The sequence below is a fragment of the Ochrobactrum soli genome (assembly GCF_003664555.1).
Lineage (GTDB): Bacteria > Pseudomonadota > Alphaproteobacteria > Rhizobiales > Rhizobiaceae > Brucella > Brucella teleogrylli.
Genome location: NZ_RCHH01000012.1, coordinates 1 through 57671, shown reverse-complemented (window position 1 = coordinate 57671; position 57671 = coordinate 1). Strand labels below are relative to the sequence as shown.

Genomic DNA, 57671 nt, shown 5'->3' with positions numbered 1-57671 from the left:
CGCCTGCCGTGGTTTCCAAGCGTCTCGGTCGTCTGGAAGAGCGCCTCGGCACCCGGCTCCTGCAACGCACCACGCGGCAAATCGCGCTGACCGAGGCTGGTCAGGGCTATCATGAGCGCGTGCTGGCCATTCTTTCCAATATCGAGGAAGCGGAAGCTTTCGTCGCGCGCCGCTCGGCGGATGCGCGCGGCACGCTGAAAATCTCGGCTCCCACGACCTTCGGGCGCATGCATATCGCCCCCTATCTGGTGCCTTTCATGCGCGCCAATGCCGACCTGACCGTCAATATGCAATTGACCGACGAAATGGTCGATATTGTCGGCGACGGTTATGATCTCGCCATCCGCATCGGTGAATTGTCGGATTCGACCCTTGTGGCCCGCAGGCTGGCGCCGGTCCGCCGATTGCTTGTCGCATCGCCCGGTTATATCGCGGAACGCGGCACGCCTGAGACCATCGAAGATTTGCAGGCCCATATCTGCCTTGCGCCGCACAACAATGATCCTTGGCGGCTGGAAGGGCCGAAAGGCCCGATTGTCATTCGCCCGGTCGGACCACTCCAGACCAATTCCAGCGAAATGGTGCGCGAGGCCGTGCTGGCCGGTCTCGGCATTGCCCAGCGCTCCACCTGGGATATCGGCCCTGAACTGGCCGCGGGCAAGCTTGTGCAGGTGCTGCCCGACTATACCGCATCGCGCAACGTGGCCATTCACGCGGTCTATCCGTCGAAACAGTTCCTGCCTGCCAAGGTGCGCCTGTTCATCGACTATCTTGCCGACCTTTACGGGCCCGTTCCCTATTGGGAGAGCGGCAGTTCTCCACAGGGCGCATCTCAAAAATAGACATCAAGTCTTTTGCCGACTATGAAACGCTGCGCATTAGAAAGCGTGCATATAAATACGGTGCGGCATGAACTCCCATCATGCTGGCCGTATCGTTCCGACTTTTGAGGAAAGATAATGAACACTCCGATCCGCTTCATTCTCGCTATCATCGTTGCCGTTGTCGTCGGCTGCGGCTTCATGTTCTACGACAAGTCCCGCGGTGCGGAATGGGTCGTGTCCCCGCAACAGATCGAACAGGCCAAGGCCGAAGGTAAATCCGGCGTCGAAAGCCGCCCCGGCACTGTGACCGTGCTGCCGATCCGCAGCGAAACGGCTGATGCGTTGCCGTTCAAATGGGCGATGTATGGCGTTGTCGCCGGTCTGTTTGTGCTGGTTGCGACGCGCAAGCGCAAAAAGGCTTAAAACCCCTTTTTTCCAGCATCATAAAGCCCGGCTGGATCACCAGTCGGGCTTTATTTTCAATAGAGCGGTTCCTGTTTTGACGGAATCGTCGGAACCGCTCTAAGTATTTATTTTTACGCATTTCCAGACGCAAACCGCTTCGCACTTTTGCTGGAAAAGCTCTATATTCCGTTGCCGGGTCCGTCCCTTGCGGCTACCTTGCCGCCGATACGCAGAGGGCTTGAACGGCATGGCCGAAACGATTTTTTCCCGCATACAGGCGAGCCGCACAGCGGACGACGTCGTATACCAGATCGAGACGCTCATTCTGGAGGGCGTTCTGCGCGGCGGCGACCGTCTGCCAGGCGAACGCGAACTGGCACGCCAGTTCGACATTTCCCGGCCCATCCTGCGCGATGCCTTGAAGCGCCTTGAAACGGCTGGCCTTTTGACCTCCCGCCATGGTGGCGGAACATTTGTCGCCGATGTGATCGGGCAGGTCTTCAGCGCGCCCGTAGTCAAGCTTTTTGCCGACCACCGCAAGGCGACCGCAGACTATCTCGAATATCGCCGCGAGATCGAAAGCATCGCCGCCGAATATGCGGCGTTGCGTGCCACACCCGCCGACAAGGCGCTTTTGACGGAAATCATGCATGCGATGGAGACGGCCCATGGCGCGAGCGATTTCGACACCGAAGCGCGGCTTGATGTCGAGCTGCACAATGCGGTCGGCGAAGCCGCGCACAACATCGTGCTGTTGCACACTTTGCGCTCCTGCTACCAGCTGTTGAAGGATGGCGTGTTTTACAACCGCAGCCTCATCTACAGCTATCCGGGCGTCGCCGACATGTTCCTTTCGCAGCATCGCGCTATCTATGACGCGGTGATGGCTGGCAACCCGCAGGCCGCCCGTGAAGCGGTGCAGAAGCATATCCGCTTCGTCGAGCAGGCCACCCATGACCGCGAACTGAACGAAGAACGCGAGCGCGTGTCGCAGCTGCGCTTCCGCCAGCGGGCGGGCACCAATGCGGTGAAGGAAGTGAAGGACGACGGCGAATGACTGGTGTGGTTTTCAAGGATGCATGCGGCCCGCAGAACATTCGCCTTTATGCCATTGGCGACGTGCATGGGCGCTTCGATCTGTTGCAGGATATGCACGGATTAATCCGCGCCGATCTCGACCATCGCCCCGTCCATGACTGGCGCATCATCCATCTCGGCGATTACATCGACCGGGGACCGCAATCCAAGGAAGTGCTCGATTTTCTCATCGAGGCGGCTGCGCACGATCCGCGCATCCTGTCTCTTCTCGGCAATCACGACGAAGGCTTTCTCAATTATCTCGCCACCGGCGACACGGCAGGCATCTTCGCTCTGCATGGCGGCGTGGAGACCGGGCGCTCCTATGGCGTGGAACTCGATTTTTCCGATCCGGACAAAGCCCGGCGCGGACACGAGGCTCTGGTGAAAGCCGTACCGCAAGCGCATGTCGATTTCATACGCTCGATGCCGCGCTGGCTGTCGTTCGGGGACTTCTTTTTCTGCCACGCAGGCGTCAACCCCGTTGTCCCGCTTGAAGAGCAGGACCCGGACGACCTCATCTGGATACGCACTTTGTTTTTGAAATGGACCGGTCCCCTCGCAAAGGTGATCATCCATGGGCATACGCCGCAAGGCGCGGTCGATGTTCAGCCCAACCGCGTCAATCTCGACACCTATGCCTGGAAGAGCGGCCTGCTCTCGGCAATCGCAATCGATGGCGCGGAAAAGCGCTTCATCGAAGCGAATTAATGAGCGCTGGAAATTCCGTAACCATCGCTCGAAACCATGGTGTTACCGGCATCGACGGTGAAGATGCCGACAGCCATGAACACGATCGCGGAGACCATCAGGACGGTAAGAAGGGCGGCATGCTTGGCGGTCATATTCGGGAACTCTTTCGACGGTTGCCGGATGAAATTCGATAAAACGAGCCGCCGTTGCGAGCATGGCGTGAAGCCCTGCCCGACCGATCATTGCCCGGGAGACGGCGTTCAGTTACACCCGATAAAAGTTACCTGCAACTGAACGGCGGCGTCGTTCACCGCGCTTTTTTCACAAAACAACGCATTGCTCACAGCATGTGGCAAAGCAGCAACGCGAAGTCTATCCGCAAGGTTAATGTTGGGTTTAAATCTGGTCGATCCAGGCTTTGGCGAGTGCCGCGCCCGCTCTGTCTGAGGAGCGGCCAACGCTCTCGGCAAGTTGCGCAAACGCCTTGTCCCAGCCCGGCGCAAAATCTTCGATTTCGTGGGCGAGTTGGGCATTCCACTGTTTGACGAGCGCGGTATCGGCTTCGAAATGGAACTGGGTTCCATAGACCGCCCGTCCGATCCGGTAGGCCTGATTCTGCGTCATGTCGCTTTGCGCCATATGCACGGCACCTTTTGGCAGCGTGAACGTATCGCGGTGCCAATGGAAGATCGGAAACGCTCTGCCTGCCGTCGATAAGACCGGATCGTTCAGGCCCTCTTCGGTCAGGCGCACTTCCTGCCAGCCGAACTCCATCGGACGGTCGAGGATATTGTCGCCGCCATAGGCGCGCGCCACAAGCTGGCTGCCGAGGCAGATGCCAAGCACCGCCTTGTCCCTGTCACCAAAGCCACGAATGAGATCGAGCAGATGCGGGAAATAGGCAAATTCGGCATCGGCCAGCGCATTCTGCTCGCCGCCCAGCACAATAAGCGCCTTGTGGTCGGTATCATCAGCGGGCAGCGCATCGCCATTGTAGGGAAGGCGCAAATCAATCGCATAACCGGCTTCTTTCAGGACGGGCTCAATCTGTCCGAGCCCCGCACCATCATAATTCTGGACGACCAATACCCGCATAACCAAGCCTCGAAAATTCTTTGCCATTGGCTAACACGAAAAAGGCCCGGACAACAGCCGGGCCTTTGATCGATTGGACGTCGATTATTCGACGACCGACACGCTGACGGTCCGGCCCGCCACGAGGTGCACGCCATCCGGCACGTCCTCAAGCTTGACGCGCACCGGCACACGCTGCGCAAGACGCACCCAGTTGAAAGTCGGCGTGACATTGGCAAGCAGGCTTGTCGTTGCGGTGCGCTCGCGATCCTCGATGCCACCGGCAATGCCTTCGACCTTGCCCTTGAGCTGCACGTGGCTGCCCATGATATCGACCACCACCGGATCGCCGAGCTTGATACGCTCAAGCTTGTTTTCTTCGAAATAGCCCGAGACATAATAGGAATCCGTATCCACCAGCGCCGTTACGGCAGAACCTGCGGTGACATAGTCGCCCGGCTGCAGCGAAAAGTTGGTGATGACGCCATTGACCGTCGCCTTGACCGAAGACCGATCCAGATTGAGCGCGGCCAGATCACGGTCCAGACCGGCCTGACGGTAAGCCGCCTCGGCCTGCATGGCTGTCGTTTCAACCTGTTCCAGCTTCTGGCGGGTCACAGTCGTGTCGTTGAGCTGGCGATAACGGACGAGATCGCGATTGGCCATGTCGAGCGCAGCCTTGCTGCTGTCGACCTTGGCCTCCGCCGTTTGCAGCGCCAGCTTGTAACGCGCCTGATCGATGCGGAAAATCACATCGCCTTTTTTGACGGTCTGGTTGTCGCGAACGAGAACTTCGCTCACCAGACCCGACACGTCCGGTGCAACGCGCACCACATCGGCAAGGATCTTGCCATCGCGTGTCCACGGCGCATTCATGTAATAATCCCAGAGATGCCAGCCCAGCAGCCCCGCCATTGTGACCATGACGAGGGTGAGAAAAACCCGGCCAGTATGTGCGAAGAGCTTTTTCATCAGTCTATTCCGTTCAAGATAATGGCGGCAGCGCCAAGAATGCAGAAATACATGGCGGCATCGAACAAGGGCCGGTGCCACACAAAACGGTAGAAACGCACGCGCGCCAAAAGGCGTTGCATGATCGTATTGAGGACATAGGCGCCAAGCGCCAGCACGCCCAGGGTCGGGATATAAATCCCGTATATATCGAGTTCAGGTCTCATGATCGTTCACATTCAGTCTTCAAGCTGCTGTTGGTCAGGCGGCTTGCGGCAGCTCCAATTGCGGGCGCGGTGGCAAAGCAAAAGGCGGCGCCTTGGGAAACAGGTTGAAACGCAGCGCCACCAGTGCGAGCCGCGGACGGCGGGCAACGGCTGGCGAGCCGCTTTCGATGATCACCGCTATCGCCTTGTCGATGGCGGTGAGCAATTGTTCGTCGATGCCCTGACGCGACAGGCCGTTCGGCCCGCCTTTGGACAAAGCCCGATAATGCGCGCCGACACCGTCCAGCACCGCATCCACCGCCTCGCGGCAGGGCTCGGGCAACTTGGCGCGATATTGTTGCAGGTCGATGGTATTCATCCCGTTGCGCAGGTCGCGCAGCAGATCGACCTTGGCGACATCCGCCGATGGGATCAGCGCCAGACGCGGCGTCATCATGCCGATGCGGTCAATCATGCGCAGCAACAGGCGGTTCATATGCTGGCGGCGATGACGGCTTGGTCCGCGTTCGGTTGCCGCCACAATATCGCGCCAGCCAGCCTCGACCAGACGCCGCACGCTCCATTCGGCACCGACCGAGCGCACGATAGACGTGATCACCGCAGCAATGACGATACCGACAACCGTTGCCAGATTGGCATTGGCAAAAGTGACGAAATCCGACGTGGCGTGGCTTTGCAGCATGAGCATGTTGGGCAGGTTCACACAGAGCACCATGCCCAGCAGAAACTGCGACGGAATTGCCAGAAGCACACCGGCAGGCACCAGAAACAGACCCAGCACCAAAGCCAGCGGGAAGAAACCGTCCACCAGCGGCAGCAGCGCGAATTCGAAGATGAAAGCGGCTGCGATCACGATCATCAACAGCCAGTTGAACTTTCGCATCACCGGCACGGGGTCGTCCATCGTCGCAAAGATACAGCAGAAGATGCCTGCCATCATTGCGGCTGCACTGCCCTGTGACCAGCCGGTGGCGATCCAGAAAGCCGTTGCAACACTGGTTGCGAGAAAGGCCGAGAAGCCCGACAGAAACGCCATGCCATAATCGCGGTGCGCGGGACGCCCTTTTAGATGGGCGTCGTAACGGCGCCAGCGCAGCGCATGGCCGCGCTTCGCACCGGATACGATATCCTGACGCAGCGTTATGCAATCGCTCCAGATCTGGACCAGATCGCGGACACGCGCAGCCACGTTGAACGGCAGAAGCTCACCCCAGCTGGAGGCGTCCTTGCCGTGACGCTCGATCTCGTCGATCAGCTTCAACAGAACGGCGCGGCGCTCTTCGCTGAGATTTTCGCCGCTTTCGAGCCAGTTGCAAGCTTCATCAAGAAGCTGCTGGACAGCCGGATGCCAAGGCTTTTCGCCTTCACCCGGCTTCAGCACGATGACATCGTGCAGGCTGGATATGATCGGCAGCACGGCCACCATGCGCTGTTGCAGCACATGCAGCATGGTTCCAACGCCACGAATGGACGAGGTGTCATAGGCCACATGGGTGGTCAGGTTGCGCAGTTCCAGCGCGTCGGATGCCAGACGCTGACGGTCGCGCAGAAATTGCGGGCTGGCGCCCTCGCCGCGCATGGTGGCGACGGCAAGCCGTGACCCCTCACGCAGCCAGTTGTCGATGCGACCGACCAGAACCGGCCCGCTGTGGCGCGGAAAGACGAGGCGATTGACCAGCGCCGCGCAGACAATGCCAATGGCAATTTCCTCGACGCGGCCAAGCGCATAATCAAAGGTGGTTTCAGGAACGGAAACCACGGCAAAACTTGCAATCGCCACCGTATAACCGGCGAGCATGAAGAGATAGCTGCGCGGCGTGCCGTCAAGCAGGCTGATCGCCAGACAGACGCCCATCCACACGCCGATGGCGACGGTCAGGATTTCCGGCGAATTGATCAGATGTGGCACGAAAAGAATCGTCACCGCACCGCCGATGATCGTGCCGATCAGACGATAGATGCCCTTGGATGTGGTGGCCCCCGAAAGCGGATGCGCGACGATATAAACGGCGGCAATCGACCAGTATGGATTTGGCAGATTGGCCATCAGCGCAATCCACAAGGCAAGCATACCGGCGGCGAACGTCTTTAGGGAAAAGACGACGTCCCAGAATTTCGGGGTTGTTTCGGCAAGCTTGGTCATTGTTTTTCGAAGGCAGTGTGGTTGGTTCAGATGTTCAGGAATTTCTCGTTCAGCCTGCGCAACACTTCCATGGCGACATCGACCTGTTCGGCGTCGAAATCGCTTAAGAACTGCGTCCGAAGACGGGCCGCAGACTTTTCCACTTTGGTGGCAAGGGCGCGGCCGTCTTCGGTCAACTGGATGAGTTTGACGCGACGGTCGGCATCGTCGGCGACGCGCAGGATCAGGCCATCCTTCTCCAGCTCATCGACGACACGAACGATCGTCGCCCCCTCGATGCCGACCCGTTCGGCCAGCACCCCCTGGGGGATCAGATCGCCATGCCGCAAGAGGGTCATCAGAGGAACAGCTTTCGCATCGGAAAGTCCATGCTCCGCCATGGCCGCATCAAAGGCTTTCCGCCATCCTCTGGCGGTGCTTGCAAGAAGCGGCGCGAATTCGACCCAAGCTTGTTTCATCACTTCAATTCCATTCAAATAGATAGCTTCATACCTATATGGATACAATCTAATTAGATTCAACCGCCAGCCATTTCCCATCAATTGTTTGTGTAAGCCATTTGTTATGTGAGAGCGGTTTTCAATCGGCAGGCTGGCAGAACTGCCACACAAAGCGCTTGACCGGCAGGCTTGCCCTCTGCCATCGATGCGATCATGCGCGCAAATTACAGAATGCAACGACTTTACATCGAGGACGACCTCGCCCCGGAAACGCCGGTGGAGGCTGCGCCGCAGGCTGCCCATTATCTCATTCACGTGCTGCGCCTGAAAGAAGGCGATGAAGTTCTCGTCTTCAACGGGCGCGACGGTGAATGGAAGGCCTGGCTAAAGCCGGAAGGCAAGAAGCGTGTTCTGCTCGTACCTGTTGAGGAGACCCGCCCGCAGCCAGCGCCAAGCGATCTCGTCTATTGTTTCGCGCCGCTGAAACAGGGCCGCCTTGATTATATGGTGCAGAAGGCCGTTGAAATGGGCGCTGGCGTCTTGCAGCCGGTCGTCACCCAGCACACGCAAGTGCCGAAACTCAGCACCGACAAGATAAAGGCCAATGCCATTGAGGCTGCCGAGCAATGCGGTGTGCTTGCCATACCCGAATGCCGCGACGCGGTGCGCTTCGACCGCTTTATCGACCAGTGGGACCCGTCGCGCCGTCTGATCTTTTGTGATGAGGGTCACGAATCGGACGATCCGTTGAGCATTCTGCAAGGTTTGAAGACCGGACCAACGGGGCTTCTGATCGGCCCGGAAGGCGGATTTTCGGAAGAAGAGCGGCAAGTGCTGCACCGTCTGCCCTTCGTGACGGCCATTCCGCTCGGCCCTCGCATTTTGCGGGCGGATACCGCAGCCGTTGCCGCCATGGCTCTGGTACAGGCCGTTCTCGGCGACTGGAGAAATGCGGCATGATGTTCTCTAAATCGATCGTTCAATGAAATTGACTTGCGTGATTTGACAAATTTGTCCAATCACGCTGACAAGCTGAAATACGACCAGGGATAGACTGTATGGCGCGCGATACGACTGACGAAACGGCACTGACGGGCGTTGAAGAACTCGCGATCTATCTTGCCGGGGGCAACAAACCCAAGGATGCCTGGCGCATCGGCACCGAGCACGAAAAATTCCCTTTCTATACCGCTGACAACAGCCCTGTTCCCTATGCGGGACCGCGCGGCATCAAGGCCATTCTGGAAGGCATGCAGGCCATGCTCGGCTGGGAGCCGATCATGGACGAAGGCAACATTATCGGCCTTGTCGAGCCGACCGGACAGGGCGCAATTTCGCTGGAGCCGGGCGGCCAGTTCGAGCTTTCCGGCGCACCGCTTACGACCATTCACCAGACCTGCCGCGAAATGAACGCGCATCTGAGCCAGGTGCGTGAAATCGCCGAGCCTCTGGGCATTCGTTTTCTCGGCGTCGGCGGCAGCCCGAAATGGACGCTGGCCGAAACGCCGGTCATGCCGAAGTCGCGCTACAAGATCATGACCAACTACATGCCGAAGGTTGGCAAGGAAGGTCTGGACATGATGTACCGGACCTCAACCATTCAGGTTAATCTCGATTTCAGCTCCGAACGCGACATGCGCCGCAAGATGCAGGTTTCGATGAAACTGCAATCGGTCGCCACGGCGCTGTTTTCCAGTTCGCCCTTCACCGAGGGCAAACCGAACGGTCTCCTGTCATGGCGCTCGAACATCTGGCGTGATACCGACAACCAGCGCGCCGGTGTGCTACCCTTTGTCTTCTCGGAAAATTTCGGCTTTGCCGATTATGTCGACTGGGCGCTCGATATTCCGATGTATTTCATCCTGCGCGATGGCCGTTATCACGATTGCACCCATGTCACGTTCCGCCAGTTCATGAACGGCGCGTTGAAGGGTGAAGTCAGCGATCCGGTGCCGAATATGGGCGACTGGACCAACCATCTCTCGACGCTGTTCCCGGAAGTTCGCCTCAAGCGCTTCCTCGAAATGCGCGGTGCGGACGGCGGCCCATGGCGACGTATCTGCGCCCTGCCCGCCTATTGGGTCGGCCTGCTCTATGACGAAGAAGCGCTGACGGCAGCGGAAATGCTGACCAAGGACTGGACCTATGAAGAGGTTCTGGCGCTGCGCAACGAAGTGCCCACCAAGGCGCTCACCGCAACATTCCGTGGCAAGCCGCTGGAAGGCATCGCCCGCGAAACGCTGAAGATTTCGCGTCTTGGCCTGAAGAACCGCAACAAGCTCAACTCGGACGGTTTTGACGAAACCCACTTCCTGGCGCCACTGGAAGAAATCGTCGCCGCTGGCATTACCGATGCCGAGCGTATGCTGAAAGCCTATAACAGCATCTGGGCCGGTTCCGTCGAGCCGATCTTCCTGGAATATGCTTATTGAGCTTCAGTCCGGCAGAAAACCACACATGAAAAAGAGCGCGTTTTTCGCGCCCTTTTCATTTTCGGGATGTGCTCCGAGGTTAGCTCGTGACCTGCTGACCCTTTGTCGGATCGGGGATCACGACAATCGTGCTGCCATCGCGCACATTGTTATAAAGGTCGATTACATCCTGATTGAGCATACGGATACAGCCGGAAGAGACGGCCTTGCCGATGCTCCATGCTTCGGGCGACCCGTGGATACGATATAGTGTATCGCGGCCATCCTTATGGATATACATGGCGCGCGCGCCCAGCGGGTTCTTGAGGCCGGGGGGCATACCGCCATTGGCAATGCTGTAGGGCTGGAGTGCTGGCTGGCGGGCAACCATCTCATCCGGCGGCGTCCAGCGCGGCCACTGGCGCTTGTAAGCGATGACGGCACGGCCCGCCCAGGCAAAGCCGTCACGACCGACGCCGATGCCATAGCGCATCGCCCGCCCATTGCCGAGCACGTGATAGAGATATTTGTTCGGCGTATCGACGATGACGGTGCCCTTAGTCTCGCTCGTCGGATAATCAACTTCCTGCCGCCAGAATTTCTGATCGACCTTACTGATATCGACGGCAGGCAGTGGAAACTGCTCTTCCGGCATGGCCTGATACATGAGCGGCACGGGCTGCGACGGCGCAACGGGCTTATTGACCGGCTTTGCCGGCAGCGGCGGCTGGGCAGTCGAAACACAGCCTGACAGCGCAACAGCGCTTGCACCAATCAGAAAGCTTCGGCGGTTGAACACCGCCGCCTTCAAGCCGGAAAATGCGGCGTCCTGGGAGTTTTTACGCGACATCCTTGAACTCTTCGTTTGACACGCATCACGGCAGAAACGCGGTTCGCCCTGCCCGAATTGTGCTCATCATTTCGGATGTGCGAGAAAGAAAAGGCCAAGCTTAAGCCAGCCTTAAGAGAACAGCGGAGCTTGCACTCGGCTTCCCAATTCGGCGTTCAAGACATTGCGAGTGTTGCTAAAATAGCGATCCCTGCCCGCCGGAGCGAGCCGATGCAGGCTTTTTCGGTGCGCCCGGTTTGGCTGCCGATTCGTCCTCTGCACCGCCATCAGCAACCACCGCCACTTCACCGTCACGGAAACGAACCGACAGCGCATCGCCCGCCGCCACGCCTGCCGCCTGCTTGACCGGATGACCGTCCGCATCGAACACGATGGCAAAGCCACGGTCCAGCACACTTTCGTAAGACAGGGTGCGCATCAGGCGTTCCAGTTCCTGTCCGCGCCGTTTGGCGCGCTCGATCAAAAGGCGCACCGCCTGATCGCGCCTGCGATCCAGTTGCTCGACGGTCGATGTGGCAAGGCGGGTGCGCCGCAAGATCGGTTCCGGGACCAGCCGGTCGCCACGATGCGAGAGCGCCGTGCGGCGTTCCCGCAAAAAGGCTTCCAGCGCACGCGGCAGTCGCTGACCGAGCAGCGACATGGTGCGTTGCTGTTCCACGAAACGGCGCTGCAACAGGCGCGGCGACAATTGACGGGCGCGCCCTTCGAAATGCACCCTCTTCTTCTGCGTGTTGACGAACAGCGCCCGCGTCAGGCGCGAGGCGGATTCGTCAAAACGCCGGCGGGGCAAGGCCAGCAACTGATCGGCGGAAGGCAGAGCGCGCGCAGCCGCGCGATGCGCCTGCCGCTTGAGGTCGATGAAGCGCGACATGGCCGAGGCCAACCGCGCCGATTGTCCGGCAAGCGTTGCCTGCAAATCGGCCCTGACCGGCACGGCCATTTCGGCAGCGCCTGTCGGGGTCGGTGCGCGCACATCAGCGGCAAGATCGATCAGCGTCCAGTCGGTTTCGTGGCCGACCGCAGAAATCACCGGAATATGCGACGCCGCCACGGCGCGCACGACAACTTCGTCATTGAAGCCCCAGAGATCTTCCAGACTACCGCCGCCACGCGCCACGATCAGCACATCGGGACGCGGAATCGCGCCATCTTCCGGCAAGGCATTGAAGCCGTCCACGGCAGTGGCCACTTCCAGACCGCTCGTCTCGCCCTGCACGCGCACCGGCCAGACGATGACATGCAGCGGGTAGCGATCTGAAATGCGGTGAATAATATCGCGGATGACGGCGCCTGTCGGCGATGTCACCACGCCGATCACACGCGGCATGAAGGGCAGGAGCTGCTTGACCGCCGGATCGAACAGGCCTTCCGCCGCAAGGCGGCGCTTGCGTTCTTCCAGAAGCGCCATCAGCGCACCGGCGCCCGCCGGTTCCATCTGCTCGATGACGATCTGATATTTTGACGATCCCGGATAGGTGGTCAGCTTGCCGGTGGCGATAACCTCCATGCCTTCTTCGGGACGAAAACGCAGGCGGCCCATGGAACCGCGCCAGATCACGGCTTCCAGCCGCGAGCGGTCGTCCTTCAAGGCGAAATAGGCATGACCGGACGAATGCGGTCCGCGATAACCGGAGATTTCTCCCCGCACGCGCACATGGCCGAACACATCCTCGACCGTGCGCTTCAAAGCGCCGGAAATCTCGGAAACGCTATACTCGGCGACATTCGACGATGCGCCGGTAAAACTCGAATCGGAACCCATGCTCATCCCATCATAGGCCATCAGCCGATACGGCTGGTCAAGAAGTCGCGTAGAAAATCATCTCATGCTTATCAACGGGCCTCACCAGCCCGGCAACAACTCATTGGCCCGCACCCTGCGCGTGCGGACCGCCGGAAAAGGCGAGATTTCCGGCGAACTCATCGCGCCAACAATGCCTCCCGGCTGGGGCGATGAAATATTGTCAAGACTTTCGATGATGTGCTGCGCCAGCGCATCCACCACCGCATTCTGCTTGTTGTGGCCGCGCATGATGCCAATGCCAAATTCCGGCAACCGCCCGAAACCATCGGCCTCACCCAGCACCCGCATGCCAGGGCGCAACGCACATTCCGGCAGCACCGAAACGGCAAGCCCGGAGAGAACCGCAGCGGCAGAAACCGTCGCCGACCAGCTCGTGATGATGATGCGATAATCGCGTTTCGCCGCTTCCAGCACTTCGATTGCCGCATGACGCCAGATGCAAGTCGGTCGCCCCACCGCAAGCGGCAGCACGGCTTCCTCATGCACAGCATGATTGGCCGACGTGACCCAGAGAAGCGGCTCGGTGCGCACCACTTCCGAGCGGCGCTTGTCGTCGCACTGGGTGACCAGCGCAATATCCAGCGTGCCGCGACGAATCATTTCGTCCAGATTGACGGTCGGCTCGCAGACGACGGAAAGCTCAACACGCGGATTGGAGCGCGCAAAACGCGCCATGATTTCCGGCAGGAAGCGGTCGGCATAATCATCAGGCGTCCCGATACGCACATGGCCCTCCAGTTGCGTATCGTCAAAGGCCGCAATGGTCTCCCCATTCAGCTGCATCATCCGCCGCGCATAGAGAAGCAGCCGGTCGCCATCCTCGGTCAGGCGATTGGAGCGCCCGTCCCGCTCGAAGAGCGGCTTTCCGATCCGTTCCTCAAGCCGCCGCATCTGCATGGAAACCGCCGATTGCGTCTTGAAAATCGCATCGGCAGCGCGTGTGAAACTGCCCGTATCGGCTATCGCGATGAAGGTTTGTAACTGATCGAGATCCAGAGGCGTGCTCATGGGCGCTATCCATCACTATTTTTGAAGAATGACATTAGAAACATTCGTTGGAACAATCAATTTGATTGTTGGATAAAGCAGCCGTCGTAAAGGAAAGGAGCTGCGAAAGCGCATGACCCTGACGATGAGAACCCCTTAGCACCGCTGATTTAAAGGAGAGCGGACATGACAGCGATAAGCAAGACAACGACGACCTATTTACCGGCAACGCGCGCAGAGACCTCCACGTTCGCGCAAACGGTGAAAGCTGTGTTTATGTCGGCTCTGCGTCGCTGGATGATGTCCCGCAATCGACGGCAGCTGATGCGAATTTCCGAGCTTGACGATTATCTCCTGCGTGACATCGGCCTGCATCGTGGTGACGTCTATACGGCGACCCACTATCGCGGCCGCGAAAATCCGACACGTGTTCTGCGCTCGCTGGCTGATGCGCAGCGCCGTATCGAGGCGACACGCCACATCTGCTGAGGCCACGGCCTCAGCAGCCTTTTGAATCTCAAGCAGTTCGCACGAAACCCCTTCGCCGAACTGCCCACGGAACATCTGGCAGGCGCCACCTTCACAAGCCGGGTCCCCTCTCGGCCAGCCTGCCCTTTGCCCGGCCCGCTCCTCCGCTGGCCGGGCCTTTTTATTCCGGCGTCGCGCAAACAACCCGCCTTCTGGCAAAAGACCATGCTTGGCTGTTGTTTGCGGCGATTGCGGCGCGACAAATTGGGGATGGCGAAATTTGCTATTCTTTTTTCAAAGAAAGGGGTTGCGTTCGGGGTTTGAGTTCGCTAGATGGAAGCCGTCGCGAACGAGCTTCACGCTTCTGTCGCAATTGCAAACGCTCGATAAGAGCATGATTTGCAATCCTTGCTGGGGAATAGTTTAAGGGTAGAACAACGGACTCTGACTCCGTTAGTCTTGGTTCGAATCCAGGTTCCCCAGCCATTATTTTCTTCAAAGAAATCAAACTGATAAATATCAAGACGGTACTTCCACAGGCTGGTCTTTTTGCATTCTTCCTAAGCGGATTCCCGATAGATTCAGTCGTTTAACCAGACTAGCGGAAAATCCACACCGCATGAAACGCAACATGCTTGACTCTTAAATAAGCAGCGAACAAAATAGGAACATCGACGGCGAAAAGCCGATGGAATCCGAAATGGCTGGAAATGTGATGTCTGCTTATGAGGAGCACGGCAAATGAATGCGCTTGTGCAAAAAGAAGGTTATGAGGACGAGATTGATCTGGTTCTCGCTTACCACGATGGCGATGTGCGAGCTGCTATCGAAGCCTTGCTGAAAGATCGCGATTTTCTGGTGAAGGAAATCGAATATGCGAGCCTCGCAATGTCCATGGGCTTTGCCCGCGGATGGAAGCCAACCGTCTTTACAAAATGATCCATCACCGGTGCACAGCGCACACGTGACCGATCACACCATGGGGAACCATCCAACATCCCGTATTGTTAAGCAGGTGCTTGGATTTGATCGCGATCAATGCTGGGTCCGGCGGGCTCTGCGAAGCTCAGCCAAAGCAAAGGAAGGAAACGTCATGTCGAACACACCGCACACGCTTGGAGAAGAATTCCCCGGCCAGATCGAAGCTATTCACGCCCTCAAGGCGAAAGATGCCCGCTTTGCGCGTATTCTGGAAGAATATGACGCAATCAATGATCGCATTCATCTGGCGGAAACAAAGATCACGCCCTTAAGTCAGGAAGAAGAGACGCTTTTGCGCAAGCAGCGTCTGGCGATAAAAGATACAATCGCTGAGGCGCTTGCCTCGGCATAATAGCGCGCAACCAAGGCGCCGCAATAAAACCGGCGAGTGAAAGAGACAGCACGTTCCCTCACCCGCCGGACGCCCCCGCGTCAACTGGCAAACCGCGCAAAGGTGGGTCTGCTTATCCACCGAAAGTGTTGCGCCCGCCCAACAAGACGCGCCCATTGGTGCGCTTGCCTCCGACTGCGATGATAGTCGAGTTTGTATGGGGCTTTGAGGCCGACGTCTCGACAGGTTCCTTGATCGTCACCGGCACCGATGCTGCGGCACCGGTTACGAAAGCAGCCGATGCTGCCGCTGCAATGAGAATGAGCTTCATTTTATCCTCCAATTGGCTGGCATCCCAGCATACCAACCCAATATTATGTCATCAGGATAGTTATCCTTTGCGTCCGACCGGAAACAATACGGCAGATGTCGTATATCGTAACGTAAGAACACCTGCCTGAAACCGTCGGATATCTCCTGTCGAAGCACAGCTGAACCAGCCAAGGGTCCGGATTATTGCCGTCTTCTAAGCGGGTTCGACACCTCGCAACGGGCCAAGCGTATCGATACTATAAGCTTCCATATTGTTGGCCAGCCAAGACTGCACACCGTGTGCGGCCTCGACAATCATAAGTTGTTTTATTCTGCGATCTACCCAACGATCCGCAGTTCGCATTATTCATTACTTAACAATGCCGTTTTTCCGCCGCACAGGTGGTATAAGAAAGCTGAAAAACTGGAAATAATGAAAATATTATACGCGACATGGTGCTCGGCACTTGACGAATTCCATGGGCAAGCGTCTACTATGCTATTGTTTTCATTTGTTATAAGCGCAGACGAAAGATCACAGGCGTGAATCCGATTAAATCCGCATATGTTCCTTGTATTCACGCCGATTTAGGTAATTTGCTTTATTGACCGGCTATATCAGGGAGAAATGCAATGAACCTCGGTCGTCTTTTTGTCTGTCTGGCCGTTTGTGTGACAGCGATTTCCGGCGCATTTGCCGCTTCGCTGCCCAAACCGCAGGACAAGCCCATTCTCACAATATCGGGCAATATCCAGAATAAGAACAACGGGGACACCGCGCAGTTCGACCGCGCGGGTCTGGAAGCCCTTGGCCTCAAAACCGTGGAAACCGCCAATCCATGGTATGACGGCAAGGTCCGCTTCGAAGGCGTGTCCATCGACCAGCTGATGAAACTGGTCGGCGCCGAAGGCAAAACCGTCACGGCGGTGGCGCTGAACGACTATGTAACCACCATTCCGCTTGAGGATTTCAAGAAGTTCAACGTAATTCTTGCTTTAAAGCGGGACGGAAAGTACATGGCGGTGCGGGACAAAGGACCGTTGTTTATTATCTACCCGTATGACAGCGACCCTCAACTCCAGAATCAAACATATTACACGCGCTCCGCCTGGCAGGTTGCCAAGCTGATCGTTGAATAGAGGCGCGCTTGAGACGCATACTGGGTGTCATTATCTGCTGCTTTGTGGTGGCAACGGGCTATATCGCCTATGTCATCGCAGAGCGTCAGACGGCTTTGCAAAAATTTTCCCGGTATAATGACTCCTGGTCCATCGGGCAGACTGTTTCTGAATATTTGCGGCTTGAACATCGGCTGAGCGCGCTGGCGCTTGGCCTGCCTGATGTTGATCGCGATGAAGTGCGGCTGCGGCTGGACTTCATGGTCGGACGCCTTGAAATGTTCCAGCAGGGCAATCTGCGCGCCTTCATTCAGGACGATCCGGGACGCCGCCAGCTCTATATGAAGTTGAGCAACATCATCCACGAGATGGATATGAAGCTCGACACGATGAGCACGGACGACATGAAAGCCATGCTCGTCGCGATGAGCGAGCTGGATGCACCGCTGACCTCACTCGCATCCACATCAGTCGAACACGATGTCGATCTGATTGACGCCGCCCAGAGTGACGTCAAGCAGCTCCATTTCATCTATACGGCGCTTGCCGCAGGCCTTATTCTCTGCGGCGTCGTTCTGGTTATCCTGCTTATTCGCCATAACAATCTTCTGGATCGCGCCCATGGCCGCATGCAGCGCCTTACCGCGGATCTGCGCGAGGCCACGGCAGAACTGCAATCGCAAAACTTTCGTCTCGAACATGACGCGCATCACGATGCGCTGACCGGCCTCCCGAACCGGGTCCTGTTCCGGCAGGATCTGGAAACGCGGCTAACGGCGGCGCTGTCCGGCGGGCCGTCTGCCGTCATTCTTCTGCTCGACCTCGACGGCTTCAAGGATGTGAACGATACGCTCGGACACGATGTCGGCGATATATTGCTGCAGGGCGTTTCGCGGCGGCTGACGCGGCTGAGTCGGAAGGGTGATATTGTCTGCCGCCTTGGCGGCGACGAATTTGCCGTGCTGTCAACCGGCATGACCGAGGAAGAGTCGCTCGAATTCGCCGCGCGTTTGATGGATGAGATCAGCCGCCCCTACCGGGTGGGCGAATTGGAAATCAAGATCGGAACCTGCGTCGGCGTTGCCATTTCGGAAGGCGAGCCCGACACGGAAGAAATGTTCAAACATGCCGATCTGGCGCTTTATGAAGCCAAGGCTGTTGGCCATGGCCATGTCAGCGTCTTCAAATCGGACATGCTGACGCGGCTGCGCGAGAAGAAATCCTTCGAAGCGGATTTGCAAACCGCGCTTCAGAACAACGAAATGGAAGTCTATTACCAGCCGCAGGCAACGACTGAAACGCGGGAAATCTGCGGTTACGAAGCGCTGCTGCGCTGGACCCATCCGGTGCGTGGACCAGTCTCGCCGATGGAATTCATTCCGGTGGCCGAGAAGATCGGCACGATCATGCCGCTTGGCGAATGGGTGCTGAAGACGGCCTGTCAGGAAGCCGTGCGCTGGAACAAGCCGCTGCGAATTGCAGTCAATCTTTCACCGGTGCAGTTCCGCGACAAAGACCTCGTCCAGTCAGTGATGGCGGCGCTGGAAGAATCCGGACTTGACCCTCGCAGGCTGGAGCTTGAAATCACCGAATCCGTGCTGCTCGACAAGAACGAGCAGACGCTGGAAACACTGCGCGGCCTGAAAGCGCTCGGCATCCAGATCGCCATGGATGATTTCGGCACGGGCTATTCGTCGCTCGGCAGCCTGAGCGGCTTTCCGTTCGACAAGATCAAGATCGACCGTTCCTTTGTCAGTGATGTCACGACGCGCAGCGATGCGCTTGCCATTGTCGAGCTGGTCACCGGCGTTGGCCGCAGCCTGCGCATGACCACCATCGCCGAAGGCATCGAGACGGAAGAGCAATATGAATGCCTTAAGGGGCTGGGCTGCGATCAGGTGCAGGGCTATCTGATCGGCAGGCCGATGCCTGCAACAGAGCTCGCTTATCTGCATACCAAAAAAGGGCGGGGAAGGACTGTTTCCGGTCGGAGCTAACTGATACGAATACACCCGTGGTAGCAATCAATTGGGTGTGGAAGTGTTGAATGTGCATGGGGTCGTCGTACCCATCGAGCCGGGAGAGGTTTCGCCCGTCATCTGGCAGGCGCTGAGCAGCGGCAGCTATGAAGCCAAGGAAGCGCGTACGATCAAAAAGGCCGTAAAGGCCAGCGACCGGGTTCTGGAACTGGGGTCCGGCATCGGCATTATTACCTCGCTGATCGCTCGAATCAGCGACGTGGCCGTCTGGGCCTTCGAAGCCAATCCGGCAACCGCCTCGCTGGCGCGGCGTGTGCTTGACGCCAACGGCCATGACAATGTGGTTCTGTCACAGGGCATTTTGAGCGCCGGTGAAACCGGCACCTTCCGTTTTTATGTGCGCAAGGATCTCTGGATGTCGTCCATGGACGAAAATCAGGGGCCTTATGAAAGCACCATTTCGATCACCTCGACCAATATCGACCAGTTCATCGCCGACCACGGCATCAATGTGCTGGTGATGGATATCGAAGGCGCGGAGCGCGATCTGCTCAAGCAGGCCGAGCTGCCGGGTGTGGAACGTATTTTCCTCGAGCTGCACGACCATCTTTATGGTCTGGCCGGCATTCGTGACATTACCCATGCGCTGGCCGAAAAGGGCTTTGCCTACGACCCGCGCGGCTCGCACGGTCCGTGTGTGCTGTTCGCCAAGGACGACGGCGCCCGCGAATATGAACCGGAACCCGATGCGCCGGTGATGTAAGACCATCGCTAGAGCGGTCCCTGTTTTGACGGAATCGTCGGAACCGCTCTATCTATTTGTTTTTACGCATTATCCCACGCAAAACCGCTTCGCACTTTTGCTGGAAATGCTCTATCGATAAAAACAGCCCCGGTTCGGTGACGAGTCGGGGCTGTTTTTATTTTCATCGCTGCTGATCGCGATCAGAAATCGCGCAGCTTGCGCGCCGTGTCCTGCAACAGCGTGAATGCCTCAAAACGGCGATCATGCCATTTTGCCCGGTCGGGATCAGGCTGATTGACCTCGCCAAGCTCCGACATGGCAGCCATCGCCATTGCGAGGTCCGGATAAGCTCCGCCCGCAACCGCGCCGAGCATAGCCGAGCCGAGCAGAACCGGTTCCGGCGATGTGGAGGCCGCAATAACGAGACCCGTCGTATCGGCCAGCACCTGACGCACGAGATGCGAACGGGCCGCACCGCCGCTGACGACGATGGTATCCGTCGTTATACCCTTTGCTTTCTGCGCTTCGACGATCTGGCGCGCGCCATAGCCAAGCCCGCAAAGACCGGCCAGATAAAGCGCTGTCAGGCTGTCGATACCTGCATCGAGATCAAGCCCGGCAATGATCGCCCGGGCGTCGGGGTCTGCGAAAGGTGCGCGATTGCCGAGAAACTCCGGCACGACGTGAATGTCGCCGATGATCTCAGCTGTCTTTGCAGCGCCGCCGCGTGCGTCCACTTCCAATGCAAGACGGTCCGCGAGGCCCTTGCCCTCAGCCGCCGCCTGCTTTTCCGCCTCGGCGGCAAAGGGGTGCATGTGGATGAGATGATCGATGGCGGCACCTGCCGCCGACTGACCGCCCTCATTCAACCACAGCCCCGGCACCATGGCCGAATAATACGGGCCCCAGACGCCATCCACGAAAACCGGCTGTTCCGTGGTGGTCATTGTGCAGGCGGATGTGCCGAACACATAGGCCATGCGCGACAAAACCTTGCCCGCCTCGCCACGCGCGCCCACCGTGCCAATACCGCCTGCGTGCGCGTCGATCAGACCGGCGGCAATCGCGATGCCCGGCTTGAGGCCAAGTTCCGCTGCGGCTTCCTCGCTCAGAACACCGAGCTTCTCGCCACCCGCACGAACCTCCGTGCCGATGCGCACAAAACCCTCATCGGCTAGTTCGCCGAGGCCAACTTCGCGGAAATAGGCATCGTCCCAGCGATTTTCATGGCTGAGATAGGTCCATTTGCAGGTGACCGTGCAGGCCGAGCGCGCAAGGCTACCGCAAGATTTCCAGGTGAGAAAATCGGTAAGGTCGAAAAACTGCCACGCAGACGCAAAACTTTCCGGCTTGTTTTCTTTCAGCCAGAGGAGCTTCGGCGTTTCCATTTCCGGCGAAATGGTGCCACCGACATAATCCAGCACCTTGGCCTTGGTGGCATTGATACGCTCAGCCTGTTCGACCGCGCGATGATCCATCCAGACGATGATGTCACGCGCCGGATCATTCGACGGGCCAACGGCGAGCGGCTTGCCCCCCTCGCCCAGCACCACCAGCGAACAGGTGGCGTCATATCCGATACCGGCAACGCTGGCTGGATCGATCCCGGCGATCTTCACCGCCTCGCGCACGCTTTCGCAGACGGCCTGCCAGATATTGGCGCTCGACTGTTCAACAATGCTGCCAGCCTCGCGCCAAATGGTAATGTCGCGCTTGGCGGAAGCAAGCATTGAACCTCTGGTGTCGAACACACCGGCGCGTGCGCTTCCGGTGCCGACATCGACGCCCAAATAATAGTGAATCATGGTCTCCGACCCGTTCTTGAAGGGATTACAGATCGAGGCTCTGCGGCACGATCACCAGATCCCGAATGGTGATGTTGCGCGGACGTGTCAGCATGAACATCACCGATTCCGCCACTTCCTTCGGCTCCATCAAGCTGCCATTGGCCAGCGCTTCCTCTAGCTTGGCCTTTGGCCAGTCGCTGATGAGCGCAGTCACGACCGGGCCGGGCAGAACACCGCCGACGCGAATGCCATGCGGCGCAACCTGACGGCGAACCGTATGCACGAAAGCCTGCACGGCATGTTTGGACGCCGTATAGATCGGCTCCCAGATCACCGGCACAACGCCCGCCACCGAGCTGGTCATGATGATGTCGCCTGTCTTGCGTTCCATCATATGCGGCAGCACGGCATGAACCGTGCGGAACGCTGCATTGATGTTGAGGTTCAACATGCGATCCCAGGCATCCGGATTACCTTCCCAGAGCGGACCGCCGATATAAGCGCCCGCATTGGCATGAAACACGTCGAGCTGACCGGCCTGTTCGAGAATCTGCGGCACCATGGTGGCAACCGATTCCGGGCTGAGCAGGTCGATGACCAGCGGCTTTGCCTTGTCGCCAAGTTCGGCGCATTTTTCGGCCAGCGCGTTCTCGTCGCGATCAACGAGAAACACCGTCATACCTGCTTCGACCATGTGCTTTGCACATTCGAAGCCGATGCCGGAGGCAGCACCAGTGACCGCTGCAACTTGTCCTTTGAGATCCTGAGCCATTTGGAGAATCCTTTTATGTTAAGCGCGACCGTGCGACTGGCGCGAGCGGCGTGCAAGAGAATCGACAATCACGGCAATTGCCAGCACGGCACCGGTGATCATGTAGCGAAGCGACGACGACAGATCGAGCAAGGTCAGACCGCTGGCAATCGACTGGATGACGATAATGCCAAGCAAGGCGGACCAGGCGCTGCCGCGACCGCCGAACAGACTTGTGCCACCGATGACCGCTGCCGCAATGGCGTTGAGGTTGACGTCGCCCGTACCGGCTTGCTGGCTGGACGATGCCAGACGCGAAGCGGCCAGAATACCGCCCGCCGCAGCCAATACCGAACAGGTGACGAAGGCGGAAATATAGATGAAGGTGACGTTGATACCGGCACGGCGCGCAGCTTCACGATTGCCGCCGACAGCCTGCATGGCGCGGCCCCAGCGGGTGCGGGTCAGCGCATAGTTCATGGCAACCACCAGCGCCACAAACAAGCCGAACATCCACGGCACGCCACGCGACTGGTTGAGATAGAACACGGCACCGCCGACGATCAGCGTGATGACAATGGCCTTCAGCGCGATACCAGCGACGGAAGGTGCCGAAAGCCCAGCCTCGCGACGACGCTGCGCCGAGCGGAAACCCGTGAAGAAGATCGCAAGACCGGCAATCAGCGCCAGCGCATAAGAAAGCGGACGCGGCATCACCAGAAGCTGGCCGAAGCTGACAAGCCACGAGCCATAGGGCAGGTTGATCGAGCCGGTATTGCCGAGGAGATAAAGCTGGAGACCAAGTGCCGCGAGCAGGCCCGCCAGCGTCGAAACGAAGCTTGGCATGCTGAAGCGGTTATAAAGGAAGGCGTAGAGCAGGCCGATCAGCGCTCCCGCGCAAAGGGCTGCGACAATCGCCAACGCCACCGGCCAGCCATTGTTGACCCACAGCACGCCGACGATGGCGGAGGCCAGACCGCTGACGGAGCCGACTGAAAGATCGATTTCGCCAAGCATCAAAATGCAGACGATGCCAAGCGAAATGACGCCGATGGTCGAGCAATCGAACAACAGGTTCACGAGGTTGTTGCTCGACAGGAAAACCGGGTTCAGCGTCTGGAACACGGTCCAGATGATGACGAGGCCGACAATAACCGGCAGCGAGCCAAGATCGCCCGAGCGAACGCGGTCGAAGAAACCACGCAGCGCGCCCGAAACGCCTTCATCATGGCGCACGCGGGCATCCTGCCGGTCGAGCGGGGTATTTCCGGTTGTCTGGTTCATCGTGCTTCTCCCCGGTCATGAGCGTCATCGTGCTGTGCCTGACGTCGTTCGGCACGGCGGGAAACGGAATTGCTGGTTGCGCCAGTGATGGCGGCGACCAGTTCCTCATTCGATGAATCCGGATAGAAAACACCGTTATTGCGACCAAGACGCAGCACAACGATGCGGTCTGCGACAGCGCGCACATCTTCCATATTATGGCTGATCATCAGCACGCCCAGACCGCGATCACGCACGCGCTCGATCAGATCGAGCACTTCCGCCGTTTGCGCGACACCAAGCGCTGCGGTCGGTTCATCGAGCATGATGAGCTTTGGATCGAGCAGCAGCGAGCGCGAAATCGCAACAGTCTGCCGCTGGCCGCCGGACAGCGAGGCGACCGGCTCGCGGACGCTGGGGATACGGGCGGAAAGCTCGTTCAAAAGCTTCCATGCCTTGATTTCCATCGACACTTCATCGAGGCGATAGGGGCTAAGCTCCCGACCAAGGAAAATATTGGCGACGACATCGAGATTTTCGCACAGCGCCAGATCCTGAAAGACCGTCGCTATGCCAAGGTCGAGCGCATCGCCCGGCGAGGACAGCACAACCTTCTCGCCATTGAATTCCATCGTACCCGAACTCGGCTGATGCACACCGGCGAGTGTCTTGATGAGCGTCGATTTTCCGGCGCCATTGTCGCCAACCAGCGCCACGACTTCACCCGGATAGACTTCCAGATCGATATCGGTCAGCGCGGACACCGCGCCGAAATTCTTGGAAATGCCGCTGAGACGCAGCACGGGCTGCGACGATGACGTCGCCGCTTTGTTTTCCTGGGACATTTTTCACTTTCCCCGGCACATCTCACGATATGCCTTTGCGCACGAAACACAGCACATCCCGAAAAATGTGAAATGGCTTTCGGATTGGATGTGCGTAAACAGGACGCCCGACCGGAAAAACCGGCCGGGCGCATCGTTGATTTACTGCGTGATGCCAAGCTTCTTGCAGCCATCGGCATAGCGATCGACGCACAGCGTTGCTGCGGGCACGATGTTCTTGTCGATGATTTCAGCCTTGAGGTTTTCGGCCGTCACAACCGCCGGGACGAAGAGCTTCGATGGCGTGTTGTAAAGCGTGGTTTCAGCCTTCGGCGTTTCGCCGTTCAGCAGCTGGGCGGCAACGCGCGCAGCTTCCGAAGCAACGATTTCCGATGGCTTGTTGATGGTGTTGTACTGATCGCCGGAAATGATGAGCTGAAGCGCCGCAATGGTCGCGTCATTGCCGGTAATCGGCGGCAGCGGATCGATACCGGCAGCCTTCATGGCAGCAATCGCACCGCCTGCGGTGCCGTCATTGGCAGCCACGATGCCGACGATCTGGTCGTTGAAGCGGGTAATCTGACCGCTCGCCCATTGCTGCGCCTTGCTTGGCGCCCATTCCGGCGTGTCATATTCGGCCAGCGTCTTGTAGCCGCTGTCCTTCAGACCGGCATGAATACCGTTCTTGATGAGACCAGCAGCCGCATCGGTCGGCGAACCGTTGATCTGGAGAACGCCGCCCTTGTCGGCCGGAACGTTCTTGGCCTTCAGCTGCTTGACGAGCGATTCGGCAATCGACTTGCCGATGGCTTCATTGTCGAACGAGACATAGAAATCCGACGTCGCATCCGGGATCGGGCGGTCATAGGCGATGACTTTGATGTCCTGCGACTGGGCGAGCTTCACCAGCGAGGCTGCGGCTGCAGTATCCACGGCATCGAGAACGATCACCTTGGCGCCCTGCGAAATGACCGAATTGAACTGCTGCTGCTGCTTGGTCGCATCGCCATCGGCGTTGAGATAGAGCACCTTGCAGCTTTCGCAGAGCTTCTTCATTTCTGCTGCAAAACCTGGGAAATCGCGCTCTTCATAGCGCGTGGATGCCTGATCCGGCATCAAAAATCCGACCACCGCGTCCTTGACTTCCGCATGCGCCGTCGTAGCGGCCATCATCAGCACGCCAGCCAGCGCGCCTGTCATCTTCGATACCTTCATGACACTCTCCTCCTGATTGTCTGTTCTTCTGGCATTCGACCGGGAATTTGCCCGCAAGAGACGGCTTTACATGCGCTGAAGCCAAGGGCTCACCTCCAAGGTTACATGCCGAAAGCGTGAAACGCCTTTCGGACGAAGTATCCTCGCATGACCAACTAGAGCGCCGATCCGATTCAAACAGATCGGAACACACGCCAACCAGCCATTTTCAGAAACGCGCTTCGTATTGCCTCCACCTGCCAGCGCCGCCATCTCCCATCAGGCGGCGGCATCTCGTCCCGGGCCTCTTCCCGGTTGGAGATGCTGTAACTCTGCACAACAATTTGCACAATCGATTGTGCAAAGTGATAATGCGCCAGCCCCTGAAATCTGTCAACACGATTCAGCGAGGGATGGGTTGCTGGCGTCTGTAAGACTTCGACAAATCGGGAACAAAGTCCCCGGACATCGCTCCGGTTAGTGCAGAGCCGAGATCGCTCAATTATTTGATATCTTTAAGACTATCCACCGGCAGCGGGATCGCTGAACGCGGCGCGATTAATCTGGGCATAACGAGGTGTAGTTCCGGCGCCGTGACGTGCTTTTCCATCAGTTCGAAGGCTTTGGCGATCATGCCTTCCACATCCTGCTGGATTGAAATCACCGGAAACGACAGGAAAGAGGCAAAGGGGTCATAGTCGTAACAGCCGACCACAAGATCATCGAGCTGCTCGTGCGGGTGCTCGACCATATAGCGCAGCAGGCCCTCAAGATTGATCGACGAATTGACGAACAGACCGCGCGGCAACCGACCGTGACGCTCGCGATATTCATCCAGCGCCCGCACAGTATTTGACGGCGAATAGCCGGTGCGGAAGACGCAATCTTCCGGATCAGACCCGAGAACCGCCTGCTTGGCGTCATGAAAGCCGCGAATACGCTGGCGCGTGGATTCGTCATTGCGACCACCAAACAGACAAAGCTCCATCGGCTGCAACGGTTCACGATCGGCAAAATGCGCGATGATTGCTTCCGTCAACATGCGGCCACCGGCGAAATTATCGGTAGTCACCGATGGAGCCTTCGCTCCCGGCAGATCGATATTCACATGCGGGAGTGCTGCCTGTTCGCAGAGTTCATGCAGGCTGTCCGGGTCTGTCGCACCGCAGATGAACAACTCATCGATGGAATAGGAAATCAGCGTTTCCGCCGTTTCGCGTTCCTCAGCCGGATCGCGCCCCGCACTGACCACGACCGGGCAAAGACCACGTGCGCGCACATGCGCTTCGAATGTCTGCGCCATGGACGAGAAAAAGCGGTTGTCATGCAAAGGCAAAAGCAACCCGACAAGGCCGGAGCGGGAATGGCGCAGCCCCTGCGCCTGACGGTTGGCAGTATATTGGTGCTGTTCTGCCAGACCCAGAATGGATTCCGCAGTCGCCTGACTGATCCTGCGCTTGCGCCACGTGCCATTCAGCACTGCGCTGACCGTGGAAGGCGAGCTGCCCGACAGAACGGAAAGGTCGTATATCGTCGCCTTCTTCTTGTCGCGGCGCATTCTGGCTCCTTCTTTTGACTGTATAGAAATAGCGCTCAGAAGCAGAAACTGGAACACGTTTCTCCGATTGCTGGCGCAACACCCACAGAGTTGACGCTTTGCTGTTTATCCCAGCCCACCGGAGACAACAGCAATCAAGTTTCGCAATAAAGCGGTCAAGCGCACCGATAAACTTCACGCAGGGCGCAGTTTTTAGCATCGCATTCCTTAAGCGGGCGATCTGCTCAGGTACAATATTCCCCGAACACGCTCCGCTGCTGCAAGCGCCCGATGGCATCAATCGGGCAATGCGCGGGCATACGGAACACAGGAAGAAAGGTCTCTCATGTCCGCCAATGGAAAGCCGCTCGATTTTCTCTGGTTCATCCCGTCTTCGGGTGACGGCACCTATCTGGGAACCGAAGCGCTGAGCCGCCCTTCCGATCCCGCCTATTTCCGGGAAATCGCGCAGGCGGCAGACCGCCTCGGCTATTCCGGCGTTCTGATCCCGACAGGGGTCGCTTGCGAGGAATCCTTCGTTCTGGCCGCCAATCTTGCCGCTTACACGGAAAAGCTGAAATTCCTTGTCGCAATCCGGCCCGGCGTGGCTTCGCCCGCCTATTATGCCCGCCTTGCCTCGACGCTCGACCGCGTGTCTCAGGGCAGGCTGCTTCTCAATATCGTCGTTGGCGGCAGTCAGCAGGAACTGGCTGGCGATGGCATTTTCCTGCCGCATGACGAACGCTACGACCATGCCGACGAATTCTTCCAGGTGTTCAACGATCTGATCGAAACGGGCCATGGCAATCTCGACGGCAAATACATCAAAGCCCATGACGCTGCCCTTGGCCTGCCGCCCGTGCAGGCCCGCCCGCCGATCTATTTCGGCGGTTCGTCGCAGGCAGGCATCGATTTTTCTGTCGGTCTCGTCGATAAATACCTGACCTGGGGCGAACCCCCGGCACAAGTCGGCGAAAAGATCGCCGCCGTTCGCAAGGCCGCAAGAGCCAAGGGCCGCGACGACCAGATTTCGTTCGGCATCCGCCTGCACTTCATCGTGCGCGAAACCGACGAGGAAGCGTGGGAAGCCGCCGACCGCCTCATTGCGCATCTCGACGACGAAACCATCGCCGCCGCCCAGCAGGTTTTCCTGAAGAATTCCGATTCTGTCGGTCAGGCTCGTATGGTCGCCTTGCACAATGGTCGCCGCGACAAGCTGGAAGTCTCGCCCAATCTCTGGGCGGGCATCGGCCTTGTGCGCTCCGGCGCCGGGACCGCGCTGGTCGGTTCGCCCAAGACCGTTGCCGCCCGCCTGCGCGAATATCAGGAACTGGGCATCGATACGGTGATCGCCTCCGGCTATCCGCACCTGGAAGAAGCCTATCGCGTTTCCGAGCTGCTGTTCCCCGAATTGGGGCTGGAAGGACCGCGCAACCAGATCCGCTCGTCCTTCGGCAAAAAACAGGTCTTTGGCGGCGGCGGACATGGGGGTAATGTAAAGGTCGCTTCCGGCTCGTGAGATTTGAAATGCCGATGAACGCCCACAGCAGCACCGTCGCCATTATCGGCGGCGGTTTTACAGGCGCGGCTGTTGCGCTGCATCTGATGCGCCAGCTGTCCCAACAAGGGCATGACGCCAACTGGCGGATCGTGGTGATTGAACCGCGCGAAAAGCTTGGGCGCGGTCTGGCCTATGATACGCTCGAACCCGTGCACCGCATCAACGTGCCTGCCGACCGGATGTCCATCCTGCCCGACGAACCACAAGATTTCAGCAACTGGCTTGCGGAAACCGGAATATTGGAAGGCGACCCGGATGCGTTCAGCATAGACGGTGCGCCCTTCCCCGCCCGCACGGTTTTCGGGCTTTATGCCTCATCGAGACTGGCGCCGCTGATTGAAGCCGGACGTGTGGAACACCGCCGCACCCGCGCCGTGAAGGCAACGAAAAACAGTGGCCTCTGGACCATCGACACCGAAGATGGTGAGCCGGTCATTGCCGATATCGCCGTCCTGGCGGTCAGCCATCCCGCCCCTTCGCTGCCCGGCGTACTCGCGCCGATCAGGGACCATGCCGGTCTGATTGCCGACGCAACCAGCCCCGGCGCGTTGGATAATGTCCAGCCGGACGACCGCGTGCTGGTGGTCGGCAACGGACTGACCGCCGCCGACGTCATCGCCACGCTGAAAGCGCATGGCCACAGGGGGCAGATTGTTTCGATTTCGCGCCGTGGTCTCCGCTCGCGCGGGCATCCCCATGTCACCCACGAGCCTTATGGCGATTTTCTCAACCCGCCCTCGCTCAGCGCTTCACAATTGCTGCAACGGGTCCGTGAAACCGTCAAAGCCGCAGTCGCAGAGGGGTTGAGCTGGCATCCGGTTCTTGATGCGGTCCGCCTTCAGGGGCAGAACATCTGGCGGGCTTTGCCTGTTTCGGAGCGCAGACGCATGGCGCGGCATGTGCGTCCATTCTGGGACGTGCATCGTTTCCGCATCGCGCCTCAGGTGGAAAATGCGCTGGACCGCGCCATCGCCGAGGGCACCCTTTCGGTGCGCGCTGCCTCCGTCCGTAGCGCGGAATCCTCCGGCGACACTTTGCGCATCAGCCTCAAGGATCGCCGGACAGGCCAACTCGATATCCTCGACGTGGACAAGGTGGTTGTCACCACCGGTCCCGGCCATGGCGGCATTCTCGGATCGCAACCCTTGCTGGCGGCGCTTGCCGAAGCAGGCCATCTGGCGCTTTGCCCGACGGGGCTTGGCCTTCTCTGCGACTGGCAAAGTCATGCAATCTCCACGTCGGGCTTCGCCGACGAGACATTGCTGATTGCCGGACCGCTGGCGCGTGGGACGTTCGGCGAACTGATGGGATTGCCGCAGGTCAGCGACCACGCCGTTCTCGTGGCTGGCATCATTACCGTGCTGATCGCGGAACAAGATCGTGCCCACCAAAAGGCTGTGGTCTGATCCTTCACGGTTTGGCGGGCTGTATGCGCGTCAGGTGATCCTCAATATGCTGGTGCAGATTGGAAGCCGACATCGGATCGTGCCCCGGCAATCGCTTCAATTCGCGTAAATCCTGCGGTGAAACATCGTACCGTTCCTTGAACAACCGGGTAAACTGCGCGCGATCTGAAAAGCCGCATTTATAGGCGACCTCTTTCAGCGTTTCCGCCTTACCTTTGCTATGGATCAGATAGCGATAGGCCAAATCCAGACGCTTTTGCCGAATCAATTTGGTGATGCCGTCATCCTGCTCGAACTGCCGGTACAGATGCGAGTGGGAGAGTTTGAAATGCGCCATGATCGTCTTGGGGCTCAAACGCCGGTCGCGAATATTCAGATCGATATAGTCGATCACCCTTTGCCGCATCGTCTGGTCAATGGCGCTCGATTGTGCCGGCGAGAGCGCAACGCCATTCACCGCCGCCACCAGCAACAGCACAAGCGCCTCCTTGATCGCCGGTATTTCACTCTCCTGAATGAAATCCAGCGCGCCATCCAGACTCAAGATGAAATCGAACAACACCTGATTGATGTTCACATTCCGCGGCAGAACCAACCCATGCAGGTCATTCGCAGGAAACCACTTATTGATCTCGAACCGCGGGATCGCCAGGGTCACTCGCGCACCGGCTTCCTTGTGGCTGTCCAGAACTTTCGTCAGGTCCACGAAAAACATATCACCCGGCTGCACCTGAACATAGGTGCCATCGAAGTCACCGGTATATTCCCCCGACAGGACAAGCTGCAGCAGGCAGATATCCAAATTCGAGCGCGCAATGATCTCCGGCGTTCGCCGGCAAATCTGCTCGTTGAATGTTGTGTCGCCCAGCACCATGCTGTCAAAAATCCGTGAGCGAATGGTGCCGATCAGTTCAGCATGACCATCCTCGTCCACCGGAGAGACTTCGTATATAAGCTTCGATACTTCCTGCCAGAAGGCAGTGCGATATTTTTCATCCACCATGTCGGTTGAGAGAAAAAATTCCGACACTATTTACCAGCCTTTCGTCTAGCCACGCAGAATATTGTGGGCAAAAATTATTTCCTGAGACTATCTGGAGATCGACCCGTATTCTTCCTGAACCTCGCCAACCCAGCAGGCTTTAAGGTTTTTATGCAAAACAACTGCCACAATTTAAGTAGTGACCCGCTCACAAGCAGACCATCTTTTTATATTTCTTTTTAAATATAGACCGACATTTTTATATTTCCAAATAAAATCTAATATCTATCGATATTTATTAGCTTGAGATAATATTGCACTGAATATGGGATAAAAGCGTATTGCTCGACTGTGATTTTTACATATAGCTCATTCCGAGGAGAATAAAACACTCTGTTTCATTATGAAACAGGTCCGCCCCCATAGTTATGCATAAGATCAAGTTCTTCTAAGGCCAGTTATCGCAACAACGGGAAAGTTCGTTCTTTCCGAGACGGCAGATATTTGCCTCTTGAGAACTGGTCACTCAATCCTTTCAAACACAGGATCTCGCGAATGGACCACGAACTGACAAGCCGGCTTAGCTTCTCACGACGTTCGTTTCTTAAGGTGGCGGCAGCTTCGGCGGCAACTGCCCTTGCGCCAGAAATTGCCTTCGCTGAAGACAAGACTTTTCCAGCCGGTTTCAAGTGGGGCGTCGCTTCCGCCGCCGCGCAGGCAGAGAGCCGCGCCGGGCGCGGGCGCAGCAACTGGGACGTTTTTGCCGATATTTCAGGTCGAATTCGCGACGGCTCAACCAACGTGAAAAACACGCAATTCGAGACGCGTTACGGCGAAGAGTTTGCCCTGTTGTCTCAAGCCGGTTTGAACACTTTTCGCTTTTCTTTCTACTGGTCACGCATCCAGCCCGAAGGACCGGGTGCGCCAAGCGCCGCTGCGTTGGACTTATATGACCGTATGATCGACGAGATGCTTCGGCTCGGTCTTGATCCCATGGCCACCATCCTGCATTTCGAAAACCCCATTTGGGCCGGTGATTTCCGCAATCGTGAAATCATCCAATATGCAACCGACTATACCGAAATTATAACGCGCAGGTTTGGCGACCGTATCAAGCTTTGGATTGCCATGAACGAGCCTGGCACCGTTTCCACCTTCGGCTATGGTTCGGGACGCTTCGCGCCAGGTTACATATCCTTGAGGGCAATGGGGGATGCGATCCATCATCAAAATGTCGCGCAGGGCCTTATCATCGCGGCCGCCCGGGCGAATCTGCCGAAAGACGCGAAGGTCGGCACCACGCTCAATCTCCAGACTGTCCGATCCAAATCCAACTACCCGGAAGATGAAAAAATCGTCCGAACCATGGATGCTTACTGGAACACGGCCTATCTCGATCCGCTGTTCGGGCAGGAATATCCAGCAGAGGTGCACGCACTGGTCGCTCCAGTCGTCCAGCCCGGCGACATGGAAATCATCGCCGCGAAACCTGATTTTCTCGGCGTGAATTATTACTCACGCTTTTACGTCAAGGCCGAGCCGCACACGCCACTCGGCTTCGTGCAGGACACGCCTCCAGATAATCTCGAGCTCACCAAATATCTGCCCTACGAACCGGATGGGTTTTCTGAAACCCTGCTGCGGGTCCACAATGGTTATGGCGCACCCGACATTTACGTTACTGAATTTGGCTTCCCGGTTGACGAACCCAATACAGTCGTCAATGGCGTCGTCGAGGACACAACGCGAATTCATTTTATCAAGGGCTATGTTGAGGAAGCCTATAAGGCGATGCAGAAGGGCGTCAACCTGAAGGGGCTGGTCTACTGGTCTTCCACGGACAATTGGGAATGGAACGAAGGATTTGCAAAGAACTTCGGCCTGATAAAGGTTGACCCCACAACAGAGAAGAGATGGCCGAAGCGTAGCCTCGAATATTTCGGAAAATGCTGCAAAACCAATAGCATTGTTTAAGCGCCCTCCCTTTGAGAGCGGTCCCGACACTCGCCCACAACAATGTTGTTGAACAGCGAATGCCGGGATCAAACTACCGGCTTTCTTCGAAAGAATAGTGTTGCGTTTTCATCCAGCATAACGCTGTCGGCCAGCCTAAAATCAAACAACGAATTCAATCTGCGGGCACAAGCGTTAGCGTTCCGACCTTTATACATTGGAGGGCAAATGGCTCGCGTGGGGTATTTTCTGGTTGCCGTAGCAATCCTTGCTTCGTCTTTGACTTTCGAAGCGTGCGCCGAAGCTACCAGCGGCAAAATCGAGCTGCAGCATGGATGGCGTCTCATCCGGGACGACGACGCGAATGCAGCACAGATCGACGTGCCGAATGCGCCGCTTGGCGACGCAGGCTATGCTATCCAGACGATGCCCTCCACCGTTTTGAACGCGCTCAGCAAGGCAGGGGTCTATAAAGACATCTACTATGGGGACAATCTTACCAAGGTAGACAACACCCTGTGGAAACACCAATGGTGGTATCAGACCAAGCTCGATGTTCCAGAAGGGCACGACCGTTACACGCTCATCTTCAACGGGCTAAACTATCGTGGTGAAATCTGGCTGAACGGCCAAAAGATCGCAGGACCCGACACCGTTGTCGGCATGAGCCGCAAGTACGAGTTTGACGTCACGAAGCTGGTCCATCCCGGCGCAAATAATTTGCTGGCGGTTAAAATCACCCCGGAGCAGCGCACCCCAAGCCTGACATTGGGTGACAGCCTTAATCCGGGGAAAGGCGAAGGTGTCGATCTGACCGACACATGGATGGACTGGATCAACTTGAAATATCTGGGCGACTACGCGACAAAAACCTCCTTTATCCCCGATAAGGGCGCAGGTATCTGGCGCAAGGTCTATCTCACCTATGGCGGCGATGTTGCCTTGCGCAATCCTTATGTCAAAGCCGACCTGTCGGTGCCAGATCTGAAGACGGCGAAGCTCGATGTCTATGCCAATCTGATCAACCGCTCTTCAGAGCCCGTTACGGGGGTGCTGCGCGGCGAGATCACCCGGGAGGATAAGCCCAGCATTCACCTTGAAAAGCCCGTTACGCTCAAAGCCAACGAAACTCGCGAAGAAAGCTTTACCCCGGAACAGGTCAAGACGCTGACGGTGAATAAGCCTGATGTCTGGTGGCCCTATATCTGGGGCAAGCCAAACCTCTACAATCTGAAACTCACCTTTAGCATCGGCGACAAGGTTTCCGATACAGCAACGACGGATTTCGGGATACGCAAGATCACGCAGCACATCGACAACTCCAAGCTGTTTCCGAAGTTCAAGAACCCCGGCAGCTTCTATATCAAGGTCAATGGCCGTGATTATCTGATCCGTGGCGCGGCCTATACGCCCGACCTGTTGTTCGACAACAATCCGCAGCGCGATCGCGACATCATTCGTTATGCGAAAGACCTTGGCGTCAACATGCTGCGCTGGGAGGGCAAGTTCGCCGATGATGACATGCTGGAGCTGGCCGACAAGGAAGGCATCCCGGTCATGCGCGGCCTCATGTGTTGCGGATCGTGGGAACTGTGGAGCCATTGGGACAAGGAAGACTACGCCGTCGCTTATGCCACAGTTCAGGACATGATCGCGGATTTTCGCTCGCATGCCTCGGCCTTCATCTGGGCGAATGGCAGCGATGGACTGCCCCCGGCTCCCGTCCTTCAGGAATACCACGCCATTCTGAAAAAGATGCATTGGCAAAATGCGGTGGTCGATACGGTGTCCGCCCGCAACAGCGACTGGAGCGGTATCCATATGGCGGCGCCCTATTCATGGCGCGCGCCCGCCTTCTGGTTCAAGGGCGACATCATCGGCGCGATGGGCTCCATCGCTGAATCGGGCAATGACGAGACTATTCTGCCGCTGGAGAGCTTGAAAAAATTCCTGCCAGCGGACAAGCTCTGGCCCATCAATGATTTCTGGTATATGCGCGCCGGTTCCGCACCCGGCAACAGCACGCTTGAAAGCGCCAAGGCGGCCATTGCCAATCGATATGGGCCTGCAGACAGCGTTGAAGATCTTGCGCGCAAGGCTCAGCTCACGACCTATGAAAATGTCCGCGCGCAGAACGAAGCCTATGGCGCGCTGGGTGGGGACGCCCACAAGATGACGATTTTCTGGATGCTTAACAGCCATTGGCCATCCTTCTTCGGTCATCTCTTCGATTACTATATGAAACAGGGCGGCGGCTATTTCGGAGCCAAGAAAGCCCTGCAGCCTTTAAGCGTTGTTTTTGACGGCTATGCGACCGGCAACCATTCCAAAGCCAAAATTTATCTCGTCAACCAGACTCTGGGGGGCTTGAAAAACCTAACAGTCAACGCCCGGCTCTACGACATAAACGGCAAGCTCAAGCACGAGAAGAATGTGACCGTCAAAACCACCAGTCCTACCACCTCGACAGTCGCCATGACGCTTCCCTTATTTCGTCCGCCTGCAACTCCGCGATGCCAAGAACGAAGTGCTTGCGGAGAACACATATTGGCAATCGGCAAAGGACGACATTCCTGAAAACATGAGTCCAGACTCCATGATGGACGCCATGATACTCAAACAAAAGCAATGGGCTGACTTCACCCCGCTCAACACGATGCCGAAGGTGGAACTCAAAACCACACTTGAAGAAATCGCCTCCCAAGACGACTTCCGCCGCTTCAAGATTTCGCTGAACAACCCGACCGACCACATCGCTTTCTTTGTCCGGGCGGAGCTTCGGCAAGACGATAGTTCCGGTGAAATTCTGCCCATCACCTATGACGACAATTACGTCACGGTCTATCCCCGCGAGACGCGCGAAATCACCGCGGCAGTCTCAAAGGCACAGATCAACGGGCAGAAGCCGGTTGTCGCTATCGAAGGTTACAACACCCACTGATTGCCACTGTAAAACCAACATCACTGAACCTCTGGATCAGAGCAGGCTCATGAAACCACTAGTCCAAACCCTAAAGCCTATCCTCTGGTCCGTTCCGGCGACGCTCCTCTGCTTTGGCGCACAGGCCGCAGAAAACGGTCTCGGCTTCTACCTGCTGGGGTCCAAGGGGCCGATGGCTGCGATCCTACCCGCGCCCGGGCTCTATCTGCAGAACGACACCTATTTCTATCGCGCAAGTGCCGGTGCGTCCGCGCCGCTGCCGCTGGGCGGCGTGGTTGGTTTCGGTGTCGATGCCAAGGCCGTTGTCGACCTCCCAACCTTCATATGGTCCACGCCCTATGAACTTCTGGGAGGGCGGCTGGCCTTTGGCTTGACCACACCCTTCGGCCATCAGAGTGTCGATGCTGATCTGGTCTATGGACCCTATTCGGGCGATATCGACAACAGCGTTACCAGGATCGGTGATCCGGTTGTCACCACCACAATCGGCTGGAACAGCGGCGACTTCCATTGGAGCCTCAATGGTATGGTCAATGTTCCCATTGGGGACTACCAGAAGGACTCGCTCGCCAATATTGCCTTCCACCGTTGGGGTGGCGATCTTTCCGCTGCGGGAACCTGGTTCGACCCGGCGCGCGGCCTCGACATATCCGGCGTGATCGGTTTCACCTTCAACGGAAAAAACCACGAAACCGATTACCGCACCGGAACCGAATTCCATGTGGAAGGCGCGGTTTCGCAATATTTCTCGAAACAGTTCTCGCTCGGTGCCATCGGCTATTATTACCAGCAGATCAGCGACGACAGCGGCAGCGGAGCCGTGCTCGGCGGCTATCGCGGGCGCGTGGCGGCACTCGGTGTAACCGCGAGCTACAATTTCGAATTCGATAAAACACCGGTTCAGGCGCGGGTGAAATTGCTGCGCGAGTTTCACACCGAAAACCGGGTCGAGGGCACCGCAGCGTTTCTTACGCTTTCGGTTCCGCTTTACGTGAGCAAATGACCCGGCAATTTGGTCACGTCGAAAGCCCAGCGTGAATGGATCAGGATGTTAAAATGTTGTTAATATTTACTATTCGATTATATTAGCAATATATAATTTGATGACGACTTAATTAAAGAAAACACTTTCGGAAACTTCTTTTACTGTTTCAAATATAATTTATATAATTTATCCTAATAAGCGATTCTATACCTACCGAAAGAACCGCTATGCCTTTATCCGCCTCAGCGCAACTTACGATTTTGCGGCCATGACACATTTAAACATGCAGTCTTGCGCAAGGCACTTCACCCCATAGCACCCTGCGTCGCAGGATCAGCGTTGAAGCCCCAGCACGACGCAAGCTCCCAAACAATCTGAACAGACACAGCCGACCGTGCCCCCACGAAAGTCGGCGGGCCAAGACAACCGACGTTGGTTGTCCCTTGAACTATGCAGGATAATTTGATGCGGACCTACCCATTGCACAAACTGGCAGCCGTCCTTTCTGCGAGCACGGCGCTGCTTGCATTTCCTCTTACCGCAAATGCAGCGGACGTCGAATACATAGGCCCATCAGCTGGCGGCCTTTGGAGCACAGCAGGCAACTGGAGCAACAATGCTGTTCCAACAGCCGCTGACACTGTGATCATCAACCCGGGCACCCAAAGCATATCAATCAGCTCCGGACAAACCTATGCCGTTGGCAGGATCGACGTTCTTGACGGCTCCACTCTAAATGGCAACGGTATTGGAGGCTCGAACTCTGGCGGTACGTTAGTTATTTACGGCGTCGACGGGATTGGCTTCCATTCCTCCGCCAGCGGGTCGGGTGGTCAAGGCCCCAGAAGATTTCAACTTGTCAATGATGTAGCGTTCGTTGTCGACAATCCGAATGGCAGCACTGTCACACTTGCATATTTCGGCGCTATTGGCTTGACCGACAAGACACTCACTATCAACGCAACCCATGCCAATAATACGGTCGTCATTAGTGGGGCGATTTCCGGAACGGGCGGCATAGTCAAAACGGGCGACGGTCTGCTATGGACGGGCGCAGGAACCCACAGCTATACCGGCATCACGGATATTCAATCGGGCACGATTGAGCTCCGTGCCGCAGGAAGCTTGAAAACATCCAGCCTCATCAACGTAGATGGATTGTTTGACGTTACGGCCATCAACGCCGCTTCTACATCGATCCAGACCTTGACTGGCACGGGCGAGGTTCGGCTTGGAACCAAGACACTCGAGATCACAAACGCAAGCACAACATATGCCGGCGATATCAGCGGCACGGGCGGCGTCACGATCAGCAGCGGTGTTCTCACTCTGGCTGGCGCGACCAGCTATAGCGGCGCAACGTCGATTGCAGCCAGTGCGCGCCTTCAGCTCGGTGCGGGCGGCGCGACGGGCAGTCTGGCCAGCCAGCAAATCTCCAATGAGGGCGAACTGGCATTCAACCGCAACAATGCGTTTGATTTCAGCGCGGACATTTCTGGAAACGGTGCCGTGTTCCAGAGCGGAACGGGCACCACCACCCTGACGGGCAATAACACCTATAGCGGCGACACCAATATCGAAGCCGGAACCCTGAAAGCGGGTGCGACCAACGCCTTCAGCACGTCATCGGCTTTTACAGTTTCGTCCGGCGCGACGCTCGATCTCAACGACATGGATCAGACACTGGTGACGCTCGCCAATGCGGGTAATGTCAATTTCGGCACATCGACCAGCAACAATCTCCACATTACCGGCGATTATGTCGGCAATAACGGCATGCTGACGATCAATGCCGTTCTTGGCGACGACACGTCGAACACGAACACGATCGTGATTGATGGCAATACGTCGGGCACCAGCTTCCTCCATGTCAATAATCGCGGTGGAACGGGCGACAGCACGACGCTGGGCATCGAAGTCATCAAGGTCAACGGCAGTTCTGACGGTGATTTCATACTGGACGCGCAATATCGTGCAGGCGGCAGCCCCGCTGTGGTGATCGGCGCGTATGAGTACGGCCTTTATAAAGGCAATGCTGAAGGTCAGAACACCAATGACTGGTATCTGATTTCCAAGAAGACGCCAGTGATCCCCACGCCAGATCCAGACCCAAATCCGGAAAACCCCAACACCGAAAACCCAGTTCCAGAGAAGCCGGAACCACAACCGGAAGGCAAGCTGCAAGCCGGTGCGCCGGTCTATGAGGCCTATTCGCAGCATCTGCTTGGGATGAACGGCGTCTCTTCGCTGCGCCAGCGCACGGGCAACCGCGTGTGGGTGGGGCAAACCACGTCTTCCGACAAGGAAACCGCAACCTCCATGGGCAATGGCGTCTGGGGCCGCATTGAAGGCGCGCATAATCGTCTTGAAGCCGACTACAGCACCACCGGAACCCAAATCCGTCAGAACATCTTGAAGATGCAGGCGGGTATTGACGGCGCGTTTCTGGAAAATGAGCAGGGTCGCCTCGTTGGCGGCATCTTCGGCCAATATATGCATGGCAAAACCAGAACATCGTCCAGCGAATTCGTGTCCGGCGATATTTTCACGGATGGTTATGGCCTCGGTGGAACCCTGACCTGGTATGGCGAGAACGGCTTTTATGCAGACGGGCTGGCGCAGGCGACATGGTATGACAGCGACCTGACCACATCGGCAGAAGGCGCATCGGCGCTCGCCACCGGAAGCCATGCTTTCGGCTATGCGCTGTCGCTGGAAAGCGGGCAGAAACTCGCCATCGACAACGATTGGTCGGTCACGCCACAAGGCCAGCTGGTCTATTCCTCGGTGGACGCCGACAACTTCATCGACGGTTTCGGCAGCGCCGCGCGGTTTGATCGTGGCGAGAGCCTGCAAGGCCGTCTTGGCCTCAATCTCGATTACGCATCTTCCTGGCAGAACACCAGGGGCACAACCGACCGCGCCAGCCTCTACGGCATCGCCAACCTTTATTACGAATTCCGCGACGGCACCCGTGCCGATCTCGCAGGCGTCAGTCTGGCAAGCCGTCAGGATCGTCTGTGGGGCGGTCTCGGCGTCGGCGGCAGCTATGATTTCGACAATCGGCGCTATTCCGTGTTCGGCGAAGGACTGGTCAACACAAGCCTGAATAATTTCGGCAACAGCTACACGCTGAAGGGCAATGTCGGCCTGCGCGTCAACTGGTAAAAGCACGGCAGAGCGGCTTCGCATCACGAAGCCGCTCTCAATTATGTTACAGGGCCGATTGAACCAAATCGCCAGAGCCGCGTTTATTAAGCATTCGTTAACCATAACGGAGGCTGTCATGCTCTGGTACTACCGACTGGAAACCAGTTTTGCCGCCGCATTCGTGATCGCTGCGGCAGTCACACTCTGGTTGATGTGAGGCGGAGGCCAACACCGCCCACTTTCTCCAACACCACAACAACGGAGGACCACACTATGCAGTGGCTCCATTGGATCGCGTTTGGAATGATTGCCGCCATGCCACTTGTCGTGTTCGGCATTACTTATCTTGAACTGGGTCGCAAATGATCTGAAATGATCGGGCTCGGCATCATCCGTCAGGGGACAGATGATGCCTTGCCTGCATAATGTCGTTCTCTTTCATGAGAGGCAAGACCACAATTTCGGATGACTTCTGTGTATGCAGCCCTTATGCACAGGAGAACGATTTTTCCCGGTTTTGCTGCATGAAAGGACATCACGATGAGCGACGCCATCCTGATTACGGTCGATGAACTGTTCGAACTCGTGAAGGACACACTCCGCAACGCCACATTCAGCGATGACCATGCAGCCGCAATCGCGCGCACCATCGTCGCCGCAGAACGCGACGGCTGCAAATCGCATGGCATTTACCGCATCGAAGGCTGCCTGCGCACCGTGAAGAGCGGCAAGGTGGCGACCGATGCCGTGCCCGTGCTGACCGTGGATGACAGCGCTGTGGTGCGCGTCGAAGCTCATGGCGGCTTTGCCAATCTCGCATTCGAAACCGGCAAACCGGCGCTGATCGAACGGGCGCGCAAGCTCGGTCTGGCCGCCCTCGTCATCAATGATTGCACCCATTTCGCAGCCCTCTGGCCGGAAGTGGAAGCGCTGGCCGACGAAGGCCTCGCAGCCATGGCCATGTGCCCAAGCTATGCGACCGTTGCGCCTGCGGGCGGCAGCAAGCCGCTTCTTGGCACCAATCCATTTGCGTTTGGCTGGCCGCGCACTGGCGAAAACCCCTATGTGTTCGATTTTGCAACCAGTGTCGCGGCACGCGGCGAACTGGAACTTTACCGCCGCGCGGGCAAGCAATTGCCGGAAGGCTGGGCGGTTGACGCCGAAGGCAATCCGACCACCGATCCGGAAGCAGCCCTCGCAGGCGCCATGCTGCCCTTCGGCCAGCACAAGGGTTCGGCCATTTCGACCATGATCGAGCTTCTGGCCGGTTCCATGATCGGCGATTTCAGCAGCCCGGAAGCGCTCGCCTATCTCGGCACCACGACAATTGCCCCACGCCACGGTGAACTGATCCTCGCTTTCGACCCGACACGCATGGCCGGTGGGCGTCTCAATCCGATCCAGCACGGCGAAATCCTGCTGGAAGCCATTGCCGGTCAGGGTGCGCGCCTGCCGTCCCAACGCCGTTTCGCGGCCCGCCGTGAATCGCTCTCCAAGGGCATTTCGCTGACGCAGGCGGAAATGGAACAGCTCGAAATGCTGCGCCAGAAGGGCCTCGACGCCGTCGCGTAGTTCGGACCGCAACCAAACAAAAACCCCGCCAATTGGCGGGGTTTTTTATTTGCGAATTTTATAACGTTCAGGCTGCGTATTTCGCGACCGCGCCGCCCTGCTTGTTCCACTCTGCATACCAGGTCTGAAACAGCTTCAGCTGCGCTTCGCAATAACCGCGCTGGGCATCGGACAGCTTGTCCGTCTCGTTGAAATGCAGTTCATATTCCGGGTTTCCGGTCACGACCATCATGTGCTTGTAGAACAGGACGAGGTCCGGGCCTTCATCGAAGGAAGACAGCACGCCAAGTGCGGCTTCCAGTTCAAGCGCGGCAGCGCGGGCCTCAACATCGCCCGCAGCAGCGGCCTTGGAAAGCGATACCAGATGCTGCACTTCTTTCGGCAGCACATTGCCGATTCCGGTGATGGCCCCCTTTGCGCCGCAATTGACGAAGCCGTGGAACACGCCCGTATCGACACCGACCATCAGGGTCACATCGTCATCGGCGCTGGTGATGTTTTCTGCCGCATAACGCATGGCTTCCGCCCCGCCGAATTCCTTGAAGCCGATCAGGTTCGGATGCTCAGCGCGCAGCGCGAAGAAAAGATCGGCACGGGTGGCAAAGCCGTAATAGGGGCTGTTGTAGATGACCGCCGGAAGATCGGGCGCAGCCGCCAAAATGGCCTTGAAGTGCGCCTTCTGGGCGGAAATCGACGAACCACGCGACAGAACGCGCGGGATGACCATCAGGCCCTTTGCACCAACTTTCTGGGCATGAGCAGCGTGAGCGACAGCGGAAGCCGTGTTGACCGCGCCGGTGCCGACGACGACAGGCACGCCAGCCTTGGCCAGCGCTTCAACGCCCGCCATGCGCTGTTCGTCGGTGAGAAGCGGCCAGTCGCCCATCGAACCGCAATAGACGACGGCAGACATGCCAGCGGCGATCAGTTCCTTGCCCTTGCGCACCAGCGCATCGAAGTCCGGCGTACGGTCTGGCTTGCATGGCGTCATGAGTGCGGGAATGCAGCCGGAAAAAATATCAGAAGTCATGGTCCTGTCCTTGAATCTCTTCAACGCGTTTTTCAATCAACCAGAGTCTACAACCGGCTTCAGCAAGCCTTGTATGAAATCAAATATACACAATGTATTTTTCTTGTCGACTAAAATTTCAATTGCAACTACGATCTAATCACCATCACAAAGGTTATTGCGGATAACGGCGTGAAAGCATGCCTCCCGGCTCTTCCCGCCCGCCCCTTTCAATAAAGGACACGCCATGAGCAAAGCACCATCCAGCCAATCGGCAAACCGGTCTGAGGGCCAATCTGCCGACCGCAAGAAGGGCTCGGGCGTCAAGATGGTCTATGATGTGCTGCGCGATGAAATCATCGATCTTTCGCTCGCCCCCGGCAGCCCCATCGATGAGAACCAGCTGGCCGAACGCTTTGCCATGTCGCGCACGCCGATCCGCGAGGCGCTTGTGAGGCTTGCCAGCGACGGGCTGGTGACGACGCTCCCCAACCGCTCGACGGTGGTTTCGAATATCGACTTTCTGAGCCTGCCTGCCTTTTTCGACGCGATCACCCTGATGTACCGCGTCACGACGCGGCTTGCCGCACGCCACCGCACCAAAGCGGACCTCAAGATCATCCGCGCCCATCAGGAAGATTTTGCCAGGGCCGTGCGGGCGCAGAACGCGCTGGACATGATTTCGACCAATCGCGATTTTCATGCGGCGATCGCCGAGGCCGGGCGCAATCCGTTCTATACGAGTTTTTTCGCACGCCTTCTTGATGAAGGCCGCCGTTTGCTGCGCCTTTATTATTCGTCTTTCTCGGACCAGCTGCCGGAACAATATGTGACGGAACATGAAGACATGATCCGCGCCATTGAAGAGCAGGATGTCGAAACAGCAGACCGGCTCGGCAAGGCGCATGGCGACCAGATCGTACAGCAGATCCGCAAGCTGATCGCCGAAGACCGGCGCGATGTGATGGAACTCTGATCAGCCGCCATTCACCAGCGCGAGGACAAGCTGCTGCACATTGCCGCCATTGCCCATCTCGACACGGTCGAAATCGCGGCCTTGCGCGCGTTGCACGGCAACCAGATCGGTGATTTCCTTGATCAGCACCTTGCGCATTTTCTGGCATTTCGGATCGTTGGGCACGGAAAGTCCAACCGTGCGGCGCACGATTTCCCGCGTCATGTCCTTGGCGCTGTCGCCATGCACCAGCTCGTGCTTGCGGATGCCTTCGATGAAGACGTCCCAGTTTTCGCGCACCGGCGACGGCAGCTTTTGTGACGGCTTCGGCAGCGTATAGGTGATCTTCAGCTTCGGTTTTGCCGACAGAATCGTGCAGCCATTGTTGCTGTTATCGAATTTGCGGTCCCAGGTCAGCACATAGCTCGTATGGGCGATCACCCGTCCAATCCCGATCTTCGGCCCACGCTGGCCAATGGATCGATAGAGATCAATGCCGGTCTGCCCGGTAATGGCGTAAGGCTTGACCTCTTCGACGGCCTTCCAGTCGTCTTCAGCATAAGCGGGCACCGCCGCGAGCAGTGCAAGAATTGCCAGTCCAACGATTTTCTTCACGACCACCCCATCAACAACAAGATGCCGGGCAACTTACAGGAGCGGATTGCATTGCAGAAGCCATGCTTTTCGTTTGCCGAAAACTATTGTCCACAGTGACGGGAATCGAAGGAGATTGACTCCCGCCACCCATCATCGTTTGATCGCATCATGCATGGGGGTTCTGCGGGGTGGCATTTTTGCCGGAGCAAGGAAAAACCATCTCATTCAAACAAGAAAATGGAGTTGCGTTGTGCTCAAATCCACCAGACGGGGAATAATTCATCTTGCCTTAGCTCTTGCCGCCACCACGGCGATCGGCACTTTCGCTACCGCAGCGGAAGCCAAGGACAAGATCCTCCTGATCATCAACGGCGCCCTCGGCGACAAATCATTCTTTGATTCCGCCGCCAAGGGCATGAAGATGATCAAGGACAAATATGGCGACGAGGTAGAGACCAAGATTCTCGAAATCGGCGACGATCCGACCAAGTGGGAGCCGGTCTTCCTCGACGCGTCCGAACAGGACTGGGACCTGATCATCGGCGGCACCTATCAAATGTCGGAAACCGTCGGTTCGGTCGCCAAGCAGTATCCGGACAAGAAATACGTTCTTTACGATGCGAGCGTGCCTTATGAGGAAGGCGGCTATGACAACGTCTATTCCATCCAGTACAAGCAGAACGAGGGTTCCTATCTCGGCGGCATGCTGGCGGCTTCGCTGCTGAAAGACGGCAAGCTTGGCGATACGGGCAAGAATCTCGGCTTCCTCGGCGGCATGGATATTCCGGTCATCAACGATTTCCTCGCTGGCTATATTGCAGGCGCACAGTCGGTCACGCCGGATGTGAAGATCGCCATTTCCTATGCCGGTTCATTCATGGATGCCGCCAAGGGCAAGGAACTCGGCCTCGCGCAATATCGCTCCGATGTGGCGCTTGGCTTTGTGGTCGCGTCGCAGACCGGCCTCGGCCAGCTTTCGGCTGCCAAGGAAACCGGCAAATATGTACTCGGCGTCGATTCCGATCAGGAAGCGATCTTCAAGGACAGCGACCCGGCCATTGCCAAGCAGGTTGTCAGCTCCGTGCTGAAAAACGTCGATGTCAGCCTCTTGCAGGCCTATGATCGCTTCAAGGCAGGCGACCTGCCTTTCGGCAAGGCGGAAGCGCTTGGCCTGAAGGAAGGCGCAGTTGGCATCGTGATGGATGGCAACATGGCGACCATGGCCAGCCAGGAAACCAAGGATGCCATCAAGAAGGCCTCCGACGAGATTTCCGAAGGAAAGATCACGGTTCCGACCGGCTTTGGGCTCAGCACTGAAGACCTCAATGCCATGCGCAACAAGGTTCGTCCCTGATCGTGGCAAATCAAGCTGAAACACATGAAGGCGGCGATGCTATCGTCGCCTTCCGCGATGTGAGCAAGGTCTATCCGAACGGCACGGTTGCGCTGCGCGACGTGTCGTTTTCGATCCGCGCCGGATCGATCCACGCCATTTGCGGCGAGAACGGCGCTGGCAAATCCACGCTCATGAAAATCCTGTTCGGCATTGAAAATGCCACGGCGGGAGAAATCGTCGTGGATGGCCAGCATATCGCATCATGGTCGCCGGAAGATGCCGCCGCGAAGGGCATCGGCATGGTGCATCAGCATTTCTCACTGGTGCCGACATTGACCGTTACGGAAAACATCATTCTCGGCCATGAACCGGTAAAGGCCGGACTGATCGACCGCGTTGCCGCGCGCAAAATGGTCGATGAACTGATGCAGCAATATGACCTGCATGCCGACCCGGATGCGATCACGGGCACACTATCCGTCGCAGCCCAGCAGAAGGTCGAAATCCTGAAGGCGCTGGCGCGCCGCACACGCCTGCTAATCCTCGACGAACCGACTGCCGTTCTCTCTCCGCCGGAGATCGAGGAACTGATGCGACGGCTGAAAAGCCTGCGCGACGACGGCATCACCATTCTTTTCATTTCGCACAAGCTGAACGAAGTGCGCGAACTGGCGGAAAGCGTCACCGTGCTGCGCGCCGGTGCTGTAACCGGCACGGAAAAGCTTGCCGATGTGCCCGACGATGCCATCATGCAGATGGTGATGGGCCATGCCGTCGACATTCCAAAACGCGCCCACAAGACCGGCCCGACCAGAACCGTTCTCGCCATGAATGGCGTGACGACCAAGGCGCCCGATCCTGCCGACCGCATCAACGATATCAACCTCACCATTGGTGCAGGCGAAATCGTCGGCGTTGCGGGTGTGGATGGCAGCGGCCAGCGCGGCCTCGTCTCCGTCCTGTCCGGTCTGGCGGAAGCATCCAGCGGCACGATCAGTCTCAACGACGCAAACATGCTTCGCGCCGACACGGCCAGCTGGCGCAAAAAGGGCCTTGCCTATCTTCCTGCCGACCGTTTTTCGCAAGGCGGCGCGCCCGGCCTGTCGCTGGCGGAAAATGCCATCGCCGGAACCGACCGCAACTCCGATACGGATCGCGGACCCTTCCTGCGCTGGAATGCGATCAAGACGCGCGTACAGGGCATGATCAAGCGCTATTCCGTGCGCGCCGGCGCGATTACGGAGCGGCTCGATTCCCTTTCCGGCGGCAATGCGCAAAAGCTGATTGCAGCGCGCGAGCTGGCAACCAATCCGAAATTTCTCATCGCCGATCAGCCGACGCGCGGCATCGACGTTTCGGCGGCAGCCTTCCTGCATCGCCGCATCGATGAAGTGGCGCAGGGCGGCTGCGCGGTGCTGCTGGTCAGCGCCGATCTCGATGAATTGCTGCGTCTCAGCGACCGTGTCGTTGTGCTTTTCAACGGGCGCATCGTTGCCCATCTCGAAAACGGGCCCGACATCACGCCTGCGACGCTCGGCCCCTATATGCTCGGAACCAAGGTGGCTGCCTGATGCGCAAAATTCTGGCTTCCCTCGTTCCGTTCTTCCTGACCGTGCTGGTCATTGCCGTCATTATGGCCGTGCTGCTGGTGCCGCTGGCGCTGATGCAGGATGACCCGGCGGCGATTCTGAAGACGTTTTTCCTCGGCCCCTTCGGCAGCATCCGCCATATGGGCAATATGGTGGAAGCGGCAACGCCGATCATGCTGACCGGGCTTGCCATCACCATCATGTTCCGCTCCGGCTTGTTCAATCTCGGTGCCGAAAGCGGCTTCTTTCTGGGCGCGCTCGGCGCGGTGACGGGTGCCGTGCTGATCCCGTCGCTCGGCTGGTTCTCGCTGCCTGTCGCCATTCTGTGCGGCGCGGTTGCGGGCAGCTTTGCCTGCACCATTCCGGCGGCTTTGCGCCTGCGCTACGGCGCATCGGAAATGGTGACCTCGCTGGTGTTGAACTATGCCTTCCTGTTCCTCGGCCTGTTCGTGCTGAATTATGTCATCCGCGATCCGGCTGCGGGCGGTATGATGTCCTACAGAATTCCGCCCGAGGCCAAGCTCGACCGGCTGCTGGCGGGCACGCGCCTCAACAGCGGCTCGATCATCGCCATTCTGGCCTGTATCGCGGGCGGCATCTGGCTTTACTGGACGCGCTCCGGCCTTAATATCCGCATTGCGGGCTCCAGCCCCGGCTTCGCCAATCATCTCGGCCTACCGCTGAAACGTATCATCATGCGGGCGCAGATTGTCGGCGGTCTGGTGGCGGGCATGGCAGGGGCGCTCGAAGTGCTGGGCCTCCATGCGCGCTTTTCCTGGCTGGACCTGCCCGGCTATGGCTGGACCGGCCTTGTCGTCGCCATTCTGGCGCGGGAAAACCCGTTCATGCTCATCCCGGCTGCCCTGTTCCTCGGTTTCGTTCAGGTGGGCGGCGATCTTCTCGCCCGCAACATGAATATTCCGACCGAGGTGGTGGGACTGGTAACAGCGGCCATCATGGTGGGTGCCACGGCCAGCGTCATCCATAACCATCCGACCGTGCTGCGGCTGATCCGAAGCCTGCGCAATCGTGAAGGCGAACAAGCCGGAGTGCAGCCATGAGCACCGTTCTCGCACAAATTCTCGATCCGTCCTTCATCGGCACGATCCTGCGTGTGGCGACGCCGCTTCTGCTGGCAGCGCTTGGCGTGATGATTTCCGACCGCGCCGGTGTTCTGAACATCGGCATGGAAGGCATGATGCTTGCGGCGGCGCTCATCGCCGTTCTGGCCAGTGCCGCAACGGGAAGCCCGGCCATCGGCCTTTTGGCCGCGCTGATTGCAGGCGCGCTTCTCGGCTGGATCATGTCGGTTTCGGTCAACCGTCTCGGCACCGACCTCATCATGACCGGCATTGCGCTCAACATTGCGGCGGCGGCGGCAACCACGCTCGGCCTTTATCTGGCGACCGGCGACAAGGGCATGTCGGGCGCGCTGAAAAGCGGCGCATTGCCAAGCCTGCCGGTGCCTTTCATCGGCAATATTCATGTGCTGACCTTCGCCGCCCTTCTGGCCGTCCCCGCGGTCAGCCTGCTGATGATGCGCACCCGTTTCGGCCTGCATCTGCGCGCCACCGGCGTCGATCCCAAATCGGCGCGCGCCGCAGGCATTCAGGTCCGGCGCGTGCAGATGCAGGCGCTTGTCCTGTCCGGCCTCTTCGGCGGTGCGGCGGGCGCCTATCTTTCACTGGGCTATGTGACCTGGTTTGCCCAGAACATGACTGCCGGTCGCGGCTTTATCGCGATTGCAGCCGAAGTGATGGGACAGGGAACGGCATGGGGCACGCTTGTCGCGAGCCTTGTACTGGCGGCTGCGGAATCGCTTGCCATCACGCTGCAAAGTCTCGGACTGCCGTTCGAACTGATGCAGATGATCCCCTATCTCGTTCCGGTGGTCGTGCTGACGATCCATGCCGCCCGCAAGCAGCGGCGCGCACGGCAATTGAAGAACTCCTGACATGCATGAAAATGAGAAGAACATGAAGGCTTGGGAACTGACCCGCGATCTGCTGCGCGACACCAAACCCGTGGTGCGGACGGCGGAAGAACAGACATGGGATGCGAGCGCCGTCATGAAGGCGCAGGACGATCTCATGGCCATGTTCTGGAAAAGCAATGTGCCCGGATCGGCAGCACCCGAATGCCTGATGGCAGGCGCGCTGCAATCGCTCGAAAACAAGGGCTATGTGCTGGAACCCTATGCAGAGCTTCTCAGCGATGGGCTGGCAGCGCTTGAGCGCGGCGATTTCGAAACGCTCTACCGGATCGACATGCGCCTGCGCGTGCTGATGCGGGCAGCAACGCCCGACCCGAACCACATTTCGCAGAAGACAGTGCGATATGGGTCGTGGGAGGAGTTCGACGCCGCCGTCCAATGGCCGGATGATGTGCTCTACGCTGTGCATTCAGACGATTTCCGCGACCGCACCGCAGCCGCATGGATGGCGCAACTGGTGGGCGCAGCAGCTGGAACCGCACTGGAAGGCTATACGGCTGAAAACATCATGGAGGTTTTCGGCCCGATCCGCGATTATGTGCGTGAGCCCAACACCTATAATGACGATATCACCTTCGAAATCGCCTTTCTGGAAGCCTTTGGCGACAAGGGTTCCGCTGTCACCAGCCGCGACATTGCCGAGCGCTGGACTGCGCTGATCCCGCTTGGCTGGTCGGCGGAAGCCATCGCGCTTTCCAATATGCGCCGTGGCCTGACGCCGCCGGAAACCGGCACATCAGACAATCCATTCGATGAATGGATCGGCGCGCAGATGCGTGGCACCATTTGCGGCATGGTTGTGCCCGGTCGCGCCCGCGAAGCGGCACGGCTTGCATGGATGGACGCCGAAATCTCCCATGCCGGTAACGGCATTCTGGGCGAGGTGTTCAACGCCGTCATGGCCGCCCGCGCTTTTGCGGAGAGAGACACGCGCGAACTGCTTGTCTCAACGATTGGGCTGTTTTCAACCGAAACGGAATATGGCGCTGTTCTGGCCTTCGCGCTTGATGCCTGCCATTCCGCACGCAACTGGCAGGATGCATGGGCGAAATGCGATGCGGAATATGCCGAATATAACTGGATCCACGTCTATCCGAATGCGGCGGCTCAGGTTATCGCCTTGTGGTTCGGCGAAGGCGATTTCGACCGCACGCTCGAAATCGTGTGCGGCATTGGTCACGACGTCGACTGCAACGCCGCGCAGATCCTGAGCATGATCGCCATCCAGCACGGCTCCGGTATCATCGCGGAACGTTGGTCGAAGCCGCTTTTGGCCGACGACATCGTCACCTATATGCGCCGCCCGGCGAAAATCTCTTTCGAAGCGCTTGTCGACCAGACGGTCGATGCAGCGCGCAACGCTCTTTAATTCCCCTATTAGGAACCCTAACATGGCCCGTAAAATCATTATCGATACCGATCCCGGTCAGGACGACGCCGTTGCCATTCTGCTGGCGCTCGCAAGCCCGGAGCTGGACATTCTCGGCATTACCGCCGTTGCGGGCAACGGCCCGCTGGCACGCACGGAAATCAATGCACGCACCATCTGCGAAGTGGCGAAGAAGCCGGACACCAAGGTGTTTGCAGGTTCCATCCGCCCGCTGGTACGCCCGCTTGTGACCGCCGAAAACGTCCATGGCAAGACCGGTCTCGACGGCTATGATCTGCCCAAGCCGACCATGCCACTGCAGGCGCAGCACGGCGTCGATTTCATCATCGAAACGCTGATGAAAGAGGAACCGGGCACTGTCACGCTTTGCCCGCTTGGACCGCTGACCAACATCGCCTCCGCGCTGATCCGCGAACCGAAGATCGCCGAACGCGTCAAGGAAATCGTGCTGATGGGCGGCGGCTATTTCGAAGGCGGCAACATCACGCCTTCGGCGGAATTCAACATCTATGTCGACCCGCATGCCGCAGCGGTTGTGTTCAAATCCGGCATCCAGATCACCATGCTGCCGCTCGATGTGACGCACAAAGTGCTGACCACCGAAAAGCGCATCGCCGCCATTCGCGGTCTCGGCACCCATGTCGGCGAAGTCGTCGCGGCATGGCTCGAATTCTTCGAGCGCTATGACGAGGCAAAATACGGCACCGATGGCGGCCCGCTGCATGATCCGAACGTGATCGCCTATCTGTTGAAGCCTGAGCTTTATTCCGGTCGCCATTGCAATGTGGAAATCGAGATCAATTCGGAGCTGACCATCGGCGAAACCGTCGTCGACTGGTGGGAAGTGACCGACCGCCCGAAGAACGCGCTCTTCATCAAGGATGTCGATGCGGATGGTTTCTTCACGCTTTTGACGGAACGTCTGGCGACGCTCTGATCCCTCGTCAAAACAAAAAAAGCCGCGCTGGTCCAGCCAGCGCGGCTTGCAGTTTGACGAGTGAAACTCAGGCGCTGGCGATCAGCGCTTCCACTTCGTGCGCGGTCGGTGCTGCCGCACCAGCACCTGCCCGCGTGACTGCTATCGCGCCCGAGGCGGACGCGAAACGCACGCAATCATGCAGCGATTTTCCGTCCGCATAGGCGACGGCAAAGCCACCATTGAAACTGTCCCCGGCAGCGACCGTATCCACGACCTTGACCTTGAACGGCTCGAAATGCCGGACCTCATCCGCCGTGACCAGCAGCGCCCCACGGCTGCCGAGCTTGAGAATAACGGTCCTGGGGCCGCGTTCCAGAAGGTTGCGGCCCGCCGCTTCTGCCGAGGCCAGATCGGTTGGCTCAATGCCAGTGATTTCGGCGGCTTCCGTCTCGTTTGGTGAGATGATATCGCAAAGTGCGATCAGGTCCGCCATGCGGCTGGCATCGCCAACCGGCGCCGGATCGAACAGCACCTGACCGCCGGAAGCCCTTACCGCCCGTGCAACAGCCAGATTAACCTCATGCGGCACTTCGCGCTGCAAAAGGGTGATCTTCGCCTTGGCAATATCGGCAGCATAAGCGTCGATATCGGCTGCCGACCAATGCGCATTGGCACCCGCACAAACCGCAATCGTGTTCTGCCCGGCCTCGTCAACCTGAATGATCGCCATGCCCGTATCGACACCATCGGTCACACGCACGCCATCCGTATTGAGCCCGAAATCCTGCATCTGCTTGACGGCCAGATCACCGAAGGCATCATTGCCCACCGCGCCGACAAAACGCACATCGCCGCCAAGCTTGGCGACAGCCACAGCCTGATTGGCGCCCTTGCCGCCGAGACCGATGCCATAGCCCGATGCATTCACCGTCTGCCCCGGACGAGGCAGCGCCGCCATGCGGGCGCTGACATCCACATTCACACTGCCGAAAATAAAAATCTTCAACGGCTTCCTCCATAGAACTTTAGGGCACCATAGAGCATTTCCAGCAAAAGTGCGAAGCGGTTTTGCGTAGGATAATGCGCAAAAACAAATAGATAGAGCGAAGAAAACTTCCATGTCGGCAGTTCTGTCATGCACAGACAGAAAAGCCGCGAGACGATCCCGCGGCTTTTCTTCAATCATGGCACAAGCGGCTTATTCGGCTTTCAGGAAATCGCCGACTTCCAGCAGCACGAATTCATTGTCGTCCACCTTGTCGAGCGAACGGCCAGCCGAGAACGGCAGATTGTTGTCGTTGCCTACGATGATATGGGTATCGTCTACGCGATCGACATTTTCGATGGTCAGGAATGGCATGTCGTAAATGGCGTCATGACCGCCCTGACGGCGCTTGTTGTCCGGGTCGGCAATGGCCAGCAGGTCGATATAGCCGATCTTGCGCACTTCCTTGCCGACATTGCTGTCGTCGAAGGAAATCTTGTAAATGCGCTTCACCTTGGACGGCACGTCGAAGCAATCGGCTTGCGGCTTCTTCAGATCGGCACAGGCCTTTTCCGCAACACCAACGCCGTTGTCACGCTCGATCACCAGACCCGTGCTGGCGTCCAGCATGTTGAAATCGCCAATTGCTTCGCCGCCATCGGCCAGAGGATAGAGCCATGAACGACCCGTCCATTTCTTGTCGGCCACGCTGAACTCGATGATACGCAGGCCGGTCTTGCCGCTTTCGGTCTTTTCCGGCGCGCCATCGACGAAAAGCGGGCCTTCGAGAAGACCATAAAGCTTCGAACCATCCTTCGACATGGCAAGGCCTTCGAAGCCACCCGAACGCTTCAGATTGTATGCCGGAAGTTTGAGGCTCGGATTGGCAGGCAAAGCGAGCTTCGGATTGTCCGGCGAAACGACCGGCGTTTCACCCACCTGCGTCGCGAATACGTCGGTCAGTTTGCCTTCAGTATCGAACTTCAAAAGGAAGGGACCAAATTCCTCGCCCACCCAGAAACCATCCGCCACCGGCTGGATCGATTCCACGTCGAAATCGGCCCCGGTCAGATAGCGCTTTTCCGCGCCTTCCATGACAATCGGAAACGGCGCCTTCTTGTTCGGATCGGAGAGGAACAGGGTTTTTACCCGCTCGACCTTGCCATTGTCCCAGTCGAATTTCACATTGTGCAGCATCAGCATGGCATCGGGCGAGTTGAGCTTCGACCCAAAACCATTGTCCGACAGCGTCCAGAAGCTGCCGTCTTCCATGGTCTTGATGCCGGAAAAGCCCTGCACCGGCTGGCCGTCGAAAGGAAGCGAAAGGCCGGTTTTGCGCACGCCATCCTTGCCCTCGATCGTGCCGATGCCCTCGGCGCGTTTGCGGTCGGCGGTGGTGAACTTGCCGGAGGTCTTCAAATGATCTGCCGCATCATCCGGTGCCGCGATAACCGTGTTGGCTGGCAGGATCGCGTGAGCCTTGAGTGTGGCCGGAAAGGCTTTTTCCTCAGCCGAGGCCGGTGCGATGGTGAAAGCCAGCAGGCTAGCGAGAAGGGTCGAAGTGCCTAAAGAGCGATGCATGGAATGTCCCCGTTGCGATTGAGCAATGCGCATGGGTAAGCAAGCTTCGTGACAGGTGCTTGACTGTCCAATGAAGCTTTGAAGACTTCCGTGCTGAGAGAGGAAAAACTAACTTCGTAAGCCTGGAATATTTTTCCTCTATTCGGCGGGCAACTATGGCGCTAATTTCCTGCGTCGCTGCATGAGGGAAAAAATGACCGACAATTCGTCCGTTCGCCGCAATATTCTTATCCTGACGATGGCACAGGCGCTCGGCGCGTCGAGCCCGCCCATCGTCATCTCGCTTGGCGGTCTTGTCGGGCAGAAATTGTCGTCTGATCCAGCCCTTGTCACCCTGCCCGTCAGCCTGTTCAATCTGGGGCTCGCGCTTGGCACATTGCCTGCCGCATTTTTCATGCGCCAACTCGGACGGCGCAATGCCTATATGCTCGGCGCACTTGTCGGCGTGGCGGCGGGGTTGATCGCAGCCGCAGGCATTTTCTCGGCATCGTTCCTGATCTTCTGCCTTGGCACGCTGACGGCGGGTCTCTACGCCGCCTATGTGCAAAGCTATCGCTTTGCCGCCGCAGACGCCGCCAGCGGCGACATGAAGGCCAAAGCAATTTCCTATGTGATGGTCGGCGGTCTTATCGCCGCAATCGTCGGCCCGCAATTGGTGATCTGGACGCGCGATACCATCCCCGACGCCATGTTCGCGGGCAGTTTTCTGAGCCAGGCGGTGCTTGGCCTCCTGGCATTGCCGGTGCTGTTCATGCTGCGCGCGCCCAAGGCCGTCAAAGCAGCCAATGCCAACAACGATACCGGCAGACCCCTGATTGAGATTCTGAAAATGCCACGCTTCATCCTGTCGGTGGCGGCTGGCGTCTGCTCCTATGCCCTGATGACCTTCGTGATGACGGCAGCACCTATCGCCATGGTCGGCCATGGCCATTCGGTGGACCACGCGGCGCTTGGCATTCAGTGGCACGTGCTGGCTATGTTTGGACCGAGCTTCTTCACCGGCAAACTGATCGCCCGCTATGGCAAGGAGAAGATCACCGCGCTCGGGCTTATCCTGATCGCCGGGGCCGCAGCCGTCGCGCTCGGCGGCTTCGATGTCGGCCATTTCTGGTTTGCACTGATCTTGCTTGGCATCGGCTGGAATTTCGGCTTCATCGGTGCCACCGCGATGGTCACCGACTGCCACACGCCCGCCGAACGCGGCAAGGCACAAGGCGCCAACGATTTCATCATGTTCGGAACGGTTGCCTGCGCGTCGTTCTTCGCGGGATCGCTGCTGCACGCTTCCGGTTGGGAAACCATCAACTGGCTGGTTTTCCCCGCTGTCGCGCTGGTGCTTGTGCCGCTGATCCTGCGCCTGAAACCCAAGGTCGTGACACAATAATCAGCTTGGCAAACAAGCACACTATCGTGACTTGGACTTAGTTTCGCCAGAAGCTATCTCTACTGAAATGCACCGATCCGATTCCGTCGGAACGGTGTTCTATTTTAATTTCCTAATCATTGATGGACGCCGCATACTCAAGTTTTTGAACGCCAGGCGAACCGCTGGAATGAGACTATGATCAACGATCTTACCGACGAAATGTTCTGGCTGTTCACCATCGGTGTCTGCATCCTGTTCTTCATCCGCCTGCTGTCGCCGCCCCCGGCAATGCGCAGCAAGACATCCGCGCAGACGCTTCCGCGCCCGCGTTGGCGTTCACGGCGCAGGGCTTTCCGCGAGCGCTGGATGGCGCGCAGCAAGGACGCGCAGCGTCCTAACGCATAAAGATCAGCGCCATGCCGACCACGGCAAAGGCGGCCCCGAGCCATGCGCCCGCTGCCGGGCGCTCGCCTGTTCGAAGCCAAAGCAGCGGCAATATGATGACGGGTGTTGTAGCCGAAATGGTCGAGACAATGCCCGCTTTCCCGCCCGACAAGGCAAAAAGCAGCAAGGTCATGCCGACGCCAAGCGACAGGAAGCCGGTCAGGGCCGTCATCGCTCCAACCCGCCAGTTGAGCGGATTGCGGGGCTTGACGGCTGCGAAGGGCAGCTGCATCAAAACCGACAGACAGGTGGCGGCAATACCGACGCGCAACATGGAGCCGACAAACGGGTCGATGCCCGTTTCCATCACCGGACGTGCGATGATCGAGCCGATGGCCTGACCAAGCGCCGACAAAAGCCCGAGGCCGACACCGGCCCACAGCGACCCTTTGATCGTTTCCCATGGATGCTGCTGATTGGCGCGCTTGCCAAAGAAGATCGCCAGCGAAACACCGAAAACCGTGATGACAATACCGAGCACGGCGGTCAGGGAAAGCGTTTCACCCAGCACCAGCCAGCCCAGCAATGCGGTCATTGGCGCATTCATGGCGAACAAAATGCCGGAGCGGCGGGGCCCAAGCCTGTTGAGCGTGATGAAAAGCAGGGTATCGCCCAGAAAAATGCCGATGAAACCTGAAAGCAGCAACGGCAGAACGACATCGCCGGTCAATTGCTGCCATTTTCCGGTGGCAATCACGTAGATGGCGAGCAGGCTCGTCACGAACACCTGGCGCACGCGATTGAAGGCAAGCGCGCCCAAATGACCGGCTGGCCAGGCGGAAATGAGACCCGTCAGTGCCCAGCACGTTGCTGCCCCCGCCGCAGCCAGCTCATAGATCGGCATGTTATTCCTGCAATTTTTAAGAACCCGGCGTTCGGTGCGTCAATCGCCTTCCGCTTTCTATCGGGGCAGGAAAATGCCGTCTATTTCATTCTCGTGAACTGGCTATCACCGAAATCGAACAATAAACGAAACAGCTCTATCGGTAACCCATGTTGCTCATAAGAGGCGCCTTGCTTTTAGATCGTTTCAGACCAGAAGTCGCAAATTGGCTGCTTTGGAACCAAGCGCCGGGTCATATACCCATGAAATAGTTTTCGGTTTGAGTGGTTTGTGATTCACTGTCTCCATTCATTTGAAGGCAATGATGGCTCGTTTTGATTTAACTGATTTCGAATGGTCCGCAATTGAACCGCTTCATCCGACCAAAGTGCATGGTAAGGCCCACGTTGACGCTCGACGTGTTTTGAACCGTATATTCTGGCGGCTGAGAACAGGTGCGCCATGGGCAGATATTCCAGCCCGCTCCGGTCTGTACGACTGTAAATCGCTTCAACAGATGGCGCCATTCAGGGCACCGGGCACGCATTCTCAACGCGATATTAGATGCTTACGACGGCGATATACAGTTGATCGACTGCTCGTCAATCCGCATCCTGAAGAGGTGAGACCTCAAAAAATAGATTCCGTGAATCGATTGCAGGTCGAACGGGTTGCTCCATGAAGCGTGCACAAGCCCTACCGCACGACCGGGATGGTGCATGGATCGAAGCTTTTGGTATTTTCATGGGAGTTTGGTTGCGGGGGCAGGATTTGAACCTGCGGCCTTCAGGTTATGAGCCTGACGAGCTACCGGGCTGCTCCACCCCGCGTTATTAAGTGCGGACCTCAATGGCCCGGGAGCGCAGTCAGGCGTAGCCTGATGAGGTGAGGCCGTTAAAAAATCGATTGAGTATCGATTTTAGGCCGAACGGGCTGCTCCGAGCCTGTCTCACTTAT

General features: G+C 57.9%; 51 protein-coding genes, 2 tRNA genes and 1 pseudogene (1 of these 54 running past the window's edge). 31 read left to right on the top strand and 23 right to left on the bottom strand.

Translation table 11 applies throughout. From position 1 onward, the window contains the following. The 4 genes from D8666_RS17935 to D8666_RS17920 all read left to right on the top strand — a co-directional run. Window positions 1-842, top strand: partial view of a LysR family transcriptional regulator gene (locus D8666_RS17935; protein WP_109368038.1) — the 3' portion only. The gene continues 88 nt to the left of window position 1, outside the view; 842 of the gene's 930 nt are visible here — the last part of the coding sequence; its start codon lies off the left edge, out of view; its stop codon occupies window positions 840-842. A 117-nt stretch (window positions 843-959) separates the two neighbouring features. Further along, window positions 960-1247 (top strand): hypothetical protein, encoded by a 288-nt coding sequence (locus D8666_RS17930; RefSeq protein ID WP_109367818.1) that lies wholly within the window; start codon window positions 960-962, stop codon window positions 1245-1247. Window positions 1248-1476: 229 nt separating this feature from the next. Beyond that, the gene (locus D8666_RS17925) at window positions 1477-2286 is read left to right on the top strand and encodes an FCD domain-containing protein (RefSeq protein WP_109367819.1); all 810 of its coding nucleotides are present in this window, start codon (window positions 1477-1479) and stop codon (window positions 2284-2286) included. Beyond that, window positions 2283-3017 (top strand): metallophosphoesterase, encoded by a 735-nt coding sequence (locus tag D8666_RS17920; RefSeq protein ID WP_109367820.1) that lies wholly within the window; start codon window positions 2283-2285, stop codon window positions 3015-3017. The genes D8666_RS17925 and D8666_RS17920 overlap by 4 nt, the downstream gene beginning before the upstream one ends. Here the strand turns inward: D8666_RS17920 and D8666_RS24270 are convergent. From D8666_RS24270 to D8666_RS17895, 6 genes are all read right to left on the bottom strand, one after another. Beyond that, entirely contained in the window at window positions 3014-3151 is a 138-nt protein-coding gene (locus D8666_RS24270) for a hypothetical protein (RefSeq protein WP_167836115.1), read from the bottom strand. The genes D8666_RS17920 and D8666_RS24270 overlap by 4 nt on opposite strands. A gap of 244 nt (window positions 3152-3395) precedes the next feature. Next, complete coding sequence (locus D8666_RS17915) at window positions 3396-4094, bottom strand: type 1 glutamine amidotransferase (protein WP_109367821.1); 699 nt, start codon at window positions 4092-4094, stop codon at window positions 3396-3398. A gap of 84 nt (window positions 4095-4178) precedes the next feature. Beyond that, the gene (locus tag D8666_RS17910; protein ID WP_109367822.1) at window positions 4179-5045 is read right to left on the bottom strand and encodes an efflux RND transporter periplasmic adaptor subunit; all 867 of its coding nucleotides are present in this window, start codon (window positions 5043-5045) and stop codon (window positions 4179-4181) included. Further along, window positions 5045-5251, bottom strand: a complete 207-nt coding sequence (locus D8666_RS17905) for a DUF1656 domain-containing protein (RefSeq protein ID WP_078338977.1) — start codon at window positions 5249-5251, stop codon at window positions 5045-5047. Before D8666_RS17905 ends, D8666_RS17910 begins: the two co-directional genes overlap by 1 nt. A 34-nt stretch (window positions 5252-5285) precedes the next feature. Then, window positions 5286-7394: an FUSC family protein gene (locus D8666_RS17900; protein ID WP_121538904.1), complete on the bottom strand. Its 2109-nt coding sequence runs from the start codon at window positions 7392-7394 to the stop codon at window positions 5286-5288. A gap of 26 nt (window positions 7395-7420) precedes the next feature. Next, on the bottom strand, window positions 7421-7852 hold the full coding sequence (locus tag D8666_RS17895) for a MarR family winged helix-turn-helix transcriptional regulator (RefSeq protein WP_109367824.1): 432 nt from the start codon (window positions 7850-7852) through the stop codon (window positions 7421-7423). Between the two features lie 195 nt (window positions 7853-8047). On the opposite strand from D8666_RS17895, the gene D8666_RS17890 reads away from it, so the two are divergent. Both D8666_RS17890 and D8666_RS17885 read left to right on the top strand, forming a co-directional pair. Further along, window positions 8048-8794, top strand: a complete 747-nt coding sequence (locus D8666_RS17890) for a 16S rRNA (uracil(1498)-N(3))-methyltransferase (protein WP_121538911.1) — start codon at window positions 8048-8050, stop codon at window positions 8792-8794. A gap of 98 nt (window positions 8795-8892) precedes the next feature. Continuing rightward, window positions 8893-10266 carry a glutamate--cysteine ligase gene (locus tag D8666_RS17885; protein WP_109367825.1) on the top strand — a complete coding sequence of 458 codons (1374 nt, stop codon included), beginning with the start codon at window positions 8893-8895 and terminating at the stop codon, window positions 10264-10266. 79 nt (window positions 10267-10345) lie between these two features. On the opposite strand, the gene D8666_RS17880 is transcribed toward D8666_RS17885, so the two are convergent. The 3 genes from D8666_RS17880 to D8666_RS17870 form a co-directional block, all read right to left on the bottom strand. Next, window positions 10346-11095, bottom strand: a complete 750-nt coding sequence (locus D8666_RS17880; RefSeq protein ID WP_109367826.1) for a L,D-transpeptidase — start codon at window positions 11093-11095, stop codon at window positions 10346-10348. A 175-nt stretch (window positions 11096-11270) separates the two neighbouring features. After that, the gene (gene xseA, locus D8666_RS17875; protein WP_121538903.1) at window positions 11271-12857 is read right to left on the bottom strand and encodes an exodeoxyribonuclease VII large subunit; all 1587 of its coding nucleotides are present in this window, start codon (window positions 12855-12857) and stop codon (window positions 11271-11273) included. A gap of 81 nt (window positions 12858-12938) precedes the next feature. Continuing rightward, a complete protein-coding gene (locus tag D8666_RS17870; protein ID WP_109367828.1) occupies window positions 12939-13907 on the bottom strand; it encodes a LysR substrate-binding domain-containing protein in 969 nt (322 codons plus the stop codon). A 165-nt stretch (window positions 13908-14072) separates the two neighbouring features. Here D8666_RS17870 and D8666_RS17865 point away from each other — a divergent pair, with 165 nt between their 5' ends. The 4 genes from D8666_RS17865 to D8666_RS17850 all read left to right on the top strand — a co-directional run bounded on the left by D8666_RS17865 (window position 14073) and on the right by D8666_RS17850 (window position 15687). After that, window positions 14073-14375, top strand: coding sequence for a DUF1127 domain-containing protein (locus tag D8666_RS17865; RefSeq protein ID WP_121538902.1), 303 nt, complete (start codon window positions 14073-14075; stop codon window positions 14373-14375). 391 nt (window positions 14376-14766) lie between these two features. Next, window positions 14767-14840 (top strand) — tRNA-Gln (locus tag D8666_RS17860). Between the two features lie 255 nt (window positions 14841-15095). Further along, window positions 15096-15293 carry a CUE domain-containing protein gene (locus tag D8666_RS17855; RefSeq protein WP_109367830.1) on the top strand — a complete coding sequence of 66 codons (198 nt, stop codon included), beginning with the start codon at window positions 15096-15098 and terminating at the stop codon, window positions 15291-15293. 154 nt (window positions 15294-15447) lie between these two features. Beyond that, complete coding sequence (locus D8666_RS17850; RefSeq protein ID WP_109367831.1) at window positions 15448-15687, top strand: HP1242/YdcH family protein; 240 nt, start codon at window positions 15448-15450, stop codon at window positions 15685-15687. Window positions 15688-15799: 112 nt separating this feature from the next. Here the strand turns inward: D8666_RS17850 and D8666_RS17845 are convergent, their stop codons facing one another. Further along, window positions 15800-15997 carry a hypothetical protein gene (locus tag D8666_RS17845; protein ID WP_109367832.1) on the bottom strand — a complete coding sequence of 66 codons (198 nt, stop codon included), beginning with the start codon at window positions 15995-15997 and terminating at the stop codon, window positions 15800-15802. 614 nt (window positions 15998-16611) lie between these two features. On the opposite strand from D8666_RS17845, the gene D8666_RS17840 reads away from it, so the two are divergent. Genes D8666_RS17840 through D8666_RS17830 form a run of 3 tightly spaced genes read left to right on the top strand, consistent with a single transcriptional unit; the run spans window position 16612 to window position 19839 of the window. Beyond that, entirely contained in the window at window positions 16612-17118 is a 507-nt protein-coding gene (locus D8666_RS17840; protein ID WP_109367833.1) for a putative pterin-binding protein, read from the top strand. Window positions 17119-17126: 8 nt separating this feature from the next. Beyond that, window positions 17127-19094, top strand: a complete 1968-nt coding sequence (locus D8666_RS17835) for a putative bifunctional diguanylate cyclase/phosphodiesterase (RefSeq protein WP_121538901.1) — start codon at window positions 17127-17129, stop codon at window positions 19092-19094. Between the two features lie 37 nt (window positions 19095-19131). Beyond that, window positions 19132-19839 (top strand): FkbM family methyltransferase, encoded by a 708-nt coding sequence (locus tag D8666_RS17830; protein ID WP_109368040.1) that lies wholly within the window; start codon window positions 19132-19134, stop codon window positions 19837-19839. A 182-nt stretch (window positions 19840-20021) separates the two neighbouring features. Here D8666_RS17830 and D8666_RS17825 read toward each other — a convergent pair whose 3' ends face one another. The 6 genes from D8666_RS17825 to D8666_RS17800 form a co-directional block, all read right to left on the bottom strand. Beyond that, complete coding sequence (locus tag D8666_RS17825) at window positions 20022-21626, bottom strand: FGGY-family carbohydrate kinase (RefSeq protein ID WP_109367834.1); 1605 nt, start codon at window positions 21624-21626, stop codon at window positions 20022-20024. Between the two features lie 25 nt (window positions 21627-21651). Next, complete coding sequence (locus tag D8666_RS17820; RefSeq protein ID WP_109367835.1) at window positions 21652-22380, bottom strand: SDR family oxidoreductase; 729 nt, start codon at window positions 22378-22380, stop codon at window positions 21652-21654. Between the two features lie 18 nt (window positions 22381-22398). Beyond that, the gene (locus D8666_RS17815) at window positions 22399-23643 is read right to left on the bottom strand and encodes a sugar ABC transporter permease (protein ID WP_121538900.1); all 1245 of its coding nucleotides are present in this window, start codon (window positions 23641-23643) and stop codon (window positions 22399-22401) included. Then, complete coding sequence (locus D8666_RS17810; RefSeq protein WP_109367837.1) at window positions 23640-24467, bottom strand: ATP-binding cassette domain-containing protein; 828 nt, start codon at window positions 24465-24467, stop codon at window positions 23640-23642. Before D8666_RS17810 ends, D8666_RS17815 begins: the two co-directional genes overlap by 4 nt. 141 nt (window positions 24468-24608) lie before the next feature. Continuing rightward, on the bottom strand, window positions 24609-25661 hold the full coding sequence (locus D8666_RS17805) for an ABC transporter substrate-binding protein (RefSeq protein ID WP_109367838.1): 1053 nt from the start codon (window positions 25659-25661) through the stop codon (window positions 24609-24611). Window positions 25662-26142: 481 nt separating this feature from the next. Then, window positions 26143-27198: a LacI family DNA-binding transcriptional regulator gene (locus D8666_RS17800; RefSeq protein ID WP_109367839.1), complete on the bottom strand. Its 1056-nt coding sequence runs from the start codon at window positions 27196-27198 to the stop codon at window positions 26143-26145. 325 nt (window positions 27199-27523) lie between these two features. On the opposite strand from D8666_RS17800, the gene ssuD reads away from it, so the two are divergent. Together ssuD and D8666_RS17790 are read left to right on the top strand one after the other, a co-directional pair. Next, on the top strand, window positions 27524-28696 hold the full coding sequence (gene ssuD, locus D8666_RS17795) for an FMNH2-dependent alkanesulfonate monooxygenase (RefSeq protein ID WP_109367840.1): 1173 nt from the start codon (window positions 27524-27526) through the stop codon (window positions 28694-28696). Between the two features lie 14 nt (window positions 28697-28710). After that, on the top strand, window positions 28711-30144 hold the full coding sequence (locus D8666_RS17790) for an FAD/NAD(P)-binding protein (protein WP_121538910.1): 1434 nt from the start codon (window positions 28711-28713) through the stop codon (window positions 30142-30144). Between the two features lie 4 nt (window positions 30145-30148). Here D8666_RS17790 and D8666_RS17785 read toward each other — a convergent pair whose 3' ends face one another. After that, window positions 30149-31174, bottom strand: coding sequence for a helix-turn-helix domain-containing protein (locus D8666_RS17785; protein WP_124915913.1), 1026 nt, complete (start codon window positions 31172-31174; stop codon window positions 30149-30151). Between the two features lie 507 nt (window positions 31175-31681). On the opposite strand from D8666_RS17785, the gene D8666_RS17780 reads away from it, so the two are divergent. From D8666_RS17780 to D8666_RS17750, 6 genes are all read left to right on the top strand, one after another. After that, complete coding sequence (locus D8666_RS17780) at window positions 31682-33100, top strand: glycoside hydrolase family 1 protein (protein ID WP_109367842.1); 1419 nt, start codon at window positions 31682-31684, stop codon at window positions 33098-33100. Window positions 33101-33307: 207 nt separating this feature from the next. Next, window positions 33308-35656: a glycoside hydrolase family 2 protein gene (locus D8666_RS17775; protein WP_167836114.1), complete on the top strand. Its 2349-nt coding sequence runs from the start codon at window positions 33308-33310 to the stop codon at window positions 35654-35656. A 31-nt stretch (window positions 35657-35687) separates the two neighbouring features. Continuing rightward, a complete protein-coding gene (locus tag D8666_RS17770; protein WP_147438011.1) occupies window positions 35688-36020 on the top strand; it encodes a glycoside hydrolase family 2 protein in 333 nt (110 codons plus the stop codon). Window positions 36021-36069: 49 nt separating this feature from the next. After that, window positions 36070-37023 carry a SphA family protein gene (locus D8666_RS17765; RefSeq protein ID WP_109367844.1) on the top strand — a complete coding sequence of 318 codons (954 nt, stop codon included), beginning with the start codon at window positions 36070-36072 and terminating at the stop codon, window positions 37021-37023. Window positions 37024-37938: 915 nt separating this feature from the next. Then, window positions 37939-40173 (top strand): autotransporter family protein, encoded by a 2235-nt coding sequence (locus tag D8666_RS17760; RefSeq protein WP_167836113.1) that lies wholly within the window; start codon window positions 37939-37941, stop codon window positions 40171-40173. A 522-nt stretch (window positions 40174-40695) separates the two neighbouring features. Beyond that, window positions 40696-41727 carry an Ldh family oxidoreductase gene (locus tag D8666_RS17750; RefSeq protein WP_109367847.1) on the top strand — a complete coding sequence of 344 codons (1032 nt, stop codon included), beginning with the start codon at window positions 40696-40698 and terminating at the stop codon, window positions 41725-41727. 67 nt (window positions 41728-41794) lie between these two features. Here D8666_RS17750 and D8666_RS17745 read toward each other — a convergent pair whose 3' ends face one another. Then, complete coding sequence (locus D8666_RS17745; RefSeq protein ID WP_121538895.1) at window positions 41795-42757, bottom strand: dihydrodipicolinate synthase family protein; 963 nt, start codon at window positions 42755-42757, stop codon at window positions 41795-41797. Window positions 42758-42983: 226 nt separating this feature from the next. Here D8666_RS17745 and D8666_RS17740 point away from each other — a divergent pair, with 226 nt between their 5' ends. After that, window positions 42984-43712: a GntR family transcriptional regulator gene (locus D8666_RS17740; protein ID WP_121538894.1), complete on the top strand. Its 729-nt coding sequence runs from the start codon at window positions 42984-42986 to the stop codon at window positions 43710-43712. Here D8666_RS17740 and D8666_RS17735 read toward each other — a convergent pair whose 3' ends face one another. Further along, window positions 43713-44288, bottom strand: a complete 576-nt coding sequence (locus tag D8666_RS17735) for a DUF922 domain-containing Zn-dependent protease (protein ID WP_371830839.1) — start codon at window positions 44286-44288, stop codon at window positions 43713-43715. A gap of 250 nt (window positions 44289-44538) precedes the next feature. Between D8666_RS17735 and D8666_RS17730 the strand changes: the two genes are divergently transcribed. The 6 genes from D8666_RS17730 to D8666_RS17705 are packed head-to-tail and all read left to right on the top strand — an operon-like array spanning window position 44539 to window position 51533. Then, window positions 44539-45642, top strand: a complete 1104-nt coding sequence (locus D8666_RS17730) for a BMP family ABC transporter substrate-binding protein (protein ID WP_109367850.1) — start codon at window positions 44539-44541, stop codon at window positions 45640-45642. A 2-nt stretch (window positions 45643-45644) separates the two neighbouring features. Beyond that, a complete protein-coding gene (locus tag D8666_RS17725; RefSeq protein WP_121538893.1) occupies window positions 45645-47195 on the top strand; it encodes an ABC transporter ATP-binding protein in 1551 nt (516 codons plus the stop codon). Beyond that, the gene (locus tag D8666_RS17720; protein ID WP_121538892.1) at window positions 47195-48274 is read left to right on the top strand and encodes an ABC transporter permease; all 1080 of its coding nucleotides are present in this window, start codon (window positions 47195-47197) and stop codon (window positions 48272-48274) included. Before D8666_RS17725 ends, D8666_RS17720 begins: the two co-directional genes overlap by 1 nt. Continuing rightward, window positions 48271-49167, top strand: a complete 897-nt coding sequence (locus tag D8666_RS17715) for an ABC transporter permease (RefSeq protein ID WP_109367853.1) — start codon at window positions 48271-48273, stop codon at window positions 49165-49167. The genes D8666_RS17720 and D8666_RS17715 overlap by 4 nt, the downstream gene beginning before the upstream one ends. A gap of 22 nt (window positions 49168-49189) precedes the next feature. After that, the gene (locus D8666_RS17710; protein ID WP_235859001.1) at window positions 49190-50575 is read left to right on the top strand and encodes an ADP-ribosylglycohydrolase family protein; all 1386 of its coding nucleotides are present in this window, start codon (window positions 49190-49192) and stop codon (window positions 50573-50575) included. Window positions 50576-50597: 22 nt separating this feature from the next. Next, entirely contained in the window at window positions 50598-51533 is a 936-nt protein-coding gene (locus tag D8666_RS17705) for a nucleoside hydrolase (RefSeq protein ID WP_121538891.1), read from the top strand. A gap of 67 nt (window positions 51534-51600) precedes the next feature. Here the strand turns inward: D8666_RS17705 and rbsK are convergent, their stop codons facing one another. Beyond that, window positions 51601-52473, bottom strand: a complete 873-nt coding sequence (gene rbsK / locus D8666_RS17700) for a ribokinase (RefSeq protein ID WP_235859004.1) — start codon at window positions 52471-52473, stop codon at window positions 51601-51603. Between the two features lie 240 nt (window positions 52474-52713). Next, complete coding sequence (locus tag D8666_RS17695) at window positions 52714-54081, bottom strand: esterase-like activity of phytase family protein (RefSeq protein WP_167836112.1); 1368 nt, start codon at window positions 54079-54081, stop codon at window positions 52714-52716. A gap of 193 nt (window positions 54082-54274) precedes the next feature. Here D8666_RS17695 and D8666_RS17690 point away from each other — a divergent pair, with 193 nt between their 5' ends. Both D8666_RS17690 and D8666_RS17685 read left to right on the top strand, forming a co-directional pair. Continuing rightward, window positions 54275-55465, top strand: coding sequence for an MFS transporter (locus D8666_RS17690; RefSeq protein ID WP_121538889.1), 1191 nt, complete (start codon window positions 54275-54277; stop codon window positions 55463-55465). Window positions 55466-55642: 177 nt separating this feature from the next. Beyond that, complete coding sequence (locus D8666_RS17685) at window positions 55643-55852, top strand: hypothetical protein (protein ID WP_109367858.1); 210 nt, start codon at window positions 55643-55645, stop codon at window positions 55850-55852. On the opposite strand, the gene D8666_RS17680 is transcribed toward D8666_RS17685, so the two are convergent. Continuing rightward, entirely contained in the window at window positions 55842-56735 is an 894-nt protein-coding gene (locus D8666_RS17680) for a DMT family transporter (RefSeq protein ID WP_121538888.1), read from the bottom strand. The genes D8666_RS17685 and D8666_RS17680 overlap by 11 nt on opposite strands. 304 nt (window positions 56736-57039) lie before the next feature. On the opposite strand from D8666_RS17680, the pseudogene D8666_RS17675 reads away from it, so the two are divergent. Then, window positions 57040-57328, top strand: a pseudogene (locus tag D8666_RS17675) (transposase); the annotation flags it as partial. Between the two features lie 139 nt (window positions 57329-57467). Here D8666_RS17675 and D8666_RS17670 read toward each other — a convergent pair. Further along, a tRNA-Met gene (locus D8666_RS17670) sits at window positions 57468-57544 on the bottom strand. Window positions 57545-57671: the final 127 nt, after the last annotated feature.

What these genes read in the sequence shown, in the direction of transcription:
- D8666_RS17930 (WP_109367818.1), top strand. Translation starts at nt 960, where the DNA reads ATGAACACTCCGATCCGCTTCATTCTCGCTATCATCGTTGCCGTTGTC.
- D8666_RS17925 (WP_109367819.1), top strand. Translation starts at nt 1,477, where the DNA reads ATGGCCGAAACGATTTTTTCCCGCATACAGGCGAGCCGCACAGCGGAC.
- D8666_RS17920 (WP_109367820.1), top strand. Translation starts at nt 2,283, where the DNA reads ATGACTGGTGTGGTTTTCAAGGATGCATGCGGCCCGCAGAACATTCGC.
- D8666_RS24270 (WP_167836115.1), bottom strand. Translation starts at nt 3,151, where the DNA reads ATGACCGCCAAGCATGCCGCCCTTCTTACCGTCCTGATGGTCTCCGCG.
- D8666_RS17915 (WP_109367821.1), bottom strand. Translation starts at nt 4,094, where the DNA reads ATGCGGGTATTGGTCGTCCAGAATTATGATGGTGCGGGGCTCGGACAG.
- D8666_RS17910 (WP_109367822.1), bottom strand. Translation starts at nt 5,045, where the DNA reads ATGAAAAAGCTCTTCGCACATACTGGCCGGGTTTTTCTCACCCTCGTC.
- D8666_RS17905 (WP_078338977.1), bottom strand. Translation starts at nt 5,251, where the DNA reads ATGAGACCTGAACTCGATATATACGGGATTTATATCCCGACCCTGGGC.
- D8666_RS17900 (WP_121538904.1), bottom strand. Translation starts at nt 7,394, where the DNA reads ATGACCAAGCTTGCCGAAACAACCCCGAAATTCTGGGACGTCGTCTTT.
- D8666_RS17895 (WP_109367824.1), bottom strand. Translation starts at nt 7,852, where the DNA reads ATGAAACAAGCTTGGGTCGAATTCGCGCCGCTTCTTGCAAGCACCGCC.
- D8666_RS17890 (WP_121538911.1), top strand. Translation starts at nt 8,048, where the DNA reads ATGCGCGCAAATTACAGAATGCAACGACTTTACATCGAGGACGACCTC.
- D8666_RS17885 (WP_109367825.1), top strand. Translation starts at nt 8,893, where the DNA reads ATGGCGCGCGATACGACTGACGAAACGGCACTGACGGGCGTTGAAGAA.
- D8666_RS17880 (WP_109367826.1), bottom strand. Translation starts at nt 11,095, where the DNA reads ATGTCGCGTAAAAACTCCCAGGACGCCGCATTTTCCGGCTTGAAGGCG.
- xseA (WP_121538903.1), bottom strand. Translation starts at nt 12,857, where the DNA reads ATGGGTTCCGATTCGAGTTTTACCGGCGCATCGTCGAATGTCGCCGAG.
- D8666_RS17870 (WP_109367828.1), bottom strand. Translation starts at nt 13,907, where the DNA reads ATGAGCACGCCTCTGGATCTCGATCAGTTACAAACCTTCATCGCGATA.
- D8666_RS17865 (WP_121538902.1), top strand. Translation starts at nt 14,073, where the DNA reads ATGACAGCGATAAGCAAGACAACGACGACCTATTTACCGGCAACGCGC.
- D8666_RS17855 (WP_109367830.1), top strand. Translation starts at nt 15,096, where the DNA reads ATGAATGCGCTTGTGCAAAAAGAAGGTTATGAGGACGAGATTGATCTG.
- D8666_RS17850 (WP_109367831.1), top strand. Translation starts at nt 15,448, where the DNA reads ATGTCGAACACACCGCACACGCTTGGAGAAGAATTCCCCGGCCAGATC.
- D8666_RS17845 (WP_109367832.1), bottom strand. Translation starts at nt 15,997, where the DNA reads ATGAAGCTCATTCTCATTGCAGCGGCAGCATCGGCTGCTTTCGTAACC.
- D8666_RS17840 (WP_109367833.1), top strand. Translation starts at nt 16,612, where the DNA reads ATGAACCTCGGTCGTCTTTTTGTCTGTCTGGCCGTTTGTGTGACAGCG.
- D8666_RS17825 (WP_109367834.1), bottom strand. Translation starts at nt 21,626, where the DNA reads ATGATTCACTATTATTTGGGCGTCGATGTCGGCACCGGAAGCGCACGC.
- D8666_RS17820 (WP_109367835.1), bottom strand. Translation starts at nt 22,380, where the DNA reads ATGGCTCAGGATCTCAAAGGACAAGTTGCAGCGGTCACTGGTGCTGCC.
- D8666_RS17815 (WP_121538900.1), bottom strand. Translation starts at nt 23,643, where the DNA reads ATGAACCAGACAACCGGAAATACCCCGCTCGACCGGCAGGATGCCCGC.
- D8666_RS17810 (WP_109367837.1), bottom strand. Translation starts at nt 24,467, where the DNA reads ATGTCCCAGGAAAACAAAGCGGCGACGTCATCGTCGCAGCCCGTGCTG.
- D8666_RS17805 (WP_109367838.1), bottom strand. Translation starts at nt 25,661, where the DNA reads ATGAAGGTATCGAAGATGACAGGCGCGCTGGCTGGCGTGCTGATGATG.
- D8666_RS17800 (WP_109367839.1), bottom strand. Translation starts at nt 27,198, where the DNA reads ATGCGCCGCGACAAGAAGAAGGCGACGATATACGACCTTTCCGTTCTG.
- ssuD (WP_109367840.1), top strand. Translation starts at nt 27,524, where the DNA reads ATGTCCGCCAATGGAAAGCCGCTCGATTTTCTCTGGTTCATCCCGTCT.
- D8666_RS17790 (WP_121538910.1), top strand. Translation starts at nt 28,711, where the DNA reads ATGAACGCCCACAGCAGCACCGTCGCCATTATCGGCGGCGGTTTTACA.
- D8666_RS17780 (WP_109367842.1), top strand. Translation starts at nt 31,682, where the DNA reads ATGGACCACGAACTGACAAGCCGGCTTAGCTTCTCACGACGTTCGTTT.
- D8666_RS17775 (WP_167836114.1), top strand. Translation starts at nt 33,308, where the DNA reads ATGGCTCGCGTGGGGTATTTTCTGGTTGCCGTAGCAATCCTTGCTTCG.
- D8666_RS17770 (WP_147438011.1), top strand. Translation starts at nt 35,688, where the DNA reads ATGATACTCAAACAAAAGCAATGGGCTGACTTCACCCCGCTCAACACG.
- D8666_RS17765 (WP_109367844.1), top strand. Translation starts at nt 36,070, where the DNA reads ATGAAACCACTAGTCCAAACCCTAAAGCCTATCCTCTGGTCCGTTCCG.
- D8666_RS17750 (WP_109367847.1), top strand. Translation starts at nt 40,696, where the DNA reads ATGAGCGACGCCATCCTGATTACGGTCGATGAACTGTTCGAACTCGTG.
- D8666_RS17745 (WP_121538895.1), bottom strand. Translation starts at nt 42,757, where the DNA reads ATGACTTCTGATATTTTTTCCGGCTGCATTCCCGCACTCATGACGCCA.
- D8666_RS17740 (WP_121538894.1), top strand. Translation starts at nt 42,984, where the DNA reads ATGAGCAAAGCACCATCCAGCCAATCGGCAAACCGGTCTGAGGGCCAA.
- D8666_RS17720 (WP_121538892.1), top strand. Translation starts at nt 47,195, where the DNA reads ATGCGCAAAATTCTGGCTTCCCTCGTTCCGTTCTTCCTGACCGTGCTG.
- D8666_RS17715 (WP_109367853.1), top strand. Translation starts at nt 48,271, where the DNA reads ATGAGCACCGTTCTCGCACAAATTCTCGATCCGTCCTTCATCGGCACG.
- D8666_RS17710 (WP_235859001.1), top strand. Translation starts at nt 49,190, where the DNA reads ATGAAGGCTTGGGAACTGACCCGCGATCTGCTGCGCGACACCAAACCC.
- D8666_RS17705 (WP_121538891.1), top strand. Translation starts at nt 50,598, where the DNA reads ATGGCCCGTAAAATCATTATCGATACCGATCCCGGTCAGGACGACGCC.
- rbsK (WP_235859004.1), bottom strand. Translation starts at nt 52,473, where the DNA reads ATGGCGGCGCTGCCTCGTCCGGGGCAGACGGTGAATGCATCGGGCTAT.
- D8666_RS17695 (WP_167836112.1), bottom strand. Translation starts at nt 54,081, where the DNA reads ATGCATCGCTCTTTAGGCACTTCGACCCTTCTCGCTAGCCTGCTGGCT.
- D8666_RS17690 (WP_121538889.1), top strand. Translation starts at nt 54,275, where the DNA reads ATGACCGACAATTCGTCCGTTCGCCGCAATATTCTTATCCTGACGATG.
- D8666_RS17685 (WP_109367858.1), top strand. Translation starts at nt 55,643, where the DNA reads ATGATCAACGATCTTACCGACGAAATGTTCTGGCTGTTCACCATCGGT.
- D8666_RS17680 (WP_121538888.1), bottom strand. Translation starts at nt 56,735, where the DNA reads ATGCCGATCTATGAGCTGGCTGCGGCGGGGGCAGCAACGTGCTGGGCA.